The sequence below is a fragment of the Vreelandella glaciei genome, from assembly GCF_013415125.1.
Taxonomy (GTDB): domain Bacteria; phylum Pseudomonadota; class Gammaproteobacteria; order Pseudomonadales; family Halomonadaceae; genus Vreelandella; species Vreelandella glaciei.
The window spans coordinates 57,672-114,717 of record NZ_JACCDE010000012.1 but is presented as its reverse complement, the minus strand read 5'-3'; the positions used below and the strand labels follow the sequence as shown (position 1 = coordinate 114,717).

General features: G+C 54.6%; 52 protein-coding genes and 2 pseudogenes (1 of these 54 running past the window's edge). 30 read left to right on the top strand and 24 right to left on the bottom strand.

Annotated elements, in window-relative coordinates:
- From HZS80_RS10030 to HZS80_RS10015, 4 genes are all read left to right on the top strand, one after another.
- Positions 1 to 311: the end of a LysE family translocator gene (locus HZS80_RS10030; protein ID WP_179915990.1), read on the top strand. Its footprint begins 316 nt before the window's first position; the window shows 311 of its 627 coding nt (coding positions 317–627); its start codon lies off the left edge, out of view; the stop codon is at positions 309 to 311.
- A 53-nt stretch (positions 312 to 364) separates the two neighbouring features.
- Positions 365 to 952: an O-methyltransferase gene (locus tag HZS80_RS10025; RefSeq protein ID WP_179915989.1), complete on the top strand. Its 588-nt coding sequence runs from the start codon at positions 365 to 367 to the stop codon at positions 950 to 952.
- A gap of 102 nt (positions 953 to 1,054) precedes the next feature.
- Entirely contained in the window at positions 1,055 to 1,546 is a 492-nt protein-coding gene (locus tag HZS80_RS10020) for an arsinothricin resistance N-acetyltransferase ArsN1 family B (RefSeq protein WP_179915988.1), read from the top strand.
- Positions 1,547 to 1,770: 224 nt separating this feature from the next.
- Positions 1,771 to 2,676 (top strand): coiled-coil domain-containing protein, encoded by a 906-nt coding sequence (locus tag HZS80_RS10015; protein ID WP_179915987.1) that lies wholly within the window; start codon positions 1,771 to 1,773, stop codon positions 2,674 to 2,676.
- A 472-nt stretch (positions 2,677 to 3,148) separates the two neighbouring features.
- Here HZS80_RS10015 and HZS80_RS23505 read toward each other — a convergent pair whose 3' ends face one another.
- Both HZS80_RS23505 and HZS80_RS23500 read right to left on the bottom strand, forming a co-directional pair.
- Positions 3,149 to 4,042 (bottom strand): putative bifunctional diguanylate cyclase/phosphodiesterase, encoded by an 894-nt coding sequence (locus HZS80_RS23505; RefSeq protein WP_246361902.1) that lies wholly within the window; start codon positions 4,040 to 4,042, stop codon positions 3,149 to 3,151.
- Positions 3,975 to 5,261: pseudogene (locus tag HZS80_RS23500) on the bottom strand (sensor domain-containing protein); the annotation flags it as partial. The gene HZS80_RS23505 and the pseudogene HZS80_RS23500, both read right to left, overlap by 68 nt.
- A 1,624-nt stretch (positions 5,262 to 6,885) precedes the next feature.
- Between HZS80_RS23500 and HZS80_RS10000 the strand changes: the two are divergent.
- The 11 genes from HZS80_RS10000 to HZS80_RS09950 all read left to right on the top strand — a co-directional run bounded on the left by HZS80_RS10000 (position 6,886) and on the right by HZS80_RS09950 (position 17,131).
- Entirely contained in the window at positions 6,886 to 7,287 is a 402-nt protein-coding gene (locus HZS80_RS10000) for a DUF2784 domain-containing protein (RefSeq protein ID WP_179915997.1), read from the top strand.
- 161 nt (positions 7,288 to 7,448) lie between these two features.
- Positions 7,449 to 8,612 (top strand): GGDEF domain-containing protein, encoded by a 1,164-nt coding sequence (locus HZS80_RS09995; protein WP_246361894.1) that lies wholly within the window; start codon positions 7,449 to 7,451, stop codon positions 8,610 to 8,612.
- 53 nt (positions 8,613 to 8,665) lie between these two features.
- Positions 8,666 to 10,036 carry a CHAD domain-containing protein gene (locus HZS80_RS09990; protein ID WP_179915984.1) on the top strand — a complete coding sequence of 457 codons (1,371 nt, stop codon included), beginning with the start codon at positions 8,666 to 8,668 and terminating at the stop codon, positions 10,034 to 10,036.
- Positions 10,037 to 10,121: 85 nt separating this feature from the next.
- Positions 10,122 to 10,328 (top strand): ParD-like family protein, encoded by a 207-nt coding sequence (locus tag HZS80_RS09985; protein WP_035565969.1) that lies wholly within the window; start codon positions 10,122 to 10,124, stop codon positions 10,326 to 10,328.
- Positions 10,321 to 11,127 carry a type I methionyl aminopeptidase gene (map, locus tag HZS80_RS09980; RefSeq protein ID WP_179915983.1) on the top strand — a complete coding sequence of 269 codons (807 nt, stop codon included), beginning with the start codon at positions 10,321 to 10,323 and terminating at the stop codon, positions 11,125 to 11,127. Before HZS80_RS09985 ends, map begins: the two co-directional genes overlap by 8 nt.
- 105 nt (positions 11,128 to 11,232) lie before the next feature.
- The gene (locus HZS80_RS09975; RefSeq protein ID WP_179915982.1) at positions 11,233 to 12,612 is read left to right on the top strand and encodes a S8 family serine peptidase; all 1,380 of its coding nucleotides are present in this window, start codon (positions 11,233 to 11,235) and stop codon (positions 12,610 to 12,612) included.
- A gap of 72 nt (positions 12,613 to 12,684) precedes the next feature.
- Positions 12,685 to 12,924: a hypothetical protein gene (locus tag HZS80_RS09970; protein ID WP_179915981.1), complete on the top strand. Its 240-nt coding sequence runs from the start codon at positions 12,685 to 12,687 to the stop codon at positions 12,922 to 12,924.
- Between the two features lie 341 nt (positions 12,925 to 13,265).
- Positions 13,266 to 13,862 carry a LemA family protein gene (locus HZS80_RS09965; RefSeq protein ID WP_179915980.1) on the top strand — a complete coding sequence of 199 codons (597 nt, stop codon included), beginning with the start codon at positions 13,266 to 13,268 and terminating at the stop codon, positions 13,860 to 13,862.
- An 18-nt stretch (positions 13,863 to 13,880) separates the two neighbouring features.
- On the top strand, positions 13,881 to 15,860 hold the full coding sequence (locus tag HZS80_RS09960) for a M48 family metallopeptidase (protein ID WP_179915979.1): 1,980 nt from the start codon (positions 13,881 to 13,883) through the stop codon (positions 15,858 to 15,860).
- Between the two features lie 32 nt (positions 15,861 to 15,892).
- Positions 15,893 to 16,432, top strand: coding sequence for a GrpB family protein (locus HZS80_RS09955; protein WP_179915978.1), 540 nt, complete (start codon positions 15,893 to 15,895; stop codon positions 16,430 to 16,432).
- 63 nt (positions 16,433 to 16,495) lie between these two features.
- Positions 16,496 to 17,131 carry a LysE family translocator gene (locus HZS80_RS09950; RefSeq protein ID WP_179915977.1) on the top strand — a complete coding sequence of 212 codons (636 nt, stop codon included), beginning with the start codon at positions 16,496 to 16,498 and terminating at the stop codon, positions 17,129 to 17,131.
- A gap of 72 nt (positions 17,132 to 17,203) precedes the next feature.
- Here HZS80_RS09950 and HZS80_RS09945 read toward each other — a convergent pair whose 3' ends face one another.
- Positions 17,204 to 17,905 (bottom strand): FMN-dependent NADH-azoreductase, encoded by a 702-nt coding sequence (locus HZS80_RS09945; protein ID WP_179915976.1) that lies wholly within the window; start codon positions 17,903 to 17,905, stop codon positions 17,204 to 17,206.
- Between the two features lie 119 nt (positions 17,906 to 18,024).
- On the opposite strand from HZS80_RS09945, the gene HZS80_RS09940 reads away from it, so the two are divergent.
- A complete protein-coding gene (locus HZS80_RS09940; RefSeq protein ID WP_179915975.1) occupies positions 18,025 to 18,930 on the top strand; it encodes a LysR substrate-binding domain-containing protein in 906 nt (301 codons plus the stop codon).
- Between the two features lie 47 nt (positions 18,931 to 18,977).
- Entirely contained in the window at positions 18,978 to 19,493 is a 516-nt protein-coding gene (locus HZS80_RS09935; protein ID WP_179915974.1) for an MgtC/SapB family protein, read from the top strand.
- A gap of 56 nt (positions 19,494 to 19,549) precedes the next feature.
- Here HZS80_RS09935 and HZS80_RS09930 read toward each other — a convergent pair whose 3' ends face one another.
- Positions 19,550 to 19,906 carry an Atu4866 domain-containing protein gene (locus HZS80_RS09930; RefSeq protein ID WP_179915973.1) on the bottom strand — a complete coding sequence of 119 codons (357 nt, stop codon included), beginning with the start codon at positions 19,904 to 19,906 and terminating at the stop codon, positions 19,550 to 19,552.
- 60 nt (positions 19,907 to 19,966) lie between these two features.
- Entirely contained in the window at positions 19,967 to 20,707 is a 741-nt protein-coding gene (locus HZS80_RS09925; protein ID WP_179915972.1) for an SDR family oxidoreductase, read from the bottom strand.
- 209 nt (positions 20,708 to 20,916) lie between these two features.
- Between HZS80_RS09925 and HZS80_RS09920 the strand changes: the two genes are divergently transcribed.
- The gene (locus HZS80_RS09920) at positions 20,917 to 21,861 is read left to right on the top strand and encodes an AraC family transcriptional regulator (protein WP_179915971.1); all 945 of its coding nucleotides are present in this window, start codon (positions 20,917 to 20,919) and stop codon (positions 21,859 to 21,861) included.
- Between the two features lie 21 nt (positions 21,862 to 21,882).
- Here HZS80_RS09920 and HZS80_RS09915 read toward each other — a convergent pair whose 3' ends face one another.
- Positions 21,883 to 23,832: a DNA topoisomerase III gene (locus HZS80_RS09915; protein ID WP_179915970.1), complete on the bottom strand. Its 1,950-nt coding sequence runs from the start codon at positions 23,830 to 23,832 to the stop codon at positions 21,883 to 21,885.
- Between the two features lie 198 nt (positions 23,833 to 24,030).
- On the opposite strand from HZS80_RS09915, the gene HZS80_RS09910 reads away from it, so the two are divergent.
- Complete coding sequence (locus HZS80_RS09910; RefSeq protein ID WP_179915969.1) at positions 24,031 to 25,272, top strand: ABC1 kinase family protein; 1,242 nt, start codon at positions 24,031 to 24,033, stop codon at positions 25,270 to 25,272.
- Between the two features lie 106 nt (positions 25,273 to 25,378).
- On the top strand, positions 25,379 to 27,196 hold the full coding sequence (locus HZS80_RS09905) for an SEC-C metal-binding domain-containing protein (protein WP_179915968.1): 1,818 nt from the start codon (positions 25,379 to 25,381) through the stop codon (positions 27,194 to 27,196).
- Positions 27,197 to 27,236: 40 nt separating this feature from the next.
- On the opposite strand, the gene HZS80_RS09900 is transcribed toward HZS80_RS09905, so the two are convergent.
- Entirely contained in the window at positions 27,237 to 28,598 is a 1,362-nt protein-coding gene (locus HZS80_RS09900) for an AmpG family muropeptide MFS transporter (RefSeq protein ID WP_035565943.1), read from the bottom strand.
- A gap of 100 nt (positions 28,599 to 28,698) precedes the next feature.
- Between HZS80_RS09900 and HZS80_RS09895 the strand changes: the two genes are divergently transcribed.
- The 4 genes and pseudogenes from HZS80_RS09895 to HZS80_RS09885 all read left to right on the top strand — a co-directional run bounded on the left by HZS80_RS09895 (position 28,699) and on the right by HZS80_RS09885 (position 31,270).
- Positions 28,699 to 29,217, top strand: a complete 519-nt coding sequence (locus tag HZS80_RS09895; protein ID WP_179915967.1) for an FKBP-type peptidyl-prolyl cis-trans isomerase — start codon at positions 28,699 to 28,701, stop codon at positions 29,215 to 29,217.
- Between the two features lie 153 nt (positions 29,218 to 29,370).
- Entirely contained in the window at positions 29,371 to 29,493 is a 123-nt protein-coding gene (gene ccoM / locus HZS80_RS23845) for a cytochrome c oxidase subunit CcoM (protein ID WP_008956688.1), read from the top strand.
- A gap of 304 nt (positions 29,494 to 29,797) precedes the next feature.
- Positions 29,798 to 30,286, top strand: a pseudogene (locus HZS80_RS24130) (integrase core domain-containing protein); the annotation flags it as partial.
- Between the two features lie 303 nt (positions 30,287 to 30,589).
- Positions 30,590 to 31,270, top strand: coding sequence for a hypothetical protein (locus HZS80_RS09885; RefSeq protein WP_179915966.1), 681 nt, complete (start codon positions 30,590 to 30,592; stop codon positions 31,268 to 31,270).
- A 231-nt stretch (positions 31,271 to 31,501) separates the two neighbouring features.
- Here HZS80_RS09885 and HZS80_RS09880 read toward each other — a convergent pair whose 3' ends face one another.
- The 6 genes from HZS80_RS09880 to HZS80_RS09860 all read right to left on the bottom strand — a co-directional run bounded on the left by HZS80_RS09880 (position 31,502) and on the right by HZS80_RS09860 (position 35,556).
- Positions 31,502 to 32,140, bottom strand: coding sequence for a transposase (locus tag HZS80_RS09880; protein ID WP_052703763.1), 639 nt, complete (start codon positions 32,138 to 32,140; stop codon positions 31,502 to 31,504).
- A gap of 53 nt (positions 32,141 to 32,193) precedes the next feature.
- Complete coding sequence (locus HZS80_RS09875; RefSeq protein ID WP_035565933.1) at positions 32,194 to 32,415, bottom strand: hypothetical protein; 222 nt, start codon at positions 32,413 to 32,415, stop codon at positions 32,194 to 32,196.
- 118 nt (positions 32,416 to 32,533) lie between these two features.
- Positions 32,534 to 32,743 (bottom strand): hypothetical protein, encoded by a 210-nt coding sequence (locus HZS80_RS23495; protein ID WP_246361892.1) that lies wholly within the window; start codon positions 32,741 to 32,743, stop codon positions 32,534 to 32,536.
- 12 nt (positions 32,744 to 32,755) lie between these two features.
- Positions 32,756 to 33,073: a cupredoxin domain-containing protein gene (locus HZS80_RS23490; RefSeq protein ID WP_246361890.1), complete on the bottom strand. Its 318-nt coding sequence runs from the start codon at positions 33,071 to 33,073 to the stop codon at positions 32,756 to 32,758.
- 127 nt (positions 33,074 to 33,200) lie between these two features.
- Positions 33,201 to 33,782 (bottom strand): transglycosylase SLT domain-containing protein, encoded by a 582-nt coding sequence (locus tag HZS80_RS09865; protein WP_035563599.1) that lies wholly within the window; start codon positions 33,780 to 33,782, stop codon positions 33,201 to 33,203.
- Positions 33,783 to 33,837: 55 nt separating this feature from the next.
- Entirely contained in the window at positions 33,838 to 35,556 is a 1,719-nt protein-coding gene (locus tag HZS80_RS09860) for a proline--tRNA ligase (RefSeq protein WP_035563602.1), read from the bottom strand.
- A gap of 295 nt (positions 35,557 to 35,851) precedes the next feature.
- On the opposite strand from HZS80_RS09860, the gene HZS80_RS09855 reads away from it, so the two are divergent.
- On the top strand, positions 35,852 to 36,286 hold the full coding sequence (locus tag HZS80_RS09855; protein WP_035563605.1) for a hypothetical protein: 435 nt from the start codon (positions 35,852 to 35,854) through the stop codon (positions 36,284 to 36,286).
- A gap of 70 nt (positions 36,287 to 36,356) precedes the next feature.
- Here the strand turns inward: HZS80_RS09855 and HZS80_RS09850 are convergent, their stop codons facing one another.
- From HZS80_RS09850 to HZS80_RS09840, 3 genes are all read right to left on the bottom strand, one after another.
- A complete protein-coding gene (locus tag HZS80_RS09850) occupies positions 36,357 to 37,772 on the bottom strand; it encodes an amidase (RefSeq protein WP_035563608.1) in 1,416 nt (471 codons plus the stop codon).
- 107 nt (positions 37,773 to 37,879) lie between these two features.
- Positions 37,880 to 38,743, bottom strand: a complete 864-nt coding sequence (nfo, locus tag HZS80_RS09845) for a deoxyribonuclease IV (protein WP_179915965.1) — start codon at positions 38,741 to 38,743, stop codon at positions 37,880 to 37,882.
- A 47-nt stretch (positions 38,744 to 38,790) separates the two neighbouring features.
- Positions 38,791 to 39,546, bottom strand: coding sequence for a glycerophosphoryl diester phosphodiesterase (locus HZS80_RS09840; protein WP_179915964.1), 756 nt, complete (start codon positions 39,544 to 39,546; stop codon positions 38,791 to 38,793).
- A gap of 198 nt (positions 39,547 to 39,744) precedes the next feature.
- On the opposite strand from HZS80_RS09840, the gene HZS80_RS09835 reads away from it, so the two are divergent.
- The 5 genes from HZS80_RS09835 (at position 39,745) to HZS80_RS09815 (ending at position 46,139) form a co-directional block, all read left to right on the top strand.
- A complete protein-coding gene (locus tag HZS80_RS09835; RefSeq protein ID WP_179915963.1) occupies positions 39,745 to 40,722 on the top strand; it encodes an NADPH:quinone reductase in 978 nt (325 codons plus the stop codon).
- Between the two features lie 249 nt (positions 40,723 to 40,971).
- The gene (locus tag HZS80_RS09830) at positions 40,972 to 42,921 is read left to right on the top strand and encodes an SLC13 family permease (protein ID WP_179915962.1); all 1,950 of its coding nucleotides are present in this window, start codon (positions 40,972 to 40,974) and stop codon (positions 42,919 to 42,921) included.
- 126 nt (positions 42,922 to 43,047) lie between these two features.
- Positions 43,048 to 43,806, top strand: a complete 759-nt coding sequence (locus HZS80_RS09825; RefSeq protein WP_035563623.1) for a DeoR/GlpR family transcriptional regulator — start codon at positions 43,048 to 43,050, stop codon at positions 43,804 to 43,806.
- Positions 43,807 to 43,928: 122 nt separating this feature from the next.
- The gene (gene glpK / locus HZS80_RS09820; RefSeq protein ID WP_179915961.1) at positions 43,929 to 45,416 is read left to right on the top strand and encodes a glycerol kinase GlpK; all 1,488 of its coding nucleotides are present in this window, start codon (positions 43,929 to 43,931) and stop codon (positions 45,414 to 45,416) included.
- A 498-nt stretch (positions 45,417 to 45,914) separates the two neighbouring features.
- A complete protein-coding gene (locus tag HZS80_RS09815) occupies positions 45,915 to 46,139 on the top strand; it encodes a hypothetical protein (protein WP_008956668.1) in 225 nt (74 codons plus the stop codon).
- A 73-nt stretch (positions 46,140 to 46,212) separates the two neighbouring features.
- On the opposite strand, the gene HZS80_RS09810 is transcribed toward HZS80_RS09815, so the two are convergent.
- From HZS80_RS09810 to HZS80_RS09775, 8 genes are all read right to left on the bottom strand, one after another.
- A complete protein-coding gene (locus HZS80_RS09810; protein WP_179915960.1) occupies positions 46,213 to 47,856 on the bottom strand; it encodes a glycerol-3-phosphate dehydrogenase/oxidase in 1,644 nt (547 codons plus the stop codon).
- A gap of 157 nt (positions 47,857 to 48,013) precedes the next feature.
- The gene (locus HZS80_RS09805) at positions 48,014 to 49,780 is read right to left on the bottom strand and encodes an ABC transporter substrate-binding protein (RefSeq protein WP_179915959.1); all 1,767 of its coding nucleotides are present in this window, start codon (positions 49,778 to 49,780) and stop codon (positions 48,014 to 48,016) included.
- A 118-nt stretch (positions 49,781 to 49,898) separates the two neighbouring features.
- Positions 49,899 to 50,171, bottom strand: a complete 273-nt coding sequence (locus tag HZS80_RS09800; RefSeq protein ID WP_035563634.1) for a DUF2160 domain-containing protein — start codon at positions 50,169 to 50,171, stop codon at positions 49,899 to 49,901.
- Positions 50,172 to 50,183: 12 nt separating this feature from the next.
- Positions 50,184 to 51,080: a carbohydrate ABC transporter permease gene (locus HZS80_RS09795; RefSeq protein WP_035563637.1), complete on the bottom strand. Its 897-nt coding sequence runs from the start codon at positions 51,078 to 51,080 to the stop codon at positions 50,184 to 50,186.
- 1 nt (position 51,081) lies between these two features.
- Positions 51,082 to 51,969, bottom strand: a complete 888-nt coding sequence (locus HZS80_RS09790; protein ID WP_179915958.1) for a carbohydrate ABC transporter permease — start codon at positions 51,967 to 51,969, stop codon at positions 51,082 to 51,084.
- A complete protein-coding gene (locus HZS80_RS09785) occupies positions 51,962 to 53,062 on the bottom strand; it encodes an ABC transporter ATP-binding protein (protein WP_179915957.1) in 1,101 nt (366 codons plus the stop codon). The genes HZS80_RS09790 and HZS80_RS09785 overlap by 8 nt, the downstream gene beginning before the upstream one ends.
- The gene (locus HZS80_RS09780; protein WP_035563647.1) at positions 53,055 to 54,152 is read right to left on the bottom strand and encodes an ABC transporter ATP-binding protein; all 1,098 of its coding nucleotides are present in this window, start codon (positions 54,150 to 54,152) and stop codon (positions 53,055 to 53,057) included. The genes HZS80_RS09785 and HZS80_RS09780 overlap by 8 nt, the downstream gene beginning before the upstream one ends.
- Positions 54,153 to 54,389: 237 nt before the next feature.
- A complete protein-coding gene (locus HZS80_RS09775) occupies positions 54,390 to 56,876 on the bottom strand; it encodes an acyl-CoA dehydrogenase (RefSeq protein ID WP_179915956.1) in 2,487 nt (828 codons plus the stop codon).
- Between the last annotated feature and the right edge of the window lie 170 nt (positions 56,877 to 57,046).

The window sequence follows — 57,046 nt, the reverse complement described above, 5'->3', positions numbered from 1 at the left end:
CAGGTTCGCGCTGGAAGCTCTTTACCAATACCTATCTCGTTACTGCGCTGAACCCGAAGGGCATTATCTTCTTCGTCGCCTTTTTGCCGCAATTCGTCAGCCCGAACGCCGATGCTGGGCAGCAGCTATGGATTCTTGCGGTTACATTCGTGGCCTTGGCAACGCTTAATGCCACGCTCTACGCCGTATTCGCAACGTCAGTGCGCAAGATGCTCGCCTCGCGTCGTGCCCAGCGTCGCTTCAACTTGGCTGGCGGAACGTTACTCTCTTCAGCGGGTATCTGGGCGCTGCTTGCCAAGCGGCCTGTGTAAGTAAAGGGCGGTAAATTGGATGATGGAAATGCTGTGCCTAGCGGGAGACAACGGTGAGTGAAACTCTTCAAGAACTGCTAAGGGAGCTTGAGCGATTTGGCCAACAAAACGATGCCGCCATTTCTGAACCCCCAAGACGAATGCTCAATATCACCCGTGATACGGGGGAGTTTCTATCGGTACTTGTTCAAGCAACCAACGCGCAACGAGTGTTGGAAATTGGCACTTCCAACGGGTACTCCACCTTGTGGCTGGCCCAGGCAGTGCAGAGGATTGGAGGGCACGTTACCACCGTTGAACTTTCCGAATACAAGCTTGCGATGGCCGCGAAAAATTTTGAGCGCTCAGGCCTCTCTGATGTCATTACCCAGCATCCAGGGGAGGCGGGAGGTCTGTTTGAGAGGTTGAAAGATGCCAGTTTCGACCTGATTTTTTTAGACTCAAAACGCTCTGATTATGTGCAATGGTGGCCTAATATCGAGCGAGTTTTACGCAAAGGTGGGCTTCTTGTGGTGGATAACGCCACCTCCCATGCAGGTGAATTGGCTGCTTTCATGGTGCAGGTATCGGCGGATCCCAATTTCACCACGTGCACCGTCCCCGTTGGTAATGGCGAGTTTCTGGCAACGCGGTGTGGGTGATGCCTGGCTTAGCGTTAAAGGCGCCTTAGCTGACCAAGAAAGCGTTAGTCGAATTTTGTTACTCGTTGAACTTAATCCCCTAGAATATAAATGGAATAAACCATGATCAGAGATGCGGTCAAAGGTGATTCGAAAGCCATCGCGCGCATTTATAACCATTACATCGAAAATACCGCTATTTCCTTTGAAGAAAAGCCGGTTTCTGGAGCAGTGATTCAAGCAAGGATAGAAAGCGTGCAGAGCGCAGGCTTACCTTGGATCGTCGTAGTGGAAGGCGACACGGTGATGGGCTACGCCTATGCGACGAAATGGAAGGAGAGAAGCGCCTACCGATTTGCAGTGGAAGCCAGCGTCTACCTTTCCAACCAGGCGCACGGTAGGGGCTTGGGTGCAAAACTGTACGAAACGCTCTTTTCCAAACTCAAAGAGAGTGGCATTCAGACGGTGATTGGCGGCATCACGCTTCCCAACCCAGCCAGTGTTGCGCTACACGAGAAAATGGGGATGAAAAAAGTAGCCCAATTTGAAAAGGTTGGATTCAAGTTCGAACAATGGCATGACGTAGGTTACTGGCAGCTGATTCTGACTACCTGATTGGAACACATGGCATCACCGAAAAATGTTCTTATAAGGGTCGGCACCGTTGCTAATTGAGTATTGAGGTTATAACAAGCGCCATTTCGCATGTGTTGAATGACCGTTTCTAGCCGAATCAAAAACTTTCCTTCATATTAACAACAGGGTCAGATCACGATCCGCTAACGAGCACACGTTAGCCACCAATGTAGCGACAGCACTTAAGCGAGAGGATTGCACCAATGACAGGGACTCATAAACCATCAACGATCGCATTGTTGCGCGATAACCGCGTCAGAGTGGTTTTGGCTATCGCCGTCATTGCGATGGTTTGGGCCGCGGTGGCGCACACCATTGCCGGGACGCGTCAGGACAATTTGCAAGCGCTGGAAACACAGTTGGCTGAAACCGAACGCAAGCATCAGCAAATTCAGGCGCAGATGTCTGAGGTGGAAGCCGCAGAGCTTGATTTGGCAACGCTGCAGCAGAGAATGAACGCCCTTGGGGTTGAGCAAACGGAAGCGGAGGCGGCACTTGCTTCAACGCGCGCCGACATTGCCAATGCCCAAGAAGATTTGACTGCTTTACGCGGTGAGCGTGAAACCCGTGAAGAAGAAATTGAGACGTTTAACGAACAGGCAGAAGAAAGGCAGAGTCAGCTTGAGACGCTGAATCAGGAATACGCCGAGGTAGAGACCAACAAAGAAGAAGCCGAAGCCGCCCGCGATGCTGCTCAACAGGCGCAACAAGAAGCAGAAGAGGCTCGTAGCCAAGCTGAAGCTGACCTTGAAGCGCTAAACACCGAGATCGAAGAGGCCGAAGCTGCTCGCGATGCCGCACAACAGGCGCGTCAAGAAGCTGAGGAGGCCCGCAACCAAGCTGAATCTGACCTCGAAGCGCTGAACACCGAGGTTGAAGAGGCCGAAGCCGCTCGCGATGCCGCGCAACAGGCGCGTCAAGAAACAGAAGAGGCGCGTAGCCAGATTGAAGCAGAGCTTGAAGCGTTAAACAGCGATATCGAAGAGGCCAATACCCAACTTGACGCGGTCGGTGATCAGATAAGCGAATTAGAAGAAACGCGTGATGCGCTCAGCGTTGAAGTCACATCGCTCCGAGTGACGCGCGAACAAGCGCAAATGCCTGAGTGAAAGGTGTGTGAAGAGGAGGGTGTAAATGATTCTGTGTAACCGCCCGCGGGTGCAAGAACTGTTGTGTAAAGATCTCCATGCGTGGCAAGCAGCAGGGCTTAGCCCCCCATCATCTCCTTCAACGTGAGCCCCAAAGCTTTTCGTGACGGCACGTTTGCGCGAGACCATGGTCCGTTACGGCATCTCGCCTGGCCAGCTCCAAGTGAAGTTCACCGAGGGCACGCTCACCGAACGCTCGGATATTGTTCATCAGGAAATTCATGAACTTCACGAGAACTGACTTGGCTGCAGGCGCAAGGCTGCACCGTATCCAAGGTTATCTCCTCGCTTCCCCCTTGAGAGCGAGGATTTCCGGGCGATGTTGCTAAACCCGTAAAGTATTGTGCTTATAAACATGTTCAGTACATTTTATGTGTGCGCCAGTAGAAGCCTGGTCATTTGGAAAGCAAAGCCCATTTCCTGGCGTAAACCGTCATGCGTTGGATGTCATCTGTGCTTTTTGCGTAAGCCAAGTGATGAGGCTGTCCAGTGGCATCGGTTTGGCAAACAGGTAGCCTTGGAAAACCTCGCAGCCTAGTGACATCAAGTAGTCATGCTGTTCTACCGTTTCGATACCTTCGGCAACCACCCTAAGGTCAAGCTCCAGCGCCAAGGTAATAACGCCCTGGCAGATAGCGGCGTTCTTGTCGCTCTTGGCAGCATCCTGCACGAAGCTGCGGTCGATCTTGATCTTGTCGATGGGCAGGTCGCGCAGGTAACTCAGGCTGGAAAAACCGGTGCCGAAGTCGTCGATGGCGGTACTGACCCCCATGCCGCTTAGGGCGTGGAGGATATCGATGGCGCCGTCGGCATCACGCATCAGGATGCCTTCAGTCAGTTCCAGCTCCAGGTGCTCAGGTGCAAGGTGCGTCTCGTTCAGTACATTGCGCAACGTGCTGAGGAAGTTGGGGCGGTGAAACTGGAGGGGCGAGAGGTTGACTGCCATGCGTCCTTTTAACAGGCCTTGTTCGACCAATTGTTGGGCATCTTTGCAGGCCTGCCGCATTACCCAGCGGCTCAGCGGAATGATCTGACCGGTCTCTTCCGCAATGGGAATAAACGTCGCTGGCGAGATAAAGCCCTTGGTCGGGTGGTACCAGCGAACCAACGCCTCTAGTCCGTCGACATCGCCTGCGCGGTTCAGCAGGGGCTGGTAATGCAGGTAGATGGCCGTGCTCAATGGCTTCCTGTAGCTCGCTGCGCAGGGTGACACGCTGACTGAGCTTGCTGTCGAGATCGTCCGTGTACATCTGGTAGGTGTTACGACCTTGCTGCTTGGCTTTGTACATAGCCATGTCTGCGTGCTGAAGCAGTCGCTCGGGCTCATCGAGCCCAGCGCGATTTACGGCGATACCAATGCTGGCCGACACGTGCAGCTCGTGCTCATTGATCCGGTGGGGTTTATTGAGTGCTTCCAACAGCCGGCCGGCCACTTCTTCGGCCTCATCGGGGTGGCTCAAGTCGGGCAGCAGCAGTACGAACTCATCGCCACCCAAGCGGGCGAGCGTATCACTGACCCGCAACCCCTGCTGTAGCTTCTCTGCCACGCTGATCAAGAGCTGATCACCAACGTTGTGGCCGAGCGTATCGTTGATAGGTTTGAACTCGTCCAGGTCAACGAAGAGTACGGCCAACGTTTGGCCATTGCGAGCCGCCAATTCAACATCATGGGCCAGGCGATCACTGAATAGTGCTCGATTGCCAAGGCCGGTCAGAACGTCGTGGGTCGCCTGATAAGCCAGCTGGCTCTCCTGCTCCTTACGCTCGGAGATATCGTTGATAATGCAGATGAAGTGGCTAACCTGTTGGTTGGCATCCTTCACCGGCGACATGAACAGTTGATTCCAAAAAGGAGAGCCGTCGCGACGATAAGTGCGCACGGTGGTGGTCAGGCTAGTGCCGTGCTGGATCGCTGCTTGGATCTGCTTGGTGTCCTCAGTATCCGTTTCAGCACCGCTGAGAAGTAGCGGCGCGTGGCCGATGACTTCTTGCTCTGGGTAACCGGTAATCCGTGTGAACGCGTGGTTCACATAAACCACTTGTTTCTCTTCCGTACGAACGTCAATGATCATGGCGCCGTTGCCGCTCGCCTCAAGGCTTCGCTCCAGAATGAGCAGCCGCTCCTCGGCGGCAACGCGATCGGTGATGTCCTTGGCAATACCGAAGACCCCGCTGACCTCGCCATCAACCACTATGGGCACCATTGTTACTTCCAAATCTTGAGAAGCCCCTTCGCGTACGAAGCGCATGGTATAGCTGCTGGGGAGTCCGTTGATGGCGCGATTGAAAGCGATCTCCGTACGCTCTACATCCTGATTGGAACACGCTGGTTCGCAGACGACTGAGCGGAAGTGCTTTCCCAGTAGGTCGCTTTCCGAGAGTCCCACGATGGCTTCCGTCACCGGATTGAGGCTTTCATAGGTGCCGTCACGGTGATGAGCAAATACCGCATCTGGGTTATGGGTGAACAGGGACCGGAAGCGCTGCTCATTGAGCTGCAAAGCGGTGGCCTGTTGGTTACGGAAGGCGATAAGGGCACGGCTCATGATCAACTGATAAGAGAATACTAACCCCATTAGGCCGAAGATCACTGGCAAAGCGCCGGGCAGGCTGCTCAGCGACAGCGGCCCATCCAGTGCTGTAATCGTGAAGGTTGGCCCGCCGGGCAGCGTCACCTCGCGGGAGGCAAACGCCCTCGGGATAAGGGCTCCGTGCGAACTTTTAGCAGCCAACGTGCCCCACGTTTGGTCGTTTGAGGTATACGTGATGGTAAAGCCACTCGTATCCAGATGACGCTGCAACTGGATGATCTCGGCTAAGTCGATAGCAGCCAGCATGGTGGTCTGCCCCCCATCAAGCGTCACCGCTAGTAGGCCATGGCTGCTACGTTCTGGATCAGGAAAACGCCAGCTGATAGGTAGATGGAATACATTTTGCTGGCGTAGCCAGCCCAGTGTCGCTGGGCCGGTCAGTTGATCCATCATCCATAGTAGGTTTGCGGGTTCGCGGCCCACTCGCCACCGTACTTGGGAGTCATCGCCTAAGTGAACGATGGCCAGCAAGCTTGGCTCGTCACGCATAAACGTTCGCATCTCTACTTCTTGAAGCTCGCGAACGGCACTACGACCCTCGCCTCTTAACGCCATCCAGCGCTCTGTTAGGCGCTCAACCTGTTTTACTCTTGACTCAATTCGCTGCTCCATGCCATCGGCGACATTGTTCACTAGCGTATCGGCAGCGGTGAGGCGGGCGTTGTACTGTACCCAGCTGCTGGCCAGCCAGATCATGATGCTGACCGTGACGCCTAACACACCGACGATAATGGCAGAGCGGGGCAGTGGCAGCGTCGGATAGGTACGCTGATGGGCAATAATCAGTAGAGCCGCGCCCAGCAGAAGGCAGAATAAGCTACCCATGGAGGTGAGGCCTGCCACCGAGACGGGTGGCGTCTGGGTGATCAGTGGATAAGCCAACGTAGCGACGCCGAGGATGATCGACGTCCAGCCGATCAAGCGATAACCTCGCCGAGTGCCCCCCGATGCCGGAGAAAAGAAACAACTCGTTCCCATGATTACCACCAGCAACGCAGGTACCCTGCCCAGGCGTGGCTGTCCGGTGAGCCATGAAAGCCCGTCGTCCGTTCCCGGTGCGAGAAGATCATGGCCAAGGCTATAACCACCCAATACGATCATCAGGCCACCGGCTAAACGTCGCCAGCGTGACTGGTGGCTCAGCAGGGCCAGCAGGCCGACGCTAACCAACAGCACGGCAAGGGTGCCATCAGGGCTCAAACGCCACTGTGGGGGTAGCGGAAGGTGTGCGACGCGGTCTAGCAGCAGGCTGCTGACACTGATCAGCAAACTACTAGTGAGTAGAATCAACAGCCAAGCCTGCATGGCGAGACGACGGTTACTCTGAGCCATCTTTTGTTGTTGTCCTTCGGCTATGGTGAGAAGCATTGTCACAATGGGCGGAAACGCTGGGAGAGGCCTTACTGACGGTCTTTTAGTCTACGGCGGCTAAAAATATTGCGCTGTTATACAGGAGTAAGCCTAGTGCGCAATTAGCGGTAAGTATTATAAAAGGATGTTATTAACGAACGCTTGTATTCATGTAAACAAATGTTTCAGTTAGTGGTTGAGGTGTTTTGTGACAGATAGCCCATTCCCTATGCCACTGTCCCTGCTACTTTTGCTAGCCGACGCTATCCTTATACTTCATGTGTTGTTTGTGGCCTTCGTGGTACTCGGCTTATTCGCAGTATACGCGGGCTATTTTCTGAACTGGCAGTGGGTGCGCAATCGCATTTTCCGCATCGTGCATTTGTGCGCGATTGGCTATGTGGTCGTTCAAGCCTGGTTAGGTGTCGTTTGCCCGTTAACCACCTGGGAAATGGCGCTTAGAGCAGAGGTGGGCGCTGGCACCTATTCGGGGTCATTTATTCAGCACTGGCTGCATAGCCTGCTCTATTTAACGTTGCCGGAGTGGGTGTTTGTGGTGGTTTATACGCTATTCGGCAGCTTGGTGTTGGCCAGTTGGCTGGTGGTGAAGCCGCATAAGCGTGTTCGCTAACTCACTCCAGTTGACTGTTTCGGTTAGTGGGGTAGCTTTACTTAGTGAACCCGAAAGAAATCGCCGCGTTACTCAGGGAGTGTGGGGCTTTGCCATTACAAAAAAAGCGGAACCAGGTGCATTGGTTAACGGGCCAATTTTGCGACGCTGGCAGGGAGTCGATGTATCGCCAGTCTATCCAGGAAAACGTTAGGTTGGAGTTTAGCCGTGCCTTAAGCGTCGCGACCTTAGTCTTTGGTATGTTTGCGATTTCGGATTACTACCTGCTTGGACTCACTAGCGAATTTTATCTGCTGCTTAGCATGCGTGCTGTGGTGGTAAGTCTTTGCCTTCTTATTGCCTTGATTGTTAGGTATGGGCTTGGCCATTCTTATCGCCCCTGGCTCCACGCGTTGCCATTGTGGATATTGGCAACGGGCATCATTTTGATTATTCCTTTACGCCCAGACAGTCTCCCCACCCAAATTACCGCTGTGGTGGTCGCCACTATGGCGTTCTATCTTCTAATTCCCAACCTGCTAACCGTGGTGGTGTTTGCCAGCCTTTACTTAAATATTGGCTTTTTAGTCGCTGCTGTTCTGTTTACGGAGATTGCCCTGATAACGGCGCTTCGCATCGTACTTTTGCTGATTATGGGAATCGTGGTGGGGTTCTTTGCCTTGCTTCGTTTGGAGATTCTTCAGCGCAAGCAGTATGCGTTGCTTCACGAAGAGCGTGATTATAACCACCAGCTGCACGCGGAAATAGCACATCGAAAATCGCTGGAGGCGCAGCTACGAGTGGTCGCAGAGCGGGACGCGTTGACCAGCCTCAATAATCGGGGCCATTTTATGAAACTGGCCGAGGAGCTGTTACAGCGCTCACAGTCAGAAAAGATGCCGTTTAGCCTTTTTATGATCGATGTCGACCATTTCAAGCGTATTAACGATACCTGGGGGCATAGCCACGGGGATTGGGTGCTGATTAAAATCGCAGAGGCTTGCGCAGCGTCGCTGCGTCCATCGGATGTAATAGGGCGTTTTGGTGGGGAGGAGTTTGTAGTGGCCCTGCCGAACACTAACCCAAACGATGCGCAAATCATCGCTGAGCGCTTGAAAAAGAAGGTCGCTGAGCTGCCGTTAAAGGAAGAGATGAGCGAGCTGAGCCCAAGTGTCACCATTGGGGTAGCTGCAACGAATAGTGGTGAGGTCGATCTAGACTCTCTCATCACGCGGGCGGATCAGATGCTTTATGCTGGCAAGCGCGGCGGCAGGAACCAAGTTGTGGTGTGTCGCGATGCTATAAAAGAGGGCGAAGGCGGGGACGCCTATAATCATACTCAATAGGTGATGCGCGTGTACTAAACTTCGTTCAACACCCCTTAATTGTGAGCGAACCCATGCGGCACTTATACCTAATGCGGCACGCCAAGGCCAAACAGCCCAGTGGCGATATGACCGACCACCAACGGCCGTTGCGAAAGCGGGGTAAGCGACAGGCAGCGGCGATGGCGTATGTGCTGCAGCGCTGGCAAGCGTTGGAAGGGGAGATTTACGTCAGTACAGCAGTTCGCACGCGGGAAACCTTCGACGAGATCGCGGTGCAACTGCCTGAACATACTCTGGTCGATCAGGTTCACTTCGATGAAGACCTTTACACTTTCGATGACGCCGGGCTGCAGGCATGGCTCAAAGCGTTACCGGATGAAGCCGAAAGGGTGCTGGTGATTGGGCATAACCCGGCGCTGCATGATCTGGCCCGTTGGCTCGATAACACAGCGCCGCATTCGCTGCCCACCGGTAGCGTGCTGCATTTCACGCTGTCTGGCACTGCCTGGAAAAGCGTGGAGCAGGGCGGAGCTAAATTGACGGAATGCCTGACCCCGGAAGCGGTCAGTTACCCACTTTTCAAGCGCCTTGCCCCCCAACCACCCAAACACAAAAGCGACACTGCCAGCCGAATATGCGCCATGCTGGAGCACCAGTATCAGATGATTCGGGCCTTGGAGCCTGGGGTCATCGCAGGTGTTGATCCTGAGTTTCTGCACCAGTACCGGGTCAATCTGCGCCGCAGCCGGGCAGTGGGTGAATCCGTGCACGCCATTACCCGAGTGCCTGGTTTTAAGAAGATGCTTAAGCGGCTCAAGCATCGCGCCCAGGCCACCAGTGATCTCCGTGATATTGATGTGTTTCTGGAGGATATGGGCAAGACATCACCGCCGCTCTCGTCGGTTACTCGAAAGGGGTTAACGCAGTGGCTGCAGGCTAGCCAGCGGGAACGGCACCAGACGCTGTGCCAGCAGTTAAATGCACCGGAGTACGCTGAAGAGCTTGAGGACTGGCAGCGTTTTATCGCTTCCGATGATGTTGGGAAGACGCTGTCAAAACTCACGCCAAAACGCATCAAGGCGGTACTAGACGAGCGCATCGCACGCCACGATGAGGATCTGGCGGCACTCTCATTGGACGCTCAAGACGCCGAGTTCCATGAACTGCGCAAGGGCGTGAAGCGCATTCGCTATCTGGCTGATCTGAACCTTGAGACTCCTGAGCCGTTCCTGACTGAATTGAAGCACCGCCAGGGCCTGCTCGGGGAGTATCAAGACCTGTGTACCCGTCAAACTTGGTTGGATGCGTTTAGCGCAAGCCCTGATAACGACCCGCAACAACAGCAGGAGTGTACCCAGTGGCGCGCTTCGTTAGAGAAGCCGAAGCTGGCGCTGCGCAAGAAAATAGTGGCGTTGAAACCTTTCTCTAACGTTACAGCTTAACGTAACAAGGTAGCCTTGCCGCCAGTCGTTACGCGATATATGATTCGTATATGATTTATATTCGTTTCATATATTGGGTGGTGTGATGGGTATCGTAAAAATCAATGATCAGCTGCACGAAGATATTCGCAAAGCGAGCTCGGTGATGGTGCGCTCTATCAATGCCCAGGCAGAGTACTGGATAAAAGTGGGCATGCTCGCTGAGGCCAATCCGACCATGACTTTCTCTGAGATTATGCGTGAGCAAATGAAACAAGCCGACGTTGAAGTAAGGAAGGTGGTCGGTGAGTGAGGTAACGCTAAAAAACGAGGAGGCGTTGCGCTTAATGCGGGAAGCCGGCCGGCTACTCGGATTGGTGTTCAGTCATCTCGACCAACGGATAGTGCCCGGCGTATCCACCATGGCTATTAACGATTGGGCCGAGCGTTATATCGTCGATCAACTGGAGGCTCGCCCGGCCAGTAAGGGGCAATACGATTACCAATACGTATTGAATGCCTCAGTGAACCACGTAGTGTGCCATGGCATTCCATCCGACAAGCAAACGCTCAAATCAGGCGATATCGTCAATGTCGATATTACCCTGGAGAAAGACGGCTTTATTGCCGACTCCAGCAAGATGTACCTGATTGGCGATGTCACTCCCTTTGCCAAGCGACTGGTCGATAAAACCTACGAAGCCATGTGGCAAGGGATTCAAGCGGTCAAGCCCGGTGCCACCTTGGGCGACGTGGGTTATGCGATTCAGCAACATGCTGAACAGCATGGCTACTCTGTGGTTCGTGAGTATTGCGGCCACGGCATTGGCCGGGAAATGCATGAAGAGCCGGAGGTGCTGCATTACGGAAAGAAAGGCAGAGGCTTGGCGTTAAAAGAGGGCATGGTGTTTACCATCGAGCCTATGATTAATCAGGGCAGGGCCAAGATAAAAACCAAGCGGGATGGTTGGACGGTGGTCACCAGTGACAAAACATTGTCAGCCCAGTGGGAGCACACGATTGCCGTCACTGCTTCCGGTTTTGAAGTGCTCACCCTTCGGGCTGACGAGCGTATTCCCGCTGAACTCATTCAATCTGGCGAAGATCATTAGGTGCGTTAAGCTGAAAGCACGACTCTCTGCATAGAGAGGCTTTGCTTTTTATGGGTAAGCACTTGAGCAGTAACGTTTGAAAGCCAGACGAAATGGAGGTCAGCGATGGCTAAAAAACCGACAGGCCGCGGAAACGGTAACACACCCACTGGAGAAAACGGGGTGCTTGCCACCGTTTCGTGTAGCACCGAAAAACTTCTGTTAGCGGCTCTGGAACGAGGCGGTAGCTGCCTGGAAACAGGGCGCTTTCTTATCAGCTTTCGTGACGGATGGATGGAAGAGGGTATCAAATCGTTAAAAGCACAGAACTTTCGGGTGGCTGATGCCCGTGACTTTACCGATCAGGCCGTCAGCCTGGAAGACGCGGGGGATGCCGAAGCGATGGTATTTCCCGAGCTAGGCGTGGCACTGGTAGGTGGTGATGCCTTGGAGCAACATGGCATGAGTGTGTTGGATAAGGTGTCAGCGGATAGTCCTATCGAAATCATTGAGCCGGAGTACTTTGCGTTTTCCGAGAGCTCTGATTTTAAAAGCTCTGATTTTAAAAACTCTGGCTCTAAAAACTCTGGTTCTAAAAACTCGGAATACCTCCGCGGCTTCTTGCGGGCAGCGAGCACCATCGCGCGCGACTTGGGTGTCGACCTTGATAGGGAGGACTCCGATGAGGGGGCTGAGTCTGAAGCTCAGCAGTCGACATGGGGGCTAACCCGGTGCAGGGTGCCGCAAAGTAGTTGGAGTGGTGCAGGCATTAAGGTGGCCGTGCTAGATACCGGAATGGATCTTGGCCACCCGGATTTCGCTGGACGGGAGTTCGTTACCCGCTCATTTGTCGGTGAGCCAGTGCAAGATATGAATGGGCACGGTACGCACTGTATCGGCACGGCCTGTGGCCCCCAGGCGCCAAGTGAAAACACCCAGCGTTACGGTATCGCGTATGAAGCTGAGGTCTACGTTGGGAAGGTGCTGACCAACTCGGGCAGCAGTACCGGGGCGGGCGTGCTCGCTGGCTTGAACTGGGCCATTGCCAACCGGTGTGAGGTGATCTCGATGTCGCTTGGCAGCCAGAGCCCGGTGCAGGCCGCCTACACCCATGCGGGTGAAGCGGCGCTGCGTAATGGGTGCCTCATTATCGCCGCGGCGGGGAATTCTGCGACCAATACGGGCGCGCCTGCCAACTCGCCTACGGTGATGTCAGTCGCGTCTCTCGATCCGAACCTGAAACCCTCCAGCTTTTCCAATCATGGCAAGATTGAGATTGCCGCGCCTGGGCGCGATATCTTCTCCTCATGGCCCCGGCCTACTCGGCATAAGGCAATCAGTGGCACCAGCATGGCGGCGCCACACGTGGCAGGCTGCGCAGCCCTTTGGGCACAGTCTGATGACGCATTGCGGGGAAGGAAGCTGTGGCAGCAGCTGGTGGCTTCGGTGCAAGAGCTGCCGTTGCCTGAATTCGGCGTGGGAGCAGGGTTGGTGCAAGCACCTTAATGTGAGCAGATTATCTCTAGGCGGGTATCCCAAGCGGCCCTGCCTAGGGAACAGACTTCGAAGGTAAGATCGATGGCAAATATAGAGCTCTGGATAGTGACGATTTCAAGCGACCAGTCGATTGAGGAAATAGCTACACGCCTTAGTGCAGAAGGGTTAACCATCCGGGATGTTCTTAAGGAGATTGGCTGCATCACCGGATCAGCAGACATTGCCACTGCGGATCGACTGAAGCATATCCAAGGCGTGGTGGATATTGCCCCGGATATTCAGATCGACATGGGGCCGCCGGGCTCTGAAAACACCTGGTAAGCAAAGAGGAAAAGTTGCTATGCGGTATGCAAACGCTTTTAGATATAAACAGTGGGCAAATATTGAACTTCTTTCATTCGGAGAGCGGCAAATTCATTTGCTTCCAGAAAGTGATGCGAATTTCTTTATTCGCATACTGAACCATACTGCCGTTGTAGATAGCATATTTATTAGTCGTATTTCTGGTACTCAAGAGCAGTTTGAGTGTCGGTCATAATCAAATGAATCAAGCAGAGCTATCAGTATAAGTGTTTGAACTTGGTTTTTGCATTGCCGTACTTAAATTGTTTTAGGTGTTACTATTTTTATTACATATCTAATTTCTACTCTAAGGAAGGATCATGGCGCTTACACTCATCATTATCGTGGCGATCATCGCCGCTATTGCGTTTTACGTCATCGGTATCTACAACCGACTTGTGTCGTTGAAAAATCGCTTTGAGAACGCTTTTGCTCAAATTGAAGTGCAACTTAAGCGTCGGCATGACCTGATTCCTAACCTCGTTGAAACTGCCAAAGGGTATCTGAGTCATGAGCGGGAGACGCTGCAATCCGTAATCGAGGCTCGTAATACAGCCGCCGCTGGGCTAAAAGCGGCTGCGGCAAATCCAGGCAGTGCCAAAGCCATGGCAGACCTGAGCGGTGCAGAGGGCGCGCTGACACAGGCGATGGGACGGCTCAATGTGGTCATGGAAGCCTACCCGGATCTAAAAGCCTCAGAAAATATGCAGCAATTGTCAGAAGAGCTAACCAGCACTGAAAACAAAGTGGCCTTTGCGCGGCAGTCCTTTAATGATGCGGTGATGCACTACAACACTTATCGGCAGAGTTTCCCACCGGTAGCAGTGGCGGGCATGTTCGGCCATGGACAGGATGCCTCGTTGTTAGAGTTTGAAGACAGCGCCCAGATTCAAGTGGCGCCGACGGTGTCGTTCTAAGCTCAGGGAAAACGCGACATGGATTTTTTTACCGCGCAGGATCACGCCCGGCGTAAAACCGGGCGTCTGGTCGTTTTGATGGTACTGGCAGTACTTGCCCTGATTGCTGTTACCACGCTGGCAATTACCATCGCGCTGCATCTAATGGGAGAGCAATCTGCTACACAAACCAATCTTTCTGCTCAGGGTATGTGGTCGGCACTCTCGATTGAACTGGTCACTGGCGTTGCTATTGCGGTGTTGGCCGTCGTGGTGCTGGGCGGGCTATTCAAACGCAGTCAGCTAAGGCGTGGTGGCCGGGTAGTGGCAGAAGCCCTTGGTGGACGCGAGATCAACCTTAATACCCGTGATGCTGATGAGCGGCGTATTCTCAATGTGGTTGAAGAGATGGCGATTGCCTCTGGTACGCCAGTGCCCTCCGTGTATGTGCTGGAGGAGGAGAGCATCAATGCCTTCGCCGCCGGTTATCAAACCAATGATGCAGTGATCGGGATTACTCGCGGCACGATCCGAAACCTGACGCGGGATGAACTGCAGGGCGTCGTAGCTCATGAGTTTAGCCATATTCTGCATGGTGACATGCGGTTGAATATGCGCCTGATCAGCATACTGCATGGCATCCTAATCATTGGCTTATTGGGCGGTACACTGCTGCGTAGTATGCGCTTTCGGCGGGTCGGCGGTGGAAAACGCGACAACTCAGGCGCTGTCGTTTTAGCGCTGGGGGCGGCGCTAATGCTGATCGGTTACGCAGGTACCTTCTTTGGTAACTTGATCAAGTCGGCGGTCAGTCGGCAGCGTGAATATCTGGCGGATGCCTCTGCGGTGCAGTTTACCCGTAACCCTAAGGGGATTGGTAATGCGCTGGTTAAAATCGGCTCGCACAGCCAGGGTTCTCACCTGCAAGCGACACAGGCGGCGGAATTCAGCCACCTGTTCTTCGGTCAAGGCGTACGGCAGGGGTTTAGCCAAATGATGGCCACCCATCCGCCACTTAAAGATCGTATCAAGCGGGTCATGCCCGATTGGAATGGCCGCTTCGAAGTCTCTGTCAATGGCAATCAGAACTGGCCCAGCCAGCAAGCCGAGAATGACGCAACAGAACCAGAAGGCAACGGTGAGCGGTCTGAAGCGGAGCCCAGATTCGGCTCGGGAACAGCAACGGGAACGGGGGCAATGGCGGCTGTGTTAACCGGTGCCTCTGCTCAAACTGCCATTAATACCATGGGCCAGCCTGACCAGCGCCATCTTAACCAGGCTAGAGCGACACTAGATGCGCTGCCTGAGCGGATTAAAATCGCCGCCCATGAGCCCCATGCCGCTCGTGCTCTGATCTATTCACTGCTGCTCAGCCAAGATAAGACGATGCGTCAACATCAGCTCAAGGCGTTGCATCAAGTTGCACTGCCAGATGTTTACCGAGCGCTGATGGATTATGGCCCTGAAATGTTGAGGCTGGATGTACAGTTACGCTTGCCTCTAATAGAACTGGCGCTGCCAGCGTTACGGTCGCTCTCGGTGGAGCAGGCCCAGCATTTTCGCCTCTGTATGGAAAGGTTGATCGAGGCGGATGGTCAGGTCAGTCTGTTTGAGTGGACGCTGTATCAGCTATTACTGAGCAACATAGGCCAGCAAGGGAGTGGGCCCGCTAACCTCAAGTTAAACGACCTGCAGCGGGAGTGTCAGCTGCTACTAACGGTGCTTGCAACCGCCGGGCAAGATGACCCGGTTGAGATAAGCGCGGCGCTCAACGCTGCTGAGAGTGAGCTGCCGTTCTCATTGAGGGCCACCGTCGATATAAGTGATATGCGTGCACTCAGCCTAGCGGTTGAGCGCTTGCGGCGTTTAAAGCCGTTGCATAAGCCTGCGCTGTTGCAAGCGATGGCGCGCTGTATTGAGCACAGCGGACGTATTTTGCCTGCCGAAGCCGAACTGTTCCGTGCTATGGCCGATATTCTCGATTGCCCCATGCCGCCACTGTTATCAGATGAGGCATAGACAACAATTCGTGAAACAGGGGAACCTCAACCATGGATGAAACGGAATCTTTGAATCGAGCCATCCATGAGGAGGTCGCGCTATTTGCATACGATACCACTTGGCCAGCTCTATTCGAGAAGGAGCGAGACCGGCTACTAGGATTATTTCCAGATAAATTTCTAGCCATTGAGCACATCGGAAGTACCGCTGTTCCTGGCCTATCGGCCAAGCCGATCATTGATATCCTGGCTGGCGTTGACTCAATATCCCGGGCTGATGACTTATTGGAGCCGTTGTGCCGTGCGAAATATGCTACATCAATGGAGTACAACGCTTCTTTGGTGGGGCGACGTTGGTTAATGCGATGGGCTGAGGGACGTAGGACGCATCATCTGCATCTTATGGTATATGGCAGCGAGGAGTGGCATCGTCGGTTGGATTTTCGCAATAAACTGCGTGCTGATACTGAGCTTTCGCAACGGTATGAGAAAAAGAAGCGCCTGTGGGCAGTAGAGTTTTCTTCAGACCGAGAAGCCTACACGGCTGCGAAGGGAGACTTTATTTGCGAAGCGCTGAGAGGTGGCCCCTAACTAGCGTTCCAGACTTTGAGCCTCTTCATTTATTGGTAGTTGTAAATATATAGGGGATTAACTGTGTTTGAATATTCGCTGTTTCACTGGATGACGTTTTTCTCTGCTGCCGTGCTTTTGAACTTATCGCCGGGGCCAGATATTGCCTACATATTGGGGCAAACATTACGTAGTGGCCGACGGCAAGGGTTTGCCGCTATGTTTGGGATTTGGACAGGAGCGGTGCTGCATGTAGCAATGGCCGCAGTTGGTCTTTCGGCAATTCTGGCGACATCCGCTCTGGCGTTTTCGATTGTTAAATGGGTCGGGGCAGCGTATCTGATCTGGCTGGGTGTCAAAATGCTGCTGTCACGAGGCGATCAATTTATTGCAGCAGAAAAGCAGAGCCCCAAGCGCCTATCCTCGGTTTATTGGCAGGGTATGCTGGTGTCAGCACTAAATCCCAAAGTGGCCGTATTCTTTCTGGCTTTTTTGCCACAATTTATCGTCGAGGGCGCTGGTCCTGCTCAGGCGCAACTTTTATTACATGGCAGCTTGATTATCGTGGTCGCCGCGGTAATAGAACCCCCTTTGGTACTGGCTGGAGCTAAGCTGGGTGCTTTTCTGAAGAGCAAACCGCGCGTTGGTTTATGGATGGATAGAAGCTTAGGGGCACTGTTTGTGGCATTGGGTGCACGGCTGGCAGCGAGTGCTAGGTAGATACTCAAGGCACGGATTTCCCGAGTCAGCGATCTCCGCACCTTAGATGCTGGTTGTTCACATCACATAGCTTTAGGCTGGTTCGGGGCTTGGAGCGTCCTGGAACGCCACCTGCAGTTCACCAACCAGAGACTCAACTTTACCGACTGCCTCGGCAACGGAAGCGGCTAGTAGCTCACCGCCCACTTCCTGGCCTTCGATAGCAATGTAATGAAGGCGGGTAATGCCGATAAACCCTAGCGCCGTGGCCAGGTGGGGTTCCAGGTGGTTCATATGGGCCATTTCTTCTCCTGGTGCCATATTCACGCCGCCTCTAGCTGTGAGCACAACGGCATGCCTTTCTCGGTCTGTAAGCTTGGGTACAAAAGGGTCTATCGGATTGGTGTCATCAAACTCCACCGTTCTGCCGGCCCGCACCACTTGATCAATCCATGCTTTAAGGGCGGCTGGCATACCGAAGTTGTATAGCGGCGTTCCTATCACCACAATATCAGCGGCAATTAACTCATCAACCAAGTGATCGCTTTCTGCTAGCGCCTCCTTCATCCAGGGTTCTAGCCGTTCTTCGGGGGTGAAGGCAGACGCAATCCAGTCGTGGTTAATAATCGACGGCGGGTTCTGACCTATATCACGATAGGTGACCGTATCTTGTGGGCAGCTCAATTGCCATTGATGGACAAACCGATGGGACAGGTGGCGGCTATGGGAACCGTGATTATCGGTTCCCGCAATACCGGGGCGGGCGCTGGCATCTATATGCAGTATATGTGTCATGGTAGCCTCCTTGTGTGAGTTGAACTCATCTATAATTAACAACAGGCTTAGCTTAGTCTTTGTCTTTCAGCCTGAACAAACGATCTTTTCTTGCCGCTATAGATGAGTAGAGCTCATTCATGAACCATCGCCGATTACCCTCTCTTTCGTCGCTTCGCGCTTTTGAAGCGGCTGCCCGCCATGAAAGCGCCAAGCAGGCTGCACAAGAGCTGTCGGTGACTGCCACTGCCATTAGCCACCAAGTCCGAGGGCTCGAAGAGGCGCTGGGCGTTTCGCTATTTTTGCGTAAACCTCGTCAATTGGAGCTGACACCTCAGGGCCGCGAGCTGCAGCAGGTGTTGGAAACAGCCTTTGATAGCATCAGCCATGTCGTCGAACGACTGAGCGCTGTACCTGTCCGCCAAACCGTTACGCTGTCGACAACACCAGCCGTGGCGGTCCGCTGGTTGCTGCCCTGGGTATGCCTGCTACGCGACGCGTATCCCGATATTGATTTGCGCATTCATGCGTCCCATGAGCCGGTTCCTCTGGATGGGGTAACGGCAGACATTGCCATTCGCTATGGCGATGGACGCTGGCCGGGGTTGGTAGCGGAGAAACTTTTTGATAACACCTTTGTCCCGGCCTGTAGCTCGCGCCTTGGCCTGCGTGATGTAGCAGAGCTGCCTCTGCACCCGTTGATTCATTTTCGCCCTCAGGGAGAAGTGTCTGCGCCACTGAATTGGAGCTTCTGGCAGAAATACGCAAAGGTGCCTGGGTTAGATGTTAGTGCTGGGCTGGTGTTTTCTGATGAGACCCACGCGATTTCTGCTGCCGTTGGAGAGCAGGGCGTAGCGCTGATGAGCCGTCAGTTGATTAAGAATGAATTAGAGGAAGGGCGCTTAGTGCAACCGTTCGGCCCGGAATTGGTAGGCAAGCCGTTCTTTTTGGTTTACCCGGAAAGTCGTCAGCATGATCCAACGATTCTGGCTATACGTGAGTGGGTAGTGGCGGTGCCGGGTGGGTTGTGTGCTCAAGCGCACTAACGTGTGGGTATGATGGACTATCAGACAGGACGTATAGGAGCTAAAAGGTGCAAGAAATCAAAGAGATTGTAATCTCTGAGTTTTCAGATTTTAACGATGTGGGTGAGCTCATCATTGTGGTAATCCGGCTACTGCTGGCGGCTATTCTCGGGGGCCTGTTGGGGCTCGAGCGAGAGCAGCGAGGCAAGCCGGCCGGTATACGGACCCATATGCTGGTCTGCATGGGAGCTGCTTTATTCATCTTTATTCCCGAGCAAGCGGGTATTTCTGATTCAGAGATGAGTCGTGTTATTCAGGGGGTCATTGCAGGCATCGGTTTTCTTTGTGCGGGCACTATCATTACTCGAAAAGATGAGCAGGCGACTTCAGGGCTCACTACGGCGGCCGGTATTTGGCTGACTGCCGCCATTGGGGTAGCGGTTGGTCTGGGGCGCGAGCAGACAGCCGTTTTGTGTACGTTGCTGGCCTGGATGGTGCTTTATGTGGTGCCTTTCTTTTCGCGCCCCATCAGCAAGAAAAAAGCTTCCCACTCAGGGCATGATGAAGATAGTTCCGATGTTTAATGGCTTTGATGTAAGGGCGTTGTTATTTATTGGTAGTGCCCCATTTGGATTGAAAGTTACTCCTTGCGATATAGCACCATACCGGCGTGATACAGCACGCCATCTATAAATTCGCCGTCTGCAGTAAAGCCGGTGTCGTCCCAGTATTCGATATAGTTACCCGTCACCTGATACCGCCCTTGGTAAGCGCTTTCACGCTCACCGCGGGCCTCGTCGTAACGATTGTTGGCTAAAAGTTCATGACGAATTCGACCATCTTTAGTGACCCACATTCCAACATACGGGTGGTCTGTCATGGGGGCATTTCCTTCGTTCGGGGTGGTTTGAGCAGAGGTGGCCGCTGGAAAAATAGTGATAATGCCAGCGACCACCAGTGCCCGTGTCCAGTATATGGAAGGCTTGGTTTCTTGCATGTGAAGTCACTCGTGCTTAGGCGCACACCCGGCAACAGCTCGGGCGTGACGCAAGGGGTGTTATTGGCTGGCGGTAGGCCGCACCACGATGTCGCTGGTGTCGACGTCATCGGGCTGGTTAATGGCATGGGCTATGGCTGAAGCGATCGCCTCGGGCTTGAGCGCAATCTGACGGTAAACGTCGATCGCTTTTGCGGTTTCAGCATCGGTGATGCTATGGGCCAGTTCCGATTCCACCACACCTGGGTAGACACAGGTCACGCGTATATTGTCGGTTTCCTGGCGTAGGCCATCGGAAATGGCGCGAACCGCATATTTGGTGGCGCAATAAACGGCGGCGGTGGGCATAACGGTGAGGCCGCCAATAGATGAGATGTTGATCACCTGACCGCTCTTCTGGGCCTGCATCGTCGGCAGAATGGCAGCAATGCCATTGAGTACGCCGCGAATATTAACGTCGATCATGCGGTTCCACTCATCAACCTTGAGCGCCGCTAAAGGGGAGAGTGGCATTACGCCAGCGTTGTTGATGATCACATCAATGCGGCCATGGGTATTGATCGCGAAATCCGCAAACGCCTGCATGTCTTCAAGATTGGTGACATCCAGCGCCTGAAAATCCACTGTGCCACCCTCTGCGCGCAGGGAGTGGGTCAATGCTTCCAGCCGGTCGGTGCGGCGCGCACCAATGATCAAGCGGTGCCCTTGGCCTGCCAGCCAGCGGGCAGTGGCTTCACCGATACCGCTGCTGGCACCGGTTAATAAAACAACTTTAGAAGATGGGGTTGATAACGTCGTCATTGGATAATCCTCTCGGTGGTTGACCTTGAGAAGATTAAGCTGCCACGGCGGGCATCAGTATAGGCGTTCCTATTGCATCATTGCCTAATCCTATTTGATTGTTAATAGCGTGCGGCGCGTTAAGCCACCCAGCATGTATATTACTCTTAAGAGGTGCCCGGCGCGGCGAGTTAATTCCGGTGCGGCATGCATATACAGAGGTGGTTAACATGACATTGAAGAGCGATGCTGAGGTTTACCGTAAGATCGTCGAGTGCTTATACCAACTGGCACCCCACGAAGGCTATACCCAGTCGTTATTGGATGGCGTGCGCTTTATGCGCTCTAACCGCCCACTGCAAAATACCTCGGTGCTTTACGAGCCGAGTATTGTCATTATCTGCCAGGGCCGAAAGCGTGGTTATTTGGGGAATGAGGTCTATATCTACGATGCACAGCATTACTTGGTGTTATCGGTGCCCCTGCCATTTACGTCGGAAACAGAAGCCAGCCCTGAAGAGCCAATGCTGGGGATTGCGATCCGCCTGGATGCATTAGTGATCGCTGAGTTGGTGACGATGCTGGAAACATCGGGAGGGCCGCCATTAGAGGCGCCGCGTGGAATGCTTTCCAGCCCGCTGGAAGCGTCGCTGGCCGATGCAACGTTACGGCTGCTGAGTGCGCTTGCCTCCCCGACGGATGTGCATATACTAGCCCCTTTTATCGTCAGGGAGATCTGCTACCGGGTATTGACGGGAGAGCAGGGGGGCAGTGTTCGAACAGCACTCTCCCACTATGGCCAATTTGGCAAAATCGCTAAGGCGCTCAACCGTATTCATGCCCACTATGCCGATCCGCTGGAAGTCGCCAGCCTGGCCAATGAAGCAGGCATGAGTGCGCCAGCCTTTCACGTTCACTTTAAGGCGGTGACCCAAACCTCGCCTATCCAATACATTAAATCCACCCGTTTGCACCATGCGCGGCTGCTAATGATACGTGACGGGGTAACGGCAGCCGCCGCCGCTAGCCGGGTCGGCTATGAGAGCCCCTCCCAGTTTAGTCGTGAATTTAAGCGTTTTTTTGGCCGCCCGCCAGCAGAGGAAGTGCGCACCATGAAAGCGAGCCTTGATCTATTGCCGCCGACTCACCTGGTCGATATCGCTGTGCCTCACTGACTATAAGTCTAAAAGTACCCCTCAATCGCTACTCATATACCCTTTACTGCGCTTGCCTGGCTTACTCGAGCGGGTTCCCGTACTTTTCCTTTTCGCATAGCTCTTTCTCGGCTTACCCGTGCGTTTCGGAGGGCTACCAGCCTCTCCCTGTGCGGTTTGCAGGCTCTGCCTCAGTTTGGTGGCGTCGCTATGGGTGAGCAGGCCACGTAAGTCGTCCAGTAACGCTTGCTGAAAGGCGCCGGGGTCGTCCTGCTGTTCGGAGATCGCCCGTAGCCGCTGCTCCCATAGCGCGGTGCGCTCCGGTGTGCTTACCGCGCTGGGCAGGGCGGCGATTAACGCGCAGCCGAGCTTGGTGGCGCGCAGGGCTTTTTGCTGGCGAACTAAGTAGCCGCGCTGTACCAGGGTTTCGATAATGCCCGCCCGGGTGGCTTCTGTACCCAGGCCGTCGGTGTCGCGGAGTGTGCGGCGTACGTCCGGATCATCTACGTAGCGGCCAATGTTCATCATGGCCTTGATCAGGCTGGCGTCGGTAAACGGTTCCGGCGGGCGAGTCTCTTTCTCTTCAACGCCTGCGCTAAGTGCCTGGCAGGACTCCCCTTGGGTGAGCGGGGGCAGCGGTGGGGTTTCATCGCGGGTCGTGAAGAGCGGCTTCCAGCCGGGATCGAGAATGCTTTGGCCGCGGGCACGGAAGGCTTCATTCAGCAGCGTAAACTCCGCTTTGACTTCGAAAGTGCGCAGTGGGCGATAGAACTGCGCCATCACATTGCGCACGATCAATCTAAAAACATGGCCTTCGGTGTCAGAAAGCTGACTGAAATCTGCCGGTTTGCCAGTGGGTGCGATCGCATGGTGCGCACCGACCTGTTTATCGTTCCACGCTTTGGAGCGTAGCGTAAAGTCCGACCCATTAAGCCACTGCTGGAGCGCTTGATCGTTTTGGCAAGCGCCAGTCAGGCTGCGTTGAGCTAGCTGGAGATGCTCCTCTGGCAGGTAGCGACAATCGGAGCGCGGGTAGGTGATCAACTTGTGGCGCTCGTAGAGTCGCTGGCAAATATCCAGCACCATCTGCGCGGATAGCCCGTGGCGGCGGGCAGCATCCACCTGCAGCGCGGAAAGTGAATAGGGCAGCGGCGGTGCCTGTCGTTTCTCCTGCTGGTCGAGCTTGGTCAGTTGTCCTGATGCACCGGGTAACTGCGACGCTAGGGCATCCGCGGGCGCGCGATCAATCAAGCGCCCTTGATCATCGAGCGGTTCATGCTCTTTGGGGGCCCACCAGGCGCGCAGTTGGCCCTGGGCGACTTTAAGATCCACCCATAACGGATAAAACGGATGGGGTACAAAGTCGCGGATGGCGTTGTCGCGGCGCACGATCAGCCCCAGCACCGGGGTTTGCACACGGCCTATGGAAAGCACACCATCGTGCCCCGCCTGGCGACCGGTAAGTGTCCAGGCGCGGGTTAGATTGATGCCATACAGCCAGTCAGCACGGGAACGCGCCTGGGCTGCTAGAAAGAGCGGCTGGTACTCAACGTTGGAGCGCAGCTTGGCAAGTGCCCGGCTGACGGCGGGCTTGTTAAGATCACTAATTAGCAGCCGCTGCACCGGGCCGCGATACTTCATGTACTCGATCACTTCCTGCACCAACAGCTGGCCCTCGCGGTCCGGGTCGCCAGCGTGCACGACATCGGTGGCCTGTTTGATCAGTTTGCGAATCACCGCCAGTTGGCCGCGTGCTTTAGAACGAGGCATCAGTTTCCACTGGTGCGGCACAATCGGGAGTCGATCTAAACGCCACTGTTTATCGGCGGGATCGTAGGCCTCCGGCGGCGCTTGCTCTAATAAATGCCCCAGGCACCAAGTGACCGTGGTGTCACCACATACCACTGCGCCATCCTGGCGTCGGCCAGTGTCCGGTAAGGCCTCAGCAATGGCTTGGGCGAGGCTGGGTTTTTCGGCAATTATCAGGCGCATAGCAGCGAAGCCTTCATCGTATCCTTTGATGGTGCCTATGGTAGCAGACGCTTGACTGGCATTGGTGGGTGGGGCAGTAAGGCAGTAGAGTGATGCGATAAGTTGTCAATGCTGTTAGTTTGTACAAAGTTTGTATAGATAATTGTTTGTAGTGAGACTGAGTTGGGTCATCGGGATGGGTTTTTAAGGGGTATAAGCATGCGCGAACGAGGCAGAACACGACGTTTGATGGGGTTGGGCGCACGCACCGGTGGGGCGTTGCTGAAAACCCGCTTAGGCGGTCAGGCAGATTGGCGTGCTTTGGGCGAAGCGCTATTTGAAGGGCTTTCAGAGCTTAAAGGCCCGGCCATGAAGCTTGCGCAAATCATGTCGCAATGGGATGACCTGCTGCCCCCGGATCTTGCCGAGGAGTTAGCTCGCCTGCAGCGCCAAGCCGAACCCATGCCGTGGCCGCGGATTCGAGAAGCGTTGGTACTGCAATATGGCGATATCGACTTCTACTTCAGCAAAATCGAGGAGCGGCCGTTTGCCAGTGCCTCCATGGGTCAGGTGCACCGTGCCACCACCCATGAGGGTGAAACGGTAGTGCTCAAGGTGCAGTATCCGGGCCTTGCCGATGTATTAGAGAGTGATTTGGTTCAGGTGCGGCGCATTATGCGGTTAGGCCGTTGGTTTAAGGTGCCACAGGCGCGGTTGGATGCCCTGTTTGATGAGCTCGCCGAAAGCCTCAGGGGAGAGCTGGATTATCACGCTGAAGCCGATGCCTTGGCCCGTTACCGTGAACGTTACAAAGATGACCCCAGGCTTGTCATTCCCGAGCCGCTGCCTGCGCTTTCCGGGCAACACGTGCTGGCGATGCGCTTTGTCGACGGCACGCCGTTGCGAGAGTTGGCGGATGCCGATGATGCGACGCGCCAGGGCATGGCCCAAACATTAGCTGATTGGATTACTCAGGAGCTATTTACCTACGGCGAACTGCACGCTGACCCCCATGCGGGTAACTTCGCTGCCGATGCCCAAGGGCGACTGGTGATTTACGATTTAGGCGCGGTGATCGCCGTGCCGGAGACGCGCATCAAAGCGATGATGCAGCTGCTTGATGCCACGTTAAAGCATGACCCCATGGGCATGGATGAGGCGCTGATGCAGATGGGCGGTCGCCAAGGGCAGGGCGCGCCGTTAGCGCTCTATCGCGAATCGGCGGAGTGTATCGCGCCACTGTTCGCACCGGGTGAGCAGGATTTCAGCGATGTGCGGGTACATCGTCAGTTACGAGAGCTAACCCCAAAGGTCTGGGCGGCCATGGACCGCCTGCAGCCACCTGCAGATACACTGCTGCTTTCACGCGCGCTCAACGGTCACTACTGGAATCTTGTGCGTTTAGGCGCGCGATTGGATATGAATGAGCGTACGACCCCATTGTTACAACGGGCCCATTAACGATAAACCGATTGCCGCTGCGAGGGCGTCGGCCTTCGTGATAAACTATGCCGCTTTCATTTTAGACATCGATTACGGGTCATCGTAAAACACAGTGGAGACGGCAATGCTGGCGGTATGGGTCGATCAGCTGCTGGGATTTGCCTCCGGGGCACTCTCGGCAATCAGGCAACAAGAACACTATCCGGACTTCATGACCTGGGTGCGCGCCAAAGGGGCGGACTCATTTGCAGGCGATGTGGCAATGGTTCAGGCATTAGCGCCCGTGCTGTGGTCGCAAACGCCGCTGGAGCGGCTTAATTTTACCTGCGAGCCACTCGCTACACCGGGTCGTAATGAGCCTTGCTGGTGCGACTCTGGGCGTAAGTTCAAGCAGTGCTGCTACAAGATTGAGTTTCCCACCGATATCCCTGATCAGATGATGTGGATGCTGTCGCTACGTGAGTGGAAGGGCGCCACCTTGAAAGCGGCGTTAGATAGCCAGCACGCGCCCCCTCAAGCGCTGCTTGAAGCCGGGTTGATCGCCGCTGAAAGCGGTCAAACAGGCCGCGCAATGCAAATTCTTGAATCGCTGTTCGACGGTAGCGATTGGTCACGTCTGCCGGAGCAGGCGGAACCCGCTTTTGAAATCCTGCTGGATATTTATCAAGAGCGCGGGTTCACCCGCAAGCGCGCCGATTTGCTTGACGAGGTGATGGAACGTGGGCCGCTGTTCTTACGCGGCGTTGCCCTTGAACGACTGTGCTTGATGCACCTCGATAACGATGATCTGGATAGCGCTCGCGGGGCATTCGTGAAAGCCCAACAGGCGCTGCCTGACTCGCCTACCTTGGCTTACATTGAAGCCATGCTGCTGCTGCATGAAGGTCATGAACAGGAAGCCAAAGAGCGCGCTAACTTCTGGTATCGCCGCCTGGTTCGCCAAGGCGAGCTGGACGAAGATCAGTTGGAGTTTCTAGCCGCACTGGCGGATAACCCCGGCGCGACGCTGGCTGACCAATTGCTCAGCGCAGAAGAGGATCTCGCTACTCCGCTGGTGGCGCTTCAAGCATTGCTGGCCGCGCTGCCTACCGCGCCCAAAATCGATGTCAGCGCCGATCCTGAAAGTGGCCGATTGCTGTATAACACCAGCGCCCGTGAAGCCACGCTGTTTGCCGGCTGGCATGAGCAGTTTCAAGTACTGGTCGATGAAGATGTCGCGCTGGGTTTTCGTGATGACCCCTGGGGCAACGCCATTGAGTGGATGTCGGCGCTGTGCGCGCATCCTGAGTGGCTAGATGCCCCGCAGGTAGTGCAAGACTTAACGTTGGCACTTACCAGCCGCTTTGGCAGCCTGCCTTGGATGGCGCCAAGCCTGCTGGAGCCACTGGCGCTGCGCCTCTCGCGCTGGTTGGAGCAAGCCCGCGCCGAAGGCGACGGCAACCTGTGTTGGGATGATGCCAACAACGCGATGTTGCTACGTACTGGCTTGGCGCTGGTAGTGGGAATGGAGCGCGGTGCGCGTCAGCACTCCCGTAAGTTGGCCGAAGAGTTACTGTTGATCGATCAGGAAGATAGCTTGGGGCTGCGCGAGCTGGTGCTGGACCAACTACTGCGGGATGACCGCAACGAAGAAGCGCTGGCGCTGGCGGAAGAGAATGACGACGACGGCTCGCTGGTGCTGGGGCTTTTAATGGGTAAAACCCTGGCGCTCTATCGGTTAGAGCAGCGGGAGGCCGCAGAAGCCGCGCTTGGCGATGTGCTGGGCCATAACCGCTACGCGTTAGAGCTGATTTGCGCAGATAGCCCGCGGCCTTCCATGCCTCATCCCGATGGCCAGGTTGACCCCGGCTCACGGGCGGAAGCGTGGCAGTACCGCACCTTGATGCGCGATCAGTGGCGCACTACGCCAGGGGCCTTGGATTGGCTCGAAACACACCGCTAGTCCAAATTTTCTCTTCACTCGTCTAAGCCTTCAAGCCTGTTTAAGCAGGCTTGGGGGTAGGCACTAGCTGCTTGTCTCGGCTGATCCAAATCGCCAGGATAATGGCGGGCAGGCCCAGTAGCGTTGCGATGACAAAGAAGCTTGGGTAGCCCTGTGAGGTAACGACCAAGCCGCCAAACCCGCTCAAAAACTTTCCTGGTAGCGTCATTAGCGATGAGAAAAGCGCGTACTGCGTTGCGGTATAGGCGCGAGATGTGAGGCTGGAAAGGAAGGCGATAAACACCGCGCTGGCTAAACCGTTGGCGAGGTTATCGCCGATAATCGTGACCACCAGCATGGGCAGTTGGTTACCCACCAAGGCAAGCACCGCAAACAGCAAGTTCGTTACCATCACCAACCCCGCGCCGAAGATCAGCAGTGGGCCGATGCCGTAGCGGGCCACGAAAAGTCCGCCTAATATCCCGCCAGTAATACTCATCGCAATGCCAAATATATTGGTCACGTTAGCAATCTCTGCCAGCGAAAAGCCCAGATCGATATATAGCGGATTAGCCATGGAGGCCATGGCCAAATCGCTGATTCTAAACACCGCAATAAACACCAAAATCCACAGCGCTTTTACACCATAGCGGCTGAAGAAGTCAGTGAATGGGCAGACCAATGCCCCAATACTCCAGGCGCCTAAGCGGCGTAAGATTTTTGGTTTGCCGCGGCTGGCGCGAATAAATGCGCGGACTTTGGGTTCATGAATAAGCTGAATAGAGAGCGATGCCCGTTTGGGTTCTGGTCGCAGCAGCACGGTAAGCACGCCAATGCTCATCAGTGCCGCCATGCTCATATACGCCGCATCCCAAGAGGCCGACGCCGCGATATACAGCGCGCCAGCACCCGCGGCCAGAAGCCCACCGCGATAGCCAATAATATAGGTCGAGGCCATGGCGGCCTGAACATCGTCATCGGCAGATTCAATCCGGTAGGCGTCGATGGCGATATCTTGCGTCGCTGAGCCAAACGCTACTAGCAGGGCAAACAGCGCCACCCAACCGAGATTACCCACCGGGCTTAAACCGGCCAGCCCTACCAGTCCGGCGGCAATTGTCCCCTGGGCTAACAGCATCCAGCCGCGGCGTTGACCAAACGCGCGGGTCAATAGCGGTAGCGCTAATCGGTCAACCACCGGTGCCCAGAAAAACTTGATCGAATAGAGCATGCCGATCCAAGCAAAAAAGCCGATGGCCGCGACTTCGACGCCATCACTGCGTAGCCAGGCGGAGAGCGTGGAAAATACCAGCAGAAACGGCAGGCCTGCAGAAAACCCCAAAAACAGCATGGTAATAACGGGCGCACGACAATAAATAGCCAGTGCAGCAAGCCAACTGCGCTGGGGGGTGGGGTTTAACATTAAACGCTACTCCAAGTGGAAAGACGCTGGCAACGGCCAAGTGATAAACTGATGCAGTGTTCGATTACAAAGCCGACAGCTTACCGGAGAGGAGTTTTCCATGTCGATTACGGCGCATCAGGTAGTTACCTTGCACTATGTCCTCAGCGACGTGCTCAACGATGGCAGCAAGCAGGTATTGGATGACTCCCAGGCGCGCAATAAGCCGTTGGAGTACTTGCATGGGCACGACAATATTGTACCTGGGCTAGAAAATGCGTTAGCGGGCCAAACTGTTGGCGCCGAGCTAAGCGTTCAGCTCATGCCTGCGGATGCCTACGGTGTGCGCAACGAGGCGCTGATTCAAGAAGTTAGTCGCGGCTCTTTTGGTAACGCTGAGCTGCAGCCGGGTAGCCGCTTTCAAACCGAAGGTGAAGCTGGGCCACAAATTGTCACCGTGCTGGAAATCAATGGCGATCGAGTTACCGTGGATACCAACCACCCGCTGGCGGGCCGCACGCTGAACTATCAGGTAACGATTCTGGACGTACGCGACGCCACCCGCGCAGAGCTTGCCAAAGGACACCCGTTACCGCCGGGCACCGAGCACAGCAAGGTTGAAGACCGTAAAGTACTATAGCGTGGTAGCGCTGCTATGAACGCCCAAAAATTGACTAGTATCAATTTCCTGTTCAACCGCTTACTCGCGCCACTCGCCACTTGACCTAGATCAGCATTCTCCCGCCGTTGAGTGACTAGTATCAACGCATACATCACGGCGGGAGGATTCACCATGTATTGGGATGACACAATTGTTTTCGGCTTGGCCACCGTCGCGTTAGTGATCGCTTTTATGGTGGGCTGGGTTGGCTTCGTGATTCGCGATCATCTGCGTAAAGATGAGCGCAAAAAGTAGCTTATCCCGTTCATGTAAACCTTGTCAGGGGAGGGGGTTTGCTAACTTAGTAAACTTCCTTTTGCCAGCCCATATTGGGCTGGCTTTTTTTTTGAAATATCAAAATCGGCTGGGTTGAAAGTATAGTGGATCCCATGATTTAGACCACTGGCTTAGATAGAATGCCACGATAATTCTGGAGAAGTAACGTGGCGAGAAAACAGTTCAATAGTGAATTCAAGGCCAAGGTTGCCATGAAGGCAATTCGAGGAGATAAGACAGTGGCTCAGCTGTCCTCACAGTTCGGTGTGCATGCCTCTTCGGCCAGGTATATTCGACCGATATTACTACCTACATCAGAGTAGGCCGAGGGTTCGCCTATCTGGTGGCAGTTATCGACTGGCACAGCCGCCAGGTATTGTCATGGCGGCTGTCGAATACATGGATACGGCGTTTTGCGTCGACGCGCTTGAAGAGGCTCTGGAGCGCTATGGCGCACCAGGCACATTTAAATACCGACCAACGCAGCCAGTTCACTAGCGAGGTGTTTACGGGCGTTCTCAAGGCTCATGACATTCACATCAGCATGGATGGCAAAGACCGAGTGTTGGATAACATTTTTGTTGAGCGGCTTTGGCGCTCAGTTAAGTACGAGGGGGTCTATCTAAAGCAATACCAAACGATGCAGGCAGCACGGGAGGGATTGAGTACCTACTTCGAGTTTTATAACCATGAGCGCCCTCACCAATCGCTCAATGACAAGACACCGGCTGAGGCACATGGAACTAACGTCCAGTGGCCGCAAGCCGCGTGAACAAGCACTTTAACCCCATAGGCATTTTATCTTAATTTAAAAGCATCACTGGTCTTGACGACGGGGTCCACAATGATTTATAGAAATTAGAGACGACACTTGGAGGGCTGAAAACTTAATCTACTAGCCTGATCAGTCGATTATGACGCCTACCGGCTGACTATTTGGGGAATGTCGGAAGAAAGCGAAGTAGCATCAAATGGCACCAATACCCTAAGGGGGAGATGCACAGAGAATTTATTTTGCTATTACCTATAGGCGTCTTGGCCACTAGTAGCAAAAAAATCGGGAAGGCAAAAAATTATGGCTAGTGAAAATAAATTTCCAAAATTTTTTATGTTTTTTCGCATTTTAAAGGCTATCAGCTTTCTGATGCTCGTGGGAGCTACAGGATGTACACATGATGGTTTAATCCATCCGAGCGTGTTGGGGATCGCCGCAGGCGTTGCGTCAGTAAAAAATCCAGATTTTGATCTAGAGGCGTTTAATAGATCAACAGATCAATATTACGGGAGGTCTGGATCTGGGTTGCAACAGGCCAACTCGAACGGTTCCGTCGGCCAACAAAGCGGAAAAGCGCCAATTACTTTTGTTACAGAGCAATGCATATCAATCAGACAAGCAAGACAAGTTCCTGGTGTCGACGAACAAGCACGTGAATTTGTTAATAAATGCAGCTTTCCAGTCATTGTTGCCCACTGTTTTGTGAACCAGAGATCAAGCGATTTCAGGGGCTGTAAAAGCTATAGCCTCACACAAATGGTGAAGAATAGTTACGATGCTATTACCGGCACACGAGTGCATCCGAAAGGCATTTCAACCTATGATTGGAATTACGCGGTAGTACATATTAAGGCTAGTTCGGCTACTAGCTTCTTGGATCCCGACGTCAGTCTGTTTGATAACAATCAGGGAAGCCTGAGGTATGTAGCGTTTCGTTGTCCTACAGGACGCATTGATCATAGAGACTTATGTGCAACATAGAAAATACAGATTACGCGGCTGCTTTATCACTCTTTGTTGCTTTTGTCGTGTCTCCGCGCGCTGGTTACATTTAACAGTTTATAAAACTCATCCAACTCTTCCTAAGAAACCCGCTGTCTGGGGTCTGCTGGCCAATTCAAAGCCTAATGATTGCGCACGACGTTGTAAGTTGCGAAGAATACGTTGATGGTAGCGTTCCTCATAATAGTCAGCACCGGGGTCTTGATAAACTCAGCCATGCCGCAGGACGTTATAAAATAAAACTGCAATTTTCCTTGCTGTCGCAGTGACCTCCTTAGCATTACCTAGTCGACTCGACAAACGGCGGTAGAACGCACCAAGAGCTGTTTGGGAGCGTCCAACCATCGTAGCAGTCAGACGCAGCAAGGCAGCCGCTCGCTTCTTGGTTCGTCGGGTTCTTGACGATAGCACTTTGCCAACAGAGATCTTGCTTCCCGGTGACAACGCTAGCCAGGAGGTAAAGTGCTTGACCATGGTCCAGCGACGCATATCAGTGCCACACTCGCTAATTAGCTTGAGTACCAAATAGGGACCAAGGCCATGGATCTGAGTTAGGTCAATGCCCAGAACCTGATACAGGCCATTGCGTACATCGAATGCAGGTGCATTAGGGTTGGCATCCCGATGTCGAGCGGCAGGCAGCGAGCTTTCCGGCATTGGCGTTGTAAGTGAAAGTCGTTTGAGAGTCGCTTCAATAAACTGATCGCACTCGGCGACATGCTCATGGTAGGTATCGTACAAGGAGAGAGACTGACGCAGCGCTAGTAAATGTTCCTCACGGTAGTGGCCCTCCAAGCTTTGACGAATTGTTTCCTCACTCGTTTTACAGCGCGGTGGCACGGTCGACATGGTTGGTCAGCACGGAGTAGAGGGTTTCGGTATCCTGGGTAGAAACGACGCTCTTAAAGCCGAAGTCTTCGGCGAGGATAGCCAACGTTATTGCTTAATTGTTCGCCGCGCGCATCCAATAACTGCTGCAATACGTTGGTGCCCACTTCTAAGCGTTCGGAGCCTTTTGCAAGAACGTCGTTTTGCGTAGCGCGTAGAAACTCCACACCAGTGGCAAGTTGAGAAACAATCACCACCGTTAGCAGTACCAGCATCAGGCGCGTTCGAAAGCGCATAGCGACCTAAGAAAATGGCGGATCAACATCTTGTAAGCAGTAGGTAATGCCTAACTAGCGTCTCTAAACCGTTGCTGAAGAGGAGACAGCGTTGGCGCTGGAGGTACCGCATTTAGTTCTAATCGGACGTCCAGTTGGTCTGTATCGGTAATGGTGCCTTCCCACTAGACTTGCTGTCTGTCATCGAGACATAGATGCCAAACCCGAACGCGATGCTGGCCAGGCGAGCAGGTAAGGTAAGCATGCCTTCCAAATCCGTTGTCGCTGCATAAGGGGCGTCACTCACCACAATGAATGCCTGCATATGGTCATGGATATTGCATCCCAATACGACGACCCCTTACTGATCAAAATGAACGGGCTTGGGTGTTTCCTGTAGATACAGATTCAAATCAAACGTTTTCGCCGGTGAAAATGAGTAGACGTGGAGGCGTGTGGTGTCCTGATTGGGAAAGGCAACATAACTGCCGGTGGGCACTGTTAGCACTCTGGGATGAAAAGCCGCATCGCGCTGATAAATATTCTGTTCTTGAGGCTGATTTGCTTCAGTGTCGTAGTAAACCTCAACAACGGCGTTTTCAAGCGGTAACCCTTCAGCATTGTGTATCGTTATTTGCGCGGCGTAAGCGGTAGCGTTAAACAGGCTGCTCGCCAGCAAAAACAGCGGGACATATAGGTGCTGGTAAGCCTATAAAAATTTCACTCGAACAAGTGCGTAAGGACATGGCCGAACTGTTGGACCAGTTCTTGGCGGTCGGCCTGATTGAAGCTGCTGAGCAGACTGCTTAACGCTGTGGTGGCTGGCGCCACGTGTCTCGCCACGCTTGCATGACGCGTTCTGGGTACCACGTCTCTCCCAAACTGCCATTATATCGCGCCAACGCACGAGTAAAGTCGCCACTCTCAATGGCTAGGTAGTGCGCCAGAATCGTACAGCCATAGCGTAAATTGCGCGGCGGGTGGGTGAGGTCGTCAATCGGCAACCCTAGCTCGCTGATCCAGAAAGGCATGATTTGCATCAAGCCAACAGCACCCGCTGATGAAATGGCATCGGCTTTGAACGCGCTTTCGACCTGAATTAAGGCTAACACCAAATCCGGTGGCAAACCTGCGAGTCTGGCTTCTTGGTAGATACGCGTGAGCAGCGTTTGACGTTGGGCCGCATCATCAATGAAGCGCGCCAGTGGCGCATCCATTTGCATGCGCCACTGGCGGGCTGCCCACTGCTGTTGAGCGGTTTGATGCTGCTGGTTGGCCGTTTCAAGAGTCGGGCGAAGAGCTGGTGGCAGCGGCTGTGCTGCTAATGGCACAGCGTCTAGCAACAACACGCCAAGCGTTATAGCAACGCTTGGACGTCGTGCCGTCATTAACCACCGCGCCACAAAGCCTAGAGCCCGCCACGCGGTGACAACCTTTGCCGACTTAGCGGGCCTTCTCACGCAAAAAGTCGATAATTTGATCTGCGGGCACCATGGTTGCTTCGCTATCCCGGCGGCCTTTGTACTCCAGCTCGCCATTATCCAAGCCGCGATCTCCAATCACCAACCGATGGGGTACGCCTATCAGTTCCAGGTCGGCAAATTTGACGCCGGGGCGAGTGTCGCGGTCATCTAACAATACGTCGAGACCAGCGGCGCTGAGTGCTTGGTAAAGGCGCTCAGACTCTTCACGGACACGCTGGGACTTGTGCGCATTCATCGGCACTAATGCCACTTGGAAGGGGGCAATGGCGTTAGGCCAGATAATCCCGGATTCGTCGTGGTTCTGCTCAATGGCGGCGGCGACCACGCGGGTCACGCCGATACCGTAGCAGCCCATCCACGGGTGGCTGGTTTTGCCGTTATCGCCCAACACGTTGGCGTTCATGGCCTGGGAATATTTTTGGCCAAGCTGGAAAACGTGACCGACTTCAATACCGCGCTTGATGGAGAGCGTACCTTGGCCATCGGGAGACGGATCGCCTTCAACGACATTGCGTAGATCGGCAATCTCGGGCAGGGCCACATCGCGCTCCCAGTTAATACCGAAGTAGTGCTTGTCATCCACATTGGCACCGGCGCCAAAGTCGCTCATCAATGCCACGCTGCGGTCAATAATGACCGGCATTTTCAGACCGACCGGGCCCAGTGAGCCGGGCCCGGCACCCACCGCTGCACGAATTTCTTCTTCACTGGCCATGGTTAGCGGCGCAGCGACGTTGGCCAAGTTTTCTGCCTTAACTTCGTTGAGCTCATGATCGCCACGAATCAGCAGCGCGATCAGGCCGCCTTCAGCTGCGTGAACCATCAACGTTTTGATGGTTTTTTCAATCGGCAGCTCGAACTGCTTCACCAGGGCAGCGATCGTTTTGGTGTCAGGGGTATCGACCAAGCGCAATTCTTCGCTGGGTTCGGCACGAGTTGCTTGGCTACCAAGCGGAGCAGGGAGCGCCTCGGCTTTCTCCATGTTGGCCGCGTAATCGGAGGAGTTGGAGAACACGATATCGTCTTCACCGGAATCGGCGAGTACGTGGAATTCGTGAGAGCCGGTACCGCCAATCGAGCCGTTGTCGGCGATGACGGGACGAAAGTTAAGCCCTAAACGCGTGAAAATGCGCGTGTAGGCATCGTACATATCCTGATAGGTCTGCTTCAGTGACGCTTCATCCAGGTGGAAGGAGTAGGCGTCCTTCATGATGAACTCACGCGAGCGCATCACCCCAAAGCGTGGACGAATCTCATCGCGGAATTTGGTTTGAATCTGATAGAAATTGACCGGCAGTTGCTTGTAGCTGGCGATCTCTTTACGCACTAGGTCGGTGATGACCTCTTCGTGGGTCGGGCCAACGCAGTAGTCGCGGTCATGGCGATCTTTTAAACGTAACAGCTCAGGGCCGTACTGCTCCCAACGGCCAGACTCTTGCCATAGCTCCGCCGGTTGAACGGCGGGCATCAGTACTTCTTGTGCACCGGCGCGGTTCATCTCTTCGCGCACGATGGCTTCTACTTTACGCAGTGTGCGCAGGCCAAGCGGCAGCCATGTATAAAGCCCTGAGGTTAAACGGCGAATCATCCCGGCGCGTAGCATTAGCTGGTGGCTAATGACTTCGGCGTCGGCCGGGGTTTCTTTCAGAGTGGCAATCAATAATTGGCTGGCGCGCATGGGTTAGAGCATTCCTTAGAGCTTAGAAAATAGCGTTTAGAAGAAAATGTGCTTGGAAGAAGCCATACTCACATTCAGGGCGGTAGCCCCGTTAGCGTTGAATCGGGCCATTGTACGGCCTAGCGGTTAAAGCGGCAAAATAGTGCTTATCGCCAAATTATCTATGCTTTTGGCAGGCTGTGCTAAACTACGTTGGTTTTAGAGCGCGATAGTCGGCAATGAATAGCCATAAAAAAATGCTGCACGACAGCATGTTACGCCGACTATGGTTACTTTTTTGATTGAGGGAATCTTCATGCATCAAGCAGTTCGTCGCTGGTTGACAGGCGCCGTGATTGGCGTTTCAATCGTGTCATTAAGTGGTTGCGGTACATTGTTTCATCCTGAGCGAAAAGGTCAGATGAGTGGCGATATTGATCCGGTTATCGCTATCGCCAATGGGGTAGGGTTACTGTTCTTTATCGTACCTGGGGTGATTGCCTACGCCGTGGATTTCTCTAATGGCACCATCTATCTGCCCGGCCGCAACAGCGCCTCAGTAGATGTTCACCACTTAGACGACGCTATGGATGTGGCTTCCCTGGAAAAAATACTCTCTGAGAAGGCTGGTCAGCCGGTGAGCTTAGAGAGCGAGTTAGTCATGATTGAAGAAATGGGCAGCCTTGATGAAGCGCTGGCCATGGTGCGTATGTCAGGCGTGCTGGACGAGGAAAAGCTTTCCGCGATGTAACGTTTAACGCTGCTCGCTAAAACCCAGCCCGGCTTTCTGCCGGGCTGGGTTTTTTTATGCTGAGTATGCGTTACGCATACTGGGCGGGATTGGGAACGCTGGGAAAACGTGGTGGATATGCTTCCATGTAAGCGTGGCAAGCGCGTAGAACGCGAATATCATCAAACTTGCCGCCAGCGAGTTGGAAGCCAACCGGCAAGCCTTCATTGGTAAACCCGCAGGGTACCGATGCGGCGGGTTGCTGGCTGAGGTTAAAGGGGTAGCTAAACGGCGCCCACTCTTCCCAGTCCTGCATGCCGCTGCCTGGGGGCACTTCCTGATTAATTTCAAACGGACTGACTGCCACCGAGGGTGTCATCAGTAAATGATATTCTTGATTGAAGTGTTCCAGGCGTTGCGTTAATGCCGCGCGGTCGGCCAGGGCACGAAACAGCTCAACGGCTTTCCAGGGCTCTGCTTCGCGGGCATTGGCTACCATGCCGGGATCTAAAAGCGTGCGCTGATGTTGGCTCGTTTGCGACCACTGCTCTAAGGAGGCGGTAAACCATAGCTTGCGAAATGTCTCCAGTGGTGACGAAAAGCCTGGGTTTACCTCGACGATTTCAGCGCCCAACTCCTCCAGTCTCATGGCCGCTTCATGCACGCGCTCGGCAATTTGCGGGTCTACCTTGGCGTAACCAAGATCCGCGGAGTAGCCAATCCGCAGCCCGGTTAATCCTTTGTCCAGGTCGACCCCCCAGCACTCAGGCTGCCCGCGAGTGGCGTAGGGGTCACGATAATCGTAGCGACCTATCACATTCAGCATGCTGACCGCGTCGCGCACGGTACGTGTCAATGGCCCCAGGTGAGAAAGGCTGGGCTCTTTTGCGGGCGGCCATTGAGGTGTCCAGCCGTAGGTGGGCTTGAAGCCAAATACCCCCGTAAACGCCGCGGGAATACGGATCGAACCGCCTGAATCGCCGCCCTGGTGAAGCACGCCCATATTGAGAGCTGCGGCTGCAGCGGCTCCGCCGGAGGAGCCGCCAGGGGTCAAACGGGTATCCCAGGGGTTGGCCGTGGCACCAAAGATACGGTTATCGGTGACCGCTTTCCAGCCGAATTCGGGCGTATTGGTCTTGCCCAGTATCACTGCCCCTGCTTCGCGTAACATGCGGGCCGGAGGCGCATCGGTATCGCATGGCGCGTCGGAGGAGGTCAGTGACCCTTCCCGGCAGGGCATGCCTGCCACCTGAGTCAGGTCCTTCAGCGATACCGGCACCCCATCGATGGGGCTGAGTGGTTTACCTTGCCCCCAGCGCCTTGCCGAGGCTTTTGCCGCTGATTCGGCGCCTTCGGCATCCACGTGAACATAAGCGTTCACGTCTGGGTTGAAGCGCTCGATCCGCTCAAGGGCGGCTCGGGCCGCCTCGAGGGGGGAAGCCTCACGGCTTGCGAACAAGTGAGCTAAGGTCTGGGCATCCAGGCTGCCAAGATCGGTACCGCTCATCGCATACTCCTTACGTCGGCTGGGCTTGGGAAAGGAGTCTAAGGGTAGGCAAGCATTGCCTGCGGTGCAAAAGCAGCAGCCATGCAAAAGCCGCAGCCATTCAGAGTTTAATGGCTCGACGTGGCTTCTTTGGACGCCTGAGCGCGCAGCCAGCTGATCTCCTCGGCCCATATCTCAGGCTCGACGGTTTCCAATATTAAAGGAATGTCGTCAATCCGGGCATCCTGCATGATGGTGGTAAAGGCGGGTAGCCCGATATTGCCTTTGCCCAGGCTATGGTGGCGATCCACACGGCTGGCGAATCCGCTTTTGGCATCGTTCAAATGCATACCACGCAGGTAGTTGAACCCCACCACTTTGCCGAGCTCATCAAGCGTTCCCTGTGTCGCTTCTGTACTGCGCAGGTCATACCCGGCGGCAAAAGCATGGCAGGTATCAATACATACGCCCACGCGGGTTTTATCGTCTACATGCTCAATGATCTCGGCCAGATGCTCAAAGCGCCAGCCCAGGTTGCTGCCTTGCCCCGCGGTGTTTTCAATCACTGCCGTGACACCTTGGGTATGCGTAAGCGCTTCATTAACGGACTCGGCAATACGCTTTAAACAGTCGCTTTCGCTGATCTTGTTTAGATGACTGCCTGGGTGGAAATTGAGCAGTGTCAGGCCGAGCTGTTCGCAGCGCTGCATTTCATCTAAAAAGGCCTCCCGGGATTTGGCTAAGCCTTCCTGCTCTGGGTGGCCCAGATTAATCAGGTAGCTGTCGTGGGGTAAAATTTGCCCAGGCGAAAAAGCGTGTTTAGCACAGGCATCACGAAAGGCTTGAATCGCGTCATCGGTGAGGGGCTTGCCCTTCCACTGGCGCTGGTTTTTGGTGAACAGCGCAAAGGCATCGGCACCGATCTCCACCGCCCGGTGAACGGCTTGATCTGCACCGCCAGCGGCGCTCACGTGGGCTCCCAGGTATTTCACAACGGACTCCTTGTCATTGTTTGAACGTACTCAAGTATATGAATGGATTAATGGCTATCTAGAAAGCGCTTGAACGCAGCGGGTTCGTCGGTAATCACGCCAGCGATACCCCACGCCCAGCGGCTATGGAAGGCGCTGGGGTCATTGGCGGTATAACAAAGGACCTGATAGCCGTCCCGTTGCATGGCCTCGACCTGGGCGCGCTTCAGGCGTGACCAGGACGGGTGCACGCTAAAAGCGTCAATGGCTTCGCACTGTGCTCGCCAAGTTTTGGGTACGCCATTGTACAGCACGCCTAGCGCCAGACGCTCCTTGCCTGCTAACTGGCGGCAGTGGGTCAGGGCCTCGGTATTGAAGGAGGAGATGATCAGCCGTTCGGGGGGCAGGGTGTCCAGCATCTCAGGCAGGGCGCGCTCCACCAACGCGGTGGGGTCGCGCCCTTTGTTGACTTTTATCTCCATGTTGACGCCCATTTCCAGCTCGTTAAGTAGCGCCAGCATTTCTCCCAGACTGGGCATCTTTTCACCTGCAAAGCGATCACCAAACCAGCTGCCCGCATCCAGCGTTTGCGCTGTTGCCCAACTCATTGAGGCCAGGCTGCCGCGCCCGTTCGAGCAGCGCGACACGTCGGCGTCGTGCCAGATGACCGGGGTTCCATCACCGAGCAGTTGCACGTCCAGCTCTACCCAGGTGGCGCCCGCCTGATGGGCGGCGCGCACGGCGGCCAAGGTGTTTTCGGGAGCAGCGGCAGAGTAGCCGCGGTGGGCAATCAGCGAGGGAACTTGAATAGCGGGATGCGTCATGACAGCGCTCTAAGCCTTGGACGATAAAGGAGTGTAGATTCTAGCATGGGGGGATGACAGCGGGATTTCACCGCTAAACAGCATAGGGGTGAAAATAGGCTAGCGTGCTAGCTTGATTTAAACGTCATGACGCGCTTGTATAGCGGCACCTGTTGTCTTGTCTATCTTGTACAAACCCAACAATGAAAGGAAACCCTAATGTCTAAGCGTATCCAATTTGCCCAGACCGGCGGTTCCGAGGTGCTTGAACTGGTCGACGTGACCCCCGCTGAACCCGGTCAGGGCGAAGTGCGTATCGCCAACAAAGCCGTTGGCCTCAATTTTATCGATATCTATTTTCGTACCGGTCTTTATCCTGCCCCCGCGATGCCTTCTGGCCTTGGCACCGAAGGCGCCGGTGTAGTCGATGCTGTCGGCGCTGGCGTGACGCACTTAAGCGTCGGTGATCGCGTCGCTTATGCCCAAGGACCTTTAGGTGCTTATGCAGAACTGCATACGCTGCCAGCGACGAAAGTGGTCAAGCTCCCCGATTTTGTTGATTTCGAGACGGCAGCGGCCAGTATGCTCAAGGGCCTGACCGTGCAATACCTGTTGCGCCAGACCTATGAGCTGAAAGGCGGCGAAACCATTCTGTTCCATGCGGCTGCCGGTGGGGTAGGGTCGATTGCCTGCCAGTGGGCGAAGTCATTAGACGTTAAGCTAATTGGTACCGTCAGTTCCCAGGAAAAAGCGGATCTGGCCATGGCCAATGGTGCCTGGGCGACGATCAATTACAGCGAAGAGAACGTGGTCGAGCGGGTGCGCGAGCTGACTAACGGCGAGATGTGCGATGTGGTGTATGACTCGGTAGGTAAGGATACCTGGGAAATGTCGCTGGACTGCTTGAAGACGCGCGGCTTGATGGTGAGCTTTGGCAACGCTTCGGGCCCGGTGGATGGTGTCAATATCGGCATCCTCAACCAGAAGGGCGCGCTTTACGTGACTCGCCCCAGCCTGAACGGTTACGCCGACACGCGCGAGCGTCTGGAAATGATGTGCCAGGAGTTTTTCGCCATGCTCGAGAGCGGAAAGATCAAGATTGACATCGCCAACCGCTATCCGCTGGCAGAAGCGGGTAAGGCCCAGGACGCCCTACAGAGCCGTAAAACTACCGGCTCGACTATTCTCTTGCCCTAATTCCTAACTACATAAGTACCCTACATACACATCCAACTGACGCATTCGACTCTCATCGCTTGCCACGCTATTGGCAAGCTGGTCAGGGCCGAATGCCACGGTCGGCTATTCAGCGGGCGATGCGTATGCAGGGACTATACCTGTGTATAGTAAACGTCTAATGTGCGTGGAGAATAGCCATGCCTGTGGCGTGGCGTGCATCAATCGTATGCTGCCGTTATCAAACGGTGGCAAGGGAGTAGGAAAAGGATGTCGGCTGAGGACATGAGTGTTGAGAGCTCAGGTGCTGAGGGCTCAGGTGCTGAGAGTCTCAATCTTGAAGCGTTAGGTCTTGAGTGGTTGGCGCTTTCGCCAAGTACATTGGTGTTTATCGTGCTTGGCCTGACGCTGGTTGCGTTCATATGGGGACGCTTTCGCTACGATCTAGTTGCGTTGGCGGCGTTGCTGGGATCGGTCATGCTCGGGCTAGTGCCTGCCGAGAACGCCTTTATGGGTTTCGGCCATCCGGCGGTGATTACAGTGGCCGCCGTGCTAGTACTTAGCCGGGGCTTTGAACGCTCCGGTGTGGTCGATATTATTTCCAATCAAGTGTTAAAAGTGGGTGAAAACCTGCTGCTTCAGCTATTAGTGCTGGTGGGTACCGTCGTGTTGTTATCGGGCATTATGAACAATGTGGGCGCTCTCGCACTGCTGTTACCGGTGGCGATGCGGTTGGCTCGTGAACATAATACCTCGCCCTCTTTACTGCTGATGCCGCTGGCGTTCGGGTCTCTGCTGGGCGGCCTGACAACCTTAATTGGCACACCACCCAATATCATTATCTCCAGCTACCGGCGCGATGTGACGGGTGAAGCGTTCAGCATGTTTAGCTTTTCGCCTGTCGGGATTGCGGTGGCGCTGGTGGGGCTTGTGTTTATTGTGTTGGTGGGCTGGCGCTTGACGCCGAAGCGCAGCGGCCAAGCCTCTACCGATGAAATGTTCGATACCGCCAACTATTTGGTGGAATTGAAAGTAGGTGAAGAGTCGAAAGCCAAAGGCTTAACGTTACAGCAACTGCGTGATGAGCTGGACGAAACCATCCCCGTGTTAGCGGTCGTTCGCGATGATAACCGTCGTGCTGGCTATAACTTCCACGGCGCCTTGGAAGAAGGGGACATTCTGCTGTTGGAAGCAGGTCCCGATGAACTCCAGATGCTGGAAGATAAGGTAGGGCTTAGTGCGATAGCCGAACTGGAAGAAGAGGCGGACGTCCCTGAACACACCGCAAGCGGCGAAGAGGTCGAGAAAGCTGGCACGGGTGAAGCGAAAGATGCGGTACAGGACCGGCAGCCAGTGGATACCGAAGGCTTGCAGCTAATTGAAGCCGTGGTACGTAATGATTCTATGATGATCAATCGCAGCGTGCGTCAGTTACGCCTGAATCACCAGTTTGGCCTGCACCTAGTGGCCGTGGCCCGGGATGGCGGTCGTTTGAAGCAGCGCCTGCGCGATATCCGCTTTAAGAACGGTGATGTGTTGCTGCTGCAGGGCAGTGAGAATGAAATGTCCGACAGTCTGGCCTCCCTTGGTTGCCTGCCATTGGCTAGCCGGGAATTGCACTTGGGGCAGCCGCGCAAGCTGGCCATGTCGATCGCCATTTTTGCCTTAGCCATCATTGCCATGCTGTTCGATCTGCTGCCCGCGGCAGTCGCCATGAGTACCGCTGCTTTGATTTCGCTACTGATTGGCGTATTGCCGTTGCGCGAAGGGTATCAAGCCATCGACGGCCCTGTGATCGTGCTGTTGGCCGCAATGATACCCGTGGGGGAGGCGCTTGAAACCAGTGGCGGTGCCGACCTGATTGCCGATGCACTGCTGCGCTTTGGCAGCGACTGGCCGGTGGTGGTCACCATGGTGGGGCTGTTCCTGCTCTCTATGCTGCTCTCGAATGTGGTCAACAACGCGGCGGCTGCGCTGCTGATGGCGCCGATTGCAGTCAGCTTGGCCAATGGGTTCGATGTCTCGCTCGATCCGTTCTTGATGGTGGTGGCCGTAAGTGCTTCCTGTGCGTTTTTAACTCCCATCGGCCATCAGTCGAATACACTGGTGCTGGGCCCAGGGGGCTATCGGTTCGGTGATTACTGGAAGCTGGGGCTACCGCTTTCGCTGGTAGTACTGGCTGTCGCTATCCCGCTGATTCTGCTGGTATGGCCGCTGTAAAAAACGTCTAACGGTCCGGCCTGTCGGTGTGATGGTAGCGAAGGGGTGGATGAAGGCTATTAGGTTTCGAAAATTTTGCTAACCTATTACGTTCAGAAACCAATAAAAATCGAACAGGCCGGGCTTATGAACCAACAATTTCGTCAGGATGCCATTGTCGAGCTAGTTCGTCAGCACGGCTACATGAGTATCGAACAGCTCACCGACCACTTTGCGGTGACACCGCAGACCATTCGGCGGGATTTGAATACCCTAGCTGATGAAGGCCGTGTGCGCCGTGTGCATGGCGGTGTAGGCATCGAATCCAGTACGGTGAATACCGCCTACAGTACGCGCAAGACGCTTCACCTGGAAGAGAAGGAGCGCATTGCCCGCTGCTTGGCGCAACACATACCCAACCACTCATCGCTGTTCATCAACATCGGTACCAGCAATGAAGTGATTGCCCACGCGTTGCTGGAGCATCAGGGTCTAGAGATCATTACTAACAACCTGAATGTGGCGGCCATTCTTCAGCATAAAGAGGATTTTACCGTGATCATCGCCGGGGGGCAGGTGCGCTCTCGCGATGGCGGTATTATCGGCGAAGCCACCATCGACTTTATCAATCAGTTCAAGGTGGATTACGGCATCATCGGCATCAGTGGCATCGATGAGGATGGCTCACTGCTGGAATTTGACTACCAGGAAGTACGTGTCGCCCAAGCGATTATTGCCAATTCGCGGCGCATCTACCTGGCGGCAGACTACTCCAAATTTCACCGTAACCCGGTGGTGCGGCAGGGCAATCTGGAGCAGTTGGATGCGCTCTTCACCGATCGCAAACCGCCGGAAGCGATCCAGCGCTTGCTGACCCAGCACGATGTAGCGCTGTATATCGCCTAGCCTGGCCGACTTTGTCGCAGTTTCATCCTTGAGCATTTCGAGCGGCTGGAGTAGCCTTAAAACATAATAAAGCGAAAGCAAGTCAACAAAATCGAAAGACAATACAACAAAGCGAACTCGATATGTCCTCTTATATACTCGCCATTGATCAGGGTACCACCAGCTCGCGCGCTATTCTCTTTGACCGCGAAGGTCAGGTGGCGGCCGTCGCTCAGCAGGAATTCACCCAGCACTTCCCTCACGACGGCTGGATCGAGCACAACCCAGAAGATATCTGGGAAACGGTGGTGGCCACCTGCCGAGAAGTGATGGCCAGGGCCGAGATTACGCCAGACCAGATTGCCGGTATCGGCATTACCAACCAGCGTGAAACCACCATCCTGTGGGAACGAAAAACCGGCAAGCCGCTCTATAATGCCATTGTCTGGCAGGATCGCCGCACTTCGGATTTGTGCCAATCGCTGCGGGATAAAGGGCATACCGAGATCGTTCAAGCCAAGACTGGCCTGCTGATCGACCCCTATTTCTCGGCGACCAAGCTTGCCTGGCTGCTGGAGAATGTCGAGAGCGCACGTGAGCGCGCCGAACGGGGGGAACTGGCCTTCGGCACCGTCGACAGCTTTCTAATCTGGCGGTTGACCGGCGGCCAGCAGCACGTCACCGATGCTACCAACGCGTCTCGCACCGCGCTGTTCAATATCCATACCCAGGAGTGGGACGACGAGCTACTGGCACTATTCGATATACCCGCCAATTTACTGCCCGAAGTGAAAGATTCCAGCGATGATTTCGGTACTACCGAGGCGCACTGGCTAGGCGCACCGCTTCCCATCGCAGGGGTAGCCGGGGACCAGCAGGCTGCGTTGGTCGGGCAGGCGTGCTTTCAGCCGGGGATGGGCAAGAGTACCTACGGTACCGGCTGCTTTATGATTGTGAACACCGGTGAGACGCCCTCGCTTTCGCGTAATCGTTTGTTGACCACGATTGGCTACCGGCTTAACGGTAAGCCGACCTATGCGATGGAAGGCAGTATTTTCGTGGCCGGGGCGACGGTGCAGTGGTTGCGCGATGGTCTGAATCTGTTTGCCGATGCATCAGAAACCGAAGCACTGGCCCAGAAGACCCGCAGTGGGCATAGCGTTTATCTGGTGCCAGCTTTTACCGGTTTAGGGGCACCGCACTGGGACCCAAAAGCACGTGGCGCGATTTTTGGTTTAACCCGCGATACCGGTATTGCTGAAATAGTCGCCGCGGGGCTCCAGGCGGTGTGCTACCAAACTCGTGACCTGCAGCACTGCATGAATGACGATATGGAGGCGCCGCCGGGCAATTTACGGGTTGACGGCGGCATGGTGAAAAACAGTTGGGTGATGCAATTTCTTGCCGATATGCTGGGTGTGCAGGTGGATCGCCCCACCATATTGGAAACCACCGCGCTGGGGGCTGCTTATTTAGCGGGTCTGCGCCTGGGCTGGTATCAAACTCTGGAAGAGATCGAACAGCTGTGGCGTTGTGAGAAGAGCTTTAGGCCCACCATGGAAGAAGCCACACGTGAGCAGCTTTACCAGGGTTGGTTGGATGCAGTGTCGAGAGTCCGCTCTACGCCTTAGATAATGACCTGAATTCAACTAATAAGGGCAGCACCCCTACTTAAGCACACTATCTATTCACTCTTTCGATTCTTTATAATGCGGCGGCCAATTAAGCCATTGGCCGCCTTTTTTCGCTTTTAGCGCCCCTCATGAAAGTCTTTAACACCATTAACGCTTATTGAGCGTTTATGTAGTCGAGTTACAACCATGCCTGCGGCCAATGACGCATTGTGAGCTTTCCTGTTGTAGCCCATAGTGAGGTCATGGATCAGGAAGGTGACTCGTTATCCCGAATCACTGAACTAATCCCTGCTACAGAACGATAGCGCTTCAGTATTACCCTAGCGCTAAAGGGCGAAGGTCTTGTAACGCTTGTGACCGTTTCGCAGTTACCGAACTGGGCACTTATCCGGCCCAGCATGAGTAGCAACGTCACCATACGTCGTTAATTAAGATGGCTGCTTTTAAACCGATTGGCGGTTAGGCAGCGGATGACCATACCATGAGGTAGTAATAATGAACTGCATTGAACTGAGCCAACAAGCCAATAGCATCGCCAGCTCCTTCAGCAAGCAAGATCTCGCCAGGTTGGTTGTGGCGCTGAAGGGTAATCGTGAGTCACTGCAACATGCGGTTGAGGTTATCGACACGGTGGATAGTCGTTCAGGCTGCACACTGGAAGAGGCCTGGGATGAAGTGCTCGCGGGAGACTCTCAACTTCGTATTGAAGATGAAGAGTAAAATAAACCAATTGCTTAAATAACCATTAGCCCCCCTTGTTGATATAAGGGGGGCTTTTTAGTTTTATAGACAATTAAGCATTGGCCATGGGTGTAAAAGGCAGTGATGTGTCCCGGTGTTGTTCGAAGTAACTGTTAAAACGCTCTTCCGCGTCGTCGCCAAATAATACCCGACAGGCTTCTTTCAGACCGTTTGAATGGCGCAACTGCTCATGGGGCACAACCAGCGAAACCTTGGCCCGTCGGCGTAGAAAGTCTTCAAGCTGGGTGATCATCTCGTGGTCACGGGCATGCTCAATCTCACAGCGGATATACTCGGTGCCCTCAATTAGAATTTCACCCTGGGCAGGATCCTGGCGGATTTTTTCCAACATCTGAATAGCCTGGTCGGCATAACGCCGCCAGAGCCGTGTGGAGAGCAGCTCAGATGAGGTCTGGGCGGTCATGGCATCCAGGTTCATGCGCTTGGCCTGATCCATAAACTGCTGCTTGACGGGGTTGGGTGGTTCGCCGTACCAGTGGAATTTAGGGTCTGTGAGGGTAACGCCCAACTGGCTGATCTCTTCGGCAATTTCATCACCCACATTCAAGCAATCGGTCAGCTTGCCGCCAAAGATACTGATATGCGCGCTTTCGGCATTGGTGTCGACTACATGCTTGCGCGATAGCTGCAGAAAGTCTCGATCGTTGCCTTGATCATCTTTGATCGCTAATGGCCGTACGCCGCAGCGGGTAGAGATAATGTCGTCCTGGCTCAATGGCTTGGCCAGGGTCAGGCGCTTGTTGATATTTTCCAGCACAAAGGCGATATCGTCAGCGGTGACTTCCACCTCAGGATGCTCCATATGGGTATCGGTAGTCCCGATGCAGGTACGGTTACCCATGGGAATGACAAAAAACAATCGGCCATCGTCAGCAAAAAACGCCAGCACCCGCTGGGAATCCGTTAATTGCGGAACGATGAGGTGAATGCCTTTGGAGTAGAGGTGGTGGTGAGTGGTTTTTTGGCCGGTCAGCTCATTATGCTGATCCACCCACGGGCCGGCCGCATTGATGAGTACCTTGGCGCGTATATCGAAAGTGCTGCCATCCATCACATTGCGTGCCTTGGTCACCCACAGGCCATCCTGGCTCTCGGCGCCGAGTGATTCGACGTAGTTGGCGGCAATCGCACCGTAGTTAAGCGCTTGGCGAACAAAGTTGAAGACAAATCGAGCGTCGTTATCGTGCAGGTAGGCGTCAGAATACTCAAAACCGCCAACGGCCCCCCCAATGTCGATGATTGGCTCTTCCTGCTTGATTTTATTCGGTGAGAGCAGGCGCGGCAGTTTGGTAAAGCCGTTGCCCATCAGCCAGTAAAGCCAGGTGCCCGCCCACAGGTAGCGTGGAGAGTGGCGGAAACCTTTTGAAATAGTGGTCAGGAAACGGATCTCCTGCACCGTGGAAGGGTAACTTTTTATCAGGTGATTGCGGCTTTTGCACAGTTTGCGAACCAGGGCAAAATCCTTGCTTTCCATGTATTTAATGCCTCCCCACACTAAGTTTGAGGAGTGCATGCTGGTGCTGCCAGCGAAGTCGCCGCGGTCAATCAATGCAACTTTTGCGCCTTTGCCAGCCAGTGCTGCTGCGGTGGCAGCGCCATTGATGCCGCCGCCGATAATCAGCGCATCAAAGGTCTCGTTAGGTAGCTTCTCAATGTTTCTATTTCGCAGTTTCATAGCGGATCCAATTAACCAATCAATAGCCCGGTTGCAGTGGGTGTTCTCTCTTTTGCTCTGGCATACCGCCAATGAAACCCTTGGCAGGGCGGGCGACTGCCCGCCCTGCAAGCTTTGACGCGTAGTTTTTCCTAAACTCAACTGATATTAAGCTTAGTTACTCTTGGCGCGTACCGGCGGCCATCCAGGCTTCCATCATTTCATCGTAAGGAACGGTGGTGCCTTGCGGCATTTCGTTATCCAGCTTGGCTTTCGGGGCGCCTTCCTGATCCAGCCAGACCTGTGGATCCTGCTCTTCGTTAAGTACAGGTGCGTAGCTGTCGAAGACGTTAGCGCGGGCCAAACGGTTCATGGTGCTGTCCAGGTCTGCCGCTAGCTTGTCGAGACCTTCCTGGGGTGTGACTTCACCACTCATGACCGGTGCAAGGTTCTGCCACCACAGCGGTGCCATGCGCGGATAGTCAGGTACGTTGGTACCGGTAGGCGTCCAGTTCGACTCGTTGGGGCTGCGGTAAAACTCAACTAAGCCGCCCAGCTTCGGCGCCATCTCGGTCATCTGCTCAGAGAAGATGTCAGACTCACGAATCGGCGTTAAACCGTGCATGAGTTTTTCCAGCGAGGTAGTTTTCGCCACAGTGAACTGGGCAAATAGCCAAGCGGCGGTGCGGCGGTCTTCCGGTGTTGAGTCGAAGAACGTCCATGCGCCCACGTCCTGGTAGCCAACTTTCATACCTTCTTCCCAGTAAGGGCCGGTGGGGGAAGGAGCCATGCGCCACAGCGGATTACCTTCATCATCGGTCACGGCAACCGAGGGGTCGGTCATGTCAGCTGTGAACGCGGTGTACCAGAAGATTTGCTGGGCAATATGGCCTTGCGCGGGCACGGGGCCTGCTTCACCAAAGGTCATGCCCTGCGCTTCTTCAGGTGCGTAGTCGCGTAGCCAATCGACGGCTTTCTGCATCGCAAACACGGAGGCCGGCGAGTTGGTAGCACCGCCACGGCTAACGCTGGCGCCTACCGGCTGGCTATCTTCATTGACGCGGATACCCCAGTCATCCACTGGGTTACCGAAGGGAACCCCTTGGCTGCCCATGCCCGCCATGGAGAGCCAGGAGTCGTGGAAACGCCAACCTAGTGACGGATCACGACGACCGTAATCCATGTGACCGTAAATCTTGGTGCCGTCTATCTCACCCACGTCCTCGGTGAAGAACTTGGCGATATCTTCGTAAGCGGTCCAGTTGGTCGGTACGCCGAGCTCGTAGCCGTAGATTTCCTTAAACTGGGCCATCAGGTCGGGGTCGGTGAACCAGTCATGGCGGAACCAGTAGAGGTTGGCGAACTGCTGGGTCGGGAGCTGGTAGATGCTGCCATCTGGGCCGGTACCATATTGCAGGCCGATGAAGTCATCCAGGTCCAGCGTGGGCAGGGTGTAGTCGGCCCACTCGTTCTCCATCGCTTCAGAGAGGTTGATGGTGGTGCCATAGCGGATATGCGTGCCAATGGAGTCGGTATCATTGACGAAGCCGTCATAGATGCTGTTGCCCGACTGCATCTGGTTCTGCATGGTATCTACGACATCGCCTTCACCAATGATGTTGTGGGTCAGATTGATACCGGTCAGCTCACTAAAGGCTTCCGCTAACACTTCGCTTTCATAAACGTGAGTAGTGAGGCCTTCCGCCACGGTTTGAATGTCCATGTCACGGAAAGGCTCGGCAGCCTTGGCAAACCACATCAGTTCTTCGATCTGCTCTTCACGGCTTAGCGTAGAGTTCTGGAAGTGCTCATCGACCAAGCGTTCAGCAATGGCGCGGGCATCCTCTTCCTGCGCTGACAGCGTACCCGATGCCAGCAGCAAGCTGGCGGCGAGGGTTGTCAGTTTGAACTTAGTCCGTTTGGATTTATTGTCGTGCTTTTGCATGGTGACCTCGTTTTGTTGTGTTCTTCCTTGATGGCTTGGCCGTCCTTGATACCGAATAAACGCTGAATTGCTTTTTCAACAACTTGTTAAGGGCTATCTCAAGAAGCTGTCTCAAGGGCTAGCCCCAGCGCATTAAAACCAGTAGCCATACGGCTGATACTGCTAGTGCAATCCAAATAGATAGTGAGGTGAAACCGATCACTCCCAGGTGGATAAAGGCCGCCGAGAGCAGGCCGATAAATAGCCGGTCTCCGCGAGTGGTGGCAATGGGTAAAAACCCTTTGCGCTCTATGGTGGGCGACAAAATCTCCCAGATTGTCATCCCCGCCAACATGGCAGCGATCGATGAAAAGAATATGGCGGTGGGTACTGTCCATACCATCCAAGACATAGCGAGATCTCCTCAGGTACGGCCCAGGGCAAAGCCCTTGGCAATATGGTTACGGACGAAATAGACCACCAGAATGCCGGGAATAATGGTCAGTACACCGGCGGCGGCCAGGGTGCCCCAGTCAATTCCCGATGCTGTCGAGGTGCGCGTCATGATCATGCCGATGGGCTGGGCGTCGGTGGCGGTCAATGTCCGGGCCAGCAGCAGTTCTACCCAAGAGAACATGAACAGGAAGAACAGCGTGACGCCAATGCCGGAGCGGATCATGGGGATAAAGATCTTGACGAAAAAGCGTGGAAAGCTATAGCCGTCGATATAAGCGGTTTCGTCGATCTCTTTAGGCACGCTGCTCATAAAGCCTTCCAAAATCCAGATGGCCAGCGGGATGTTGAACAGGCAGTGAGCCAGCGCGACAGCAATATGGGTGTCGAACAGACCAACTGAGTAGTAGAGCTGGAAGTAGGGCAGCAGGAAGACGGCGGGGGGAGCCATCAAGTTGGTCAGCAGCCAGAAGAACAGGTGCTTGTCGCCAATAAAGGTGTAGCGGCTAAAGGCGTAGGCGGCGGGTAGCGCGACGCAGATGGTGATGAGCATATTCATCGCCACATAGAGCATCGAGTTGACGTAGCCCATGTACCAGCTTGAATTGGTGAAGATGCCGATGTAGTTATCAAAGGTAAGGTTTTGGGGCCACAGTGTCATGGAGCCCAGAATTTCGCTGTTGGTCTGCAGCGACATGTTGATTAGCCAATAAATGGGCAGGATCATCAGCGCCAGATAAAGGCCAAGCAGGATACGCGAGCGCCAGTGCGCGCGGGCAGTGCGGTTCCGCCGCTTGGCCGGTGAAACCTTGCTAAAAATGCTGTTGTACTTTTCACCGCGCTGGGTGTTTTCGAGTTGATAGCTCATGTTAGGCACCTCCATGCGGCGATTTGTCTTTCTGCATATTCATAATGGTGGTGTAGAACACCCAGCTCACCAGCAGAATGACCAGGAAATAGATCAGCGAGAACGCTGCAGAAGGTCCTAAATCCTGTTGGCCGACCGCCATCGTGGTTAGCGATTGGCTTAAGAAGGTGGTGGCGCTGCCCGGCCCGCCGCCTGTCAGTACAAAGGGTTCGGCGTAGATCATAAAGGAGTGCATAAAGCGCAGCAGCACAGCGATTACCAGCACGTTGGTTAGCTTGGGTAGCTGGATATAGCGGAACACGGCCCATTTTGAGGCACGGTCAATACGCGCTGCCTGATAATAGGCTTCGGGAATCGAACGTAGGCCGCTATAGCACAGCATGGCCACCAGCGGGGTCCAGTGCCATACGTCCATCAGAATGATCGTTACCCAGGCGTCGCCGGCATTGCGGGTGATGTTGTATTCGACGCCTAACTCGCGCAGGCCCCAACCCATCAAGCCAATATCGCCACGAGTAAATATTTGCCAAATACTGCCCACCACGTTCCAAGGAATCAGTAGCGGCAAGGTGATCAGGATCAGCACTGCCGAGGCTTGCCAACCGCGTTTGGGCATAATCAGCGCGATGCCAATCCCAAGGGGGATCTGAATGGCAAGAATAATCAGCGAAAATGAAATCTGGCGCAGAAACGCTGCTTGCAGCGCGTCATCGTTGAGCATGCTTTTAAACCACTCGGTGCCGGTGAAGAAGCTCGCATTCGGACCAAGCACGTCTTGCACCGAGTAGTTGACCACGGTCATCAATGGAATGATGGCGGAGAACGCCACCAGCAACAGCATGGGTAACACCAGTAGCCAGGCTCTGTTATTGGGTACTTTGTTATTCATGGCCAGCCTCCACCAGATATTCATCGATATATAGCGCCACATGGGCAGCATCGAAGTGCGCAAACGCCGCTTCACTCACTGGTGAGTGTCCTTCAGGCAGGCGGGCTTTAAAGGTTTGCTCGTTGAGCTTGAAAGTCAGCAGGGAGTAGGTGCCCAGGTCTTGCACGCTAATTACTTGAATCGGCACGCTGTTGGCTGAAGAGCTTGAGGAAATCGCAATAAACTCAGGGCGAATACCTAGCTTGATATTGGCTGAGCTAGCGTTGGCGACGGCGTGCTTCATGTGCTCGCTAACCGGTAGCGGCTGTGCGCCGAACATCACTTGTCCGTCACGGTGTTCCACGGCCATAAAGTTCATGCCGGGGCTACCAATAAAGTAACCCACAAAGGTATGTGCGGGGTGCTCGAACAGCTCTCTCGGCGTACCGAATTGCACCACCTGACCCTCATACATCACGGCAATTTTATCCGCGAAGGTCGAGGCCTCGAGCTGATCGTGGGTCACGTAGATCATGGTGATGTTAAAGCGCTCGTGAATCTCTTTGAGCTTGCGGCGCAGTTTCCACTTTAGCTGCGGGTCGATCACGGTGAGCGGTTCATCAAACAGGATGGCCGTGACGTCGTCACGTACCAGTCCACGGCCCATGGAAACTTTCTGCTTCTCGTCGGCGGTTAGGTTCTTGGCTTTACGATCCAACAGTGGCGTCAACTCAAGAATGTCGGCGACTTCGAGTACCTTGGGTTTTACCCGGTACTCGGGGGTATTCATATTGCGCAGGGGAAAGGCGAGATTGTCGAACACCGTCATGGTGTCGTAGATCACGGGGAACTGAAAAACCTGGGCAATATTGCGCTCTTCAGGGGGTAGCTCATTGACTCGCTGGCCGTCGAAAAGCACGTCGCCCTCTGAAGGTTCAAGCAGGCCCGAAATAATATTGAGTAGCGTCGATTTACCGCAGCCCGATGGGCCCAGCAGCGCATAGGCGCCACCCTGGTGCCAGACGTGATCCATCTGCCGGATGGCGTAATCCGCCGCGCCCTTGGGCGTTTTTTCGTAGGAGTGCGCCAAGCCTTTTAGTGTGATCTCAGCCATGGGCAGCTCCTCCCTGACGCGCAGGAATATGGACCGTGTGGCCCTGCTTGTCGAAGGCGTAAAGTTGATGGGTGGGGAAGTAGACTTTCAGGGGTTCATTAACACTAAACTGGTGAATGCCCGCTAGGTGCAGCACTAAGGGGAAACGTTCGTGGTGAACATGTAGGAAGGTTTCTGAGCCGCTGATTTCCGCTACATCCACATGGACGTCCAGCGCCAGGTCATCGGCGCGTTGTGGCTGCAGGGTGAGGTGCGAAGCGCGGACACCAAAGTCGTAATCACCCGGTTCAAGGCGCTTTAGCTTGTCGTCACAGGGAAAGTGTAACGTTTGGTCAAAAGTGATTTCGCTGTCGGTCAATTGGCCGGGGACGATATTGATCGGGGGTTCAGAGAACATTTCTGCGCTAAAGCGACCATTCGGTTCGCGATAGACCTGCTCGGTAGGGCCGTATTGAAGAAGCTTACCCTCATGCAGCACCGCTGTGTTACCGCCCAGCGCTAACGCTTCATTGGGTTCGGTGGTGGCATACACCGCAATGCAGTTACGCGCTTTGAACAGATCGCGCAATTCATCGCGTAGCTCTTCACGCAGTTTATAATCCAGGTTGACCAGCGGCTCATCAAACAGAATTAACTCAGCATCCTTCACCAGTGCCCGGCCCATGGCGGTACGCTGCTGTTGGCCGCCGGAGAGTTCCTGTGGGTAGCGTTTGAGCAGGTGTTCGATATGCAGCATTTCAGCAATTTCGCCAACCCGCTTGTCAATTTCGCTTTTAGGCTGTTTGGCCAGCTTAAGCGGTGAGGCAATGTTGTCGTAAACAGTCAGGCTGGGGTAGTTGATAAACTGCTGGTACACCATGGAGACATTGCGTTTTCGCACGGAAACATTCGTTACATCTTTGCCGTCCATGATGATTTTGCCCCGGGTGGGCGGTTCAAGCCCTGCCATTAGGCGCATCAGCGTGGTTTTCCCGGCGAGCGTTCGCCCAAGCAGCACGTTGAAGGAGCCTGGCTCAAGGGCTAGATCAACGCCACTGATATGCGGCACACCGTTAACGATGTGATCGATATTTTGCAAATGTAAGGACATGCCGATCTCGCTAGCGTCATTGTTATTGGAAATAGCGGTTGGAGAGTGCTATTTAAATGCGACTTGTTAGGGCTAATCGCTTTCGTTTACGAAAGGCTAGTTGATCGTTTGCGAACTTGCAACGCGTTTTTGATCCATCGGACTACGCATTTAGGCGTAGAAAGTGAACACAAAAAAGCCGACTCCTGCATGCCAGGAGTCGGCTTTCTTTACAGGTAATGCTTTGAAAAAGAGGTATTACTTAACGTTTTCCTCGGCCTGCTTAGGCGCTGGCGCAGGTGTTTCGTTGTGATCGATCAGCGTGGACTTATTCTTGGCAAAGGCATCGTAGGCGAAATCGTCCACGGTCAGCATTTCCAGAACTTCGGCCTCAAAGGTGCGCATGAACTCCGCATCCTCGGCACTGATCAGGCCTTTTTCCAGGCCAGCCTCAACGCGTGCTTCAGGGTGCAGTGCTGTTTGCGGTAGCTCGCCTTTGGCATAGGCTTTGTTCACCGTGCGGTAAAGCGCCTCAGCGCGATCGTAATCGATCAGCAGGGCGTTGTAGCGCGCCAGCGGGTTACGCTGTTCACCGTCATCCGTGTCCCATGTGTTTTCCAATAGCTTGGTACGTAGGGCACTGTGAGTGGATACACGCCTGGCAATGTCGCGAGCCAAGTCATCGTGAGGTTTATTCCAGCGGCGGCCGGTCGGCATCACCACAGCATTAAGCGTTTTGCCTAGCGCGCGGTTAGGTAGATTGTCGAAAATCTCCACAAACGCCTGTTCGGCACGCTGCAGCAGGAAACGACAGCTGTAATGCAGTAGTGCTTCTTCACCTTCTACTTTACTGCCCGCTTGCCACTGCTTGAGCACCATGGAGGTCAGGTAAAGGTTAGACAGTACATCCCCCAGCCGAGCGGAGATCATTTCGCGTTTCTTGAGCGCTGAGCCCAGGCTTGCCATGGCGGCGTCGGCGCACAGGCCAAAGCCAGCGGAGAGACGGGCAATATCCTGAGCATAGGCCGCTGCCGGGCCATCAAAGGGGACGCTGGCTTTACCGATGCCAAAGCCGAGGGTAAAGGCCCGCGCGGAGTTACCAAAGATCAAGCCTGCATGACCAAAGAAGGCTTTATCGAATGCCTGCATGTCATTGGCGTCTTTTGCGGCCAATTCATCAAGCACGTAAGGGTGGCAGCGAATAGCGCCCTGACCAAAGATCATCAGGTTGCGGGTCATGATATTGGCGCCTTCCACGGTGATGGCGACCGGGTTGGCGCTATAGCCGATACCGAGGTAGTTACGAGGGCCAAGGGTCACCGCCTTGCCGCCGTGTACGTCCATGGCATCGCTAAGCAGCACACGCTGGAACTCGGTCAACTGGCTTTTCAGGATGGCCGAGGGCACCGCAGGCTTTTCGCCATGGTCGATCATGTTGGCAGTTTGATACACGGTGGCCTGGGAGATATAGGCCAATGCCGCCATGCGGGCAAGAGGCTCTTGTACCCCTTCCATTTCGGCCACCGGCACGTTGAACTGGCGACGTACGCGGGTGAAGCCGCCGCTCCAGCCTAGGGCGTAGCGTGCGGTGCCGGTCGCGCCTGAGGGCAGTGTGATGCAGCGACCAATAGACAGGCACTCCACCAGCATCCGCCAGCCTTGGCCGATCATGTCCGGGCCACCAATAATGGTATCCAGCGGTACAAAGACATCTTTACCGATAATCGGGCCGTTCATAAACGGGCTGCCGATGGGGTGGTGACGACGACCGATTTCCATGCCATCGGTATCGCGGGGAATTAACGCCAGCGTAATGCCGCGATCTTCTTCGTCACCGAGCAGCTTTTCCGGGTCAAACAGACGGAAGGCAAGACCAACGACTGTGGCGATGGGCGCCAGCGTGATCCAGCGTTTTTCAAAGTTAAGACGCAGGCCAAGCACTTCTTCACCATTGATAGTCTGTTTGCAGACTACGCCAGTATCAGGCAGCGAGGTGGCATCGGAACCCGCACGGGGGCCGGTGAGGCCAAAGCAGGGGATTTCACGGCCATCGGACAAGCGCGGCAGGTAGTGGTCTTTCTGGTCTTGGGAACCGTATTTAAGCAGCAACTCGCCAGGGCCGAGGGAATTGGGCACACCTACGGTGACCATCAGGGTTTCGTTGGCAGAGAGCTTCTGCAGCACCATGGACTGCGCTTTGGCCGAGAAGCCAAGGCCGCCGTACTCCTTCGGAATAATCATGCCGAAGAAGCCCTCTTTTTTCAGGTAGTCCCACAGCTGCTGGGGCAGGTCGGCGCGCTCTTGGGCGATATCCCAGGCGTTGCACATACCCGCGGCTTTGGCGCACTGATTATCCAGAAAGGCTTGCTCATCGTTGCGCAGGCCATCATCTTTGAAGGCGAGCAGCTTTTCCCACTGGGGTTTGCCCGAAAATAGCTCACCGTCCCAAGAGACGCTGCCCGCTTCCAGGGCCGTACGCTCGGTGGCGGACACTTTGGGGGCGACTTTCTTAAAGGTGGCGAATAGGCGTGGAGTAAGCCACTTGCGACGCAGCGCGGGCAGGCCTGCCACGGCTACTGCCGCAGCGCCAAGAAGCAGCAGGCCACCAATGATTTCCGCGTCAAACAGTAGGCCAACAAGGCCTAATACGCCAAGTACAGCTAGCGCCGCGGGGGCGCCTGCTTCGCGACGCATGACCACGAGCAAGCCGACAATGGCGAGCACGATCAGAAGTAGGGTGAGCATAGGTTATCTCTCTTTTTGCTGGCCACTGTTGCAGGCCGACTGTTGTTAATAAAACGCGAGTAACATGGTTGTTGAGATATTGAGTCGAACACTTGTTTGAATATTGGCAGATGGGGGCTATCACACGCAAGTTTTTAGGCACGTTTGGCGCAGCTTGTTCCTTTAACGTA

Excerpts from the sequence above, each read along its gene's own strand:
- HZS80_RS09985 (WP_035565969.1), top strand. The coding sequence starts at position 10,122 with ATGGGTATCGTAAAAATCAATGATCAGCTGCACGAAGATATTCGCAAA.
- HZS80_RS09785 (WP_179915957.1), bottom strand. The coding sequence starts at position 53,062 with ATGGCTGAGATCACACTAAAAGGCTTGGCGCACTCCTACGAAAAAACG.
- HZS80_RS09990 (WP_179915984.1), top strand. The coding sequence starts at position 8,666 with ATGCGGCACTTATACCTAATGCGGCACGCCAAGGCCAAACAGCCCAGT.
- HZS80_RS09875 (WP_035565933.1), bottom strand. The coding sequence starts at position 32,415 with ATGCGCTTTCGAACGCGCCTGATGCTGGTACTGCTAACGGTGGTGATT.
- HZS80_RS09860 (WP_035563602.1), bottom strand. The coding sequence starts at position 35,556 with ATGCGCGCCAGCCAATTATTGATTGCCACTCTGAAAGAAACCCCGGCC.
- HZS80_RS09955 (WP_179915978.1), top strand. The coding sequence starts at position 15,893 with ATGGATGAAACGGAATCTTTGAATCGAGCCATCCATGAGGAGGTCGCG.
- HZS80_RS23505 (WP_246361902.1), bottom strand. The coding sequence starts at position 4,042 with ATGAGCCCGAGCGACTGCTTCAGCACGCAGACATGGCTATGTACAAAG.
- HZS80_RS09880 (WP_052703763.1), bottom strand. The coding sequence starts at position 32,140 with ATGTCGACCGTGCCACCGCGCTGTAAAACGAGTGAGGAAACAATTCGT.
- HZS80_RS09780 (WP_035563647.1), bottom strand. The coding sequence starts at position 54,152 with ATGTCCTTACATTTGCAAAATATCGATCACATCGTTAACGGTGTGCCG.
- ccoM (WP_008956688.1), top strand. The coding sequence starts at position 29,371 with ATGTATTGGGATGACACAATTGTTTTCGGCTTGGCCACCGTCGCGTTA.
- HZS80_RS09900 (WP_035565943.1), bottom strand. The coding sequence starts at position 28,598 with ATGTTAAACCCCACCCCCCAGCGCAGTTGGCTTGCTGCACTGGCTATT.
- HZS80_RS10000 (WP_179915997.1), top strand. The coding sequence starts at position 6,886 with ATGCCACTGTCCCTGCTACTTTTGCTAGCCGACGCTATCCTTATACTT.
- HZS80_RS09790 (WP_179915958.1), bottom strand. The coding sequence starts at position 51,969 with ATGAATAACAAAGTACCCAATAACAGAGCCTGGCTACTGGTGTTACCC.
- HZS80_RS09915 (WP_179915970.1), bottom strand. The coding sequence starts at position 23,832 with ATGCGCCTGATAATTGCCGAAAAACCCAGCCTCGCCCAAGCCATTGCT.
- HZS80_RS09830 (WP_179915962.1), top strand. The coding sequence starts at position 40,972 with ATGTCGGCTGAGGACATGAGTGTTGAGAGCTCAGGTGCTGAGGGCTCA.
- HZS80_RS09865 (WP_035563599.1), bottom strand. The coding sequence starts at position 33,782 with ATGACGGCACGACGTCCAAGCGTTGCTATAACGCTTGGCGTGTTGTTG.
- HZS80_RS10015 (WP_179915987.1), top strand. The coding sequence starts at position 1,771 with ATGACAGGGACTCATAAACCATCAACGATCGCATTGTTGCGCGATAAC.
- glpK (WP_179915961.1), top strand. The coding sequence starts at position 43,929 with ATGTCCTCTTATATACTCGCCATTGATCAGGGTACCACCAGCTCGCGC.
- HZS80_RS09925 (WP_179915972.1), bottom strand. The coding sequence starts at position 20,707 with ATGACGACGTTATCAACCCCATCTTCTAAAGTTGTTTTATTAACCGGT.
- HZS80_RS09825 (WP_035563623.1), top strand. The coding sequence starts at position 43,048 with ATGAACCAACAATTTCGTCAGGATGCCATTGTCGAGCTAGTTCGTCAG.
- HZS80_RS09910 (WP_179915969.1), top strand. The coding sequence starts at position 24,031 with ATGCGCGAACGAGGCAGAACACGACGTTTGATGGGGTTGGGCGCACGC.
- HZS80_RS09930 (WP_179915973.1), bottom strand. The coding sequence starts at position 19,906 with ATGCAAGAAACCAAGCCTTCCATATACTGGACACGGGCACTGGTGGTC.
- HZS80_RS09905 (WP_179915968.1), top strand. The coding sequence starts at position 25,379 with ATGCTGGCGGTATGGGTCGATCAGCTGCTGGGATTTGCCTCCGGGGCA.
- HZS80_RS09840 (WP_179915964.1), bottom strand. The coding sequence starts at position 39,546 with ATGACGCATCCCGCTATTCAAGTTCCCTCGCTGATTGCCCACCGCGGC.
- HZS80_RS09850 (WP_035563608.1), bottom strand. The coding sequence starts at position 37,772 with ATGAGCGGTACCGATCTTGGCAGCCTGGATGCCCAGACCTTAGCTCAC.
- HZS80_RS09855 (WP_035563605.1), top strand. The coding sequence starts at position 35,852 with ATGCATCAAGCAGTTCGTCGCTGGTTGACAGGCGCCGTGATTGGCGTT.
- HZS80_RS09805 (WP_179915959.1), bottom strand. The coding sequence starts at position 49,780 with ATGCAAAAGCACGACAATAAATCCAAACGGACTAAGTTCAAACTGACA.
- HZS80_RS09895 (WP_179915967.1), top strand. The coding sequence starts at position 28,699 with ATGTCGATTACGGCGCATCAGGTAGTTACCTTGCACTATGTCCTCAGC.
- HZS80_RS09815 (WP_008956668.1), top strand. The coding sequence starts at position 45,915 with ATGAACTGCATTGAACTGAGCCAACAAGCCAATAGCATCGCCAGCTCC.
- HZS80_RS09835 (WP_179915963.1), top strand. The coding sequence starts at position 39,745 with ATGTCTAAGCGTATCCAATTTGCCCAGACCGGCGGTTCCGAGGTGCTT.
- HZS80_RS09775 (WP_179915956.1), bottom strand. The coding sequence starts at position 56,876 with ATGCTCACCCTACTTCTGATCGTGCTCGCCATTGTCGGCTTGCTCGTG.
- HZS80_RS09795 (WP_035563637.1), bottom strand. The coding sequence starts at position 51,080 with ATGAGCTATCAACTCGAAAACACCCAGCGCGGTGAAAAGTACAACAGC.
- HZS80_RS09995 (WP_246361894.1), top strand. The coding sequence starts at position 7,449 with ATGTATCGCCAGTCTATCCAGGAAAACGTTAGGTTGGAGTTTAGCCGT.
- HZS80_RS09885 (WP_179915966.1), top strand. The coding sequence starts at position 30,590 with ATGGCTAGTGAAAATAAATTTCCAAAATTTTTTATGTTTTTTCGCATT.
- HZS80_RS09960 (WP_179915979.1), top strand. The coding sequence starts at position 13,881 with ATGGATTTTTTTACCGCGCAGGATCACGCCCGGCGTAAAACCGGGCGT.
- HZS80_RS09965 (WP_179915980.1), top strand. The coding sequence starts at position 13,266 with ATGGCGCTTACACTCATCATTATCGTGGCGATCATCGCCGCTATTGCG.
- HZS80_RS09800 (WP_035563634.1), bottom strand. The coding sequence starts at position 50,171 with ATGTCTTGGATGGTATGGACAGTACCCACCGCCATATTCTTTTCATCG.
- HZS80_RS09940 (WP_179915975.1), top strand. The coding sequence starts at position 18,025 with ATGAACCATCGCCGATTACCCTCTCTTTCGTCGCTTCGCGCTTTTGAA.
- HZS80_RS09945 (WP_179915976.1), bottom strand. The coding sequence starts at position 17,905 with ATGACACATATACTGCATATAGATGCCAGCGCCCGCCCCGGTATTGCG.
- HZS80_RS10020 (WP_179915988.1), top strand. The coding sequence starts at position 1,055 with ATGATCAGAGATGCGGTCAAAGGTGATTCGAAAGCCATCGCGCGCATT.
- HZS80_RS09970 (WP_179915981.1), top strand. The coding sequence starts at position 12,685 with ATGGCAAATATAGAGCTCTGGATAGTGACGATTTCAAGCGACCAGTCG.
- HZS80_RS09920 (WP_179915971.1), top strand. The coding sequence starts at position 20,917 with ATGACATTGAAGAGCGATGCTGAGGTTTACCGTAAGATCGTCGAGTGC.
- HZS80_RS09975 (WP_179915982.1), top strand. The coding sequence starts at position 11,233 with ATGGCTAAAAAACCGACAGGCCGCGGAAACGGTAACACACCCACTGGA.
- HZS80_RS09810 (WP_179915960.1), bottom strand. The coding sequence starts at position 47,856 with ATGAAACTGCGAAATAGAAACATTGAGAAGCTACCTAACGAGACCTTT.